We start from the raw sequence: 55558 nt of genomic DNA, 5'->3' as shown, positions 1-55558 counted from the left end.
CCTATGCCAAGCAGCTGGCCGCCGAAGGCGACCGCAACGCCGAGCTGATCAAGGCCCGCAAGATCGCTCCCTGATACATCCCTGCCTCACACCGCGTGGCGTCTTCGGGCGCCACGCGCGCGTCTCATCATGAAAAATCCCATCTTCTGCGAAATCGACCTTGCCCAGGATGGCAAGCAATTCGGCTATCTGCGCCTGCCGCATTCGGTGCACCGCTCGGCTTATGGCTGGATCCCCATCCCGATCGCCTCGATCCGCAATGGCGAAGGGCCGACCATCCTGATCATGGCCGGCAACCATGGCGACGAGTACGAAGGCCAGATCATCGTTTCCCGGCTGATCCGGGAACTGGACGCGGCCCAGGTGCGCGGCCAGTTGATTCTGTTGCCGATGGCGAACTATCCGGCCGCCTCGGCCGGGCTGCGCGTCTCGCCGCTGGATGACGGCAACCTCAACCGCCTGTTTCCGGGCAACCCGAAGGGCACGCCGACGCAGATCATCGCGGATTACATCGAGCACACGCTGATGCCCGGCTGCCGCTACGTGGTGGATCTGCATTCGGGAGGCAGTTCGCTGCTGTATCACGGCGGTTGCCTGCTGACGATCGACCCGGGCGAGGAGGAGGCGCGCACCGCTCTGCGCGGGCTGATGCAGAAATTCGACGTGCCGCATGCCTGCCTGCTGGACAAGGGGACGCCGGCGGCCAGTTCCTGGGCAGCGTTGCGCCAGGGGGCCACGCCCTTCATTTCGGAACTGGCCGGCGGCGGCTTCGTCTCGCCCGATGTGCTGCAACGCGCCTGGAATGGCGTGCTCAATTTCCTGACCCATGTGCAGGCGCTGCAGGGCGTGCCGGTCGAGCCGGTGGATAACGAGGACATGCGCTTTCTGCGCATCGAGGCGGCGCGCCACTATGTCTATGCCTACGAAGCGGGTCTGTTCGAGCCGCTGGTGGCGCTGGGCGCCGATATCGAGGCTGGCCAGCCGGTGGCGCGCCTGCACCATCCGGAAACCCCGGGGCGCGAACCGACCCTGGTGCGCTCGCCGGGCGCGGGCCTGGTGCTGTGCAAGCGCGTACCGGCCCAGACCCAGCGCGGCGACTGTCTCTACCAGCTGGCAGCGGCGCTCTGAGCGACGGCCAGCTCCACCACGCACTGTGGCTGGAAGCCGGCCTGTTCGCCCTTGCGGGCGTAGCCCAGGGGGTTGGCCAGCACGCGGCAACGCCGTCCGCTGGCCGCGTCCTCGACCACATAGTCGTTGGGGCAGTGCAGGTGGCCGTGCAGCCACAGATCGGCCTGCGGCAACAGGGCATCCAGGGCGTTGCAGAAGCCGGCCGTGCCGGGCGTCAGGCCGTAGCGCGGATCGGCGCTGCGCAGGCTGGGCGCGAAGTGCGTGATGGCCACGGTGGGGCCGTCAAAGGGCTGGGCCAGCGCCTCGGCCAGCCAGGTCTGGCACTGTAGCGCCATGTCCCGCAGCGCCTCGGCCAGCATGGGCTGGCCCTGGTCGTCCAGTGTGCTCTGCTTGCTCAGGTAGAAGTTGGCGGCCCGGAAGGCTTTCTCCATCTGCACGCGACGCTGCGTCTGGCTGCCTTGCGGGTCGACCAGCGCTTCGAAGTCGGCCCATAGCGTCGTGCCGACAAAACGCACGCCATCGATCACCAGCACTTCGCGCTCCAGCCAGTGGATGTCCAGCTGCGCGCACACCGCCTTCAGCCGCGCCGTGGCCTCGGCCAGGTTCAGCCCGTCGAACTCGTGATTGCCGGGCACGAAGATCACCCGCGGCGGGCGCTCGCCCAGCGCTGCCGGCGCGAACTGCGCCAGACCGAAATCCTCGCCTGCCAGCTTCGAGCCCCGTTGATAGGAGCCGATATCGCCGGCCAGCACCAGGACGTCAATGGCGGGGGCGAGCGAGAGGCGGAAATCGGGATCCGCTTCGAGGTGGAGGTCGGAAAGCAGTTGTAGGCGCATGGGCGTCAGTGTAAAGGCTGCGGCGGGCAGGGGGGGCGGAGCGGGCGGCCGTGCCGCGCGCTAGGGACTAACCCTGTAAAACCCCGGCTTATGCAAATTACGCATGATGCGTCCGAAGCCGGCTCCCTATACTTCGCCGCAGGGTGCCAAAGGCGCCACAGCGTTAGGTGATGGGTATGGATATTCGGTGGTTTCAGGACTTTTTGACGCTGGCGGAGTGCCGCCAGTTCACGACGGCAGCCGAGCTGCGCAACGTGTCGCAGTCTGCCTTCAGCCGCCGCATCCAGTCCCTGGAAACCTGGGTCGGCACGCCGTTGATCGATCGCAGCTGCTTTCCGACCCGCCTGACCGCCGCCGGCGAGCAGTTCCGCGCCTCGGCCGCCGAAATCGTGCGCAAGGTGGTGGATGCCCGCGGCGAGGCCGGCGCGACCGGCCATGACAGCGTGGTGCTGCGGGTGGCCATGCCGCATTGCCTGGCGACCTCGCGCTTTCCGCGCTGGTGTGACGCCTGGCGCGCGGTGAGCGGCGCCGATGCCCTGCGCCTGCATGTGGGCAACGTGCACGACTCGGTGGAATGGCTGTCGGCCGGCGTGGTGGATCTGCTGGTGTCGTTTCGCCATGCGGTCGAGGACATCCAGCTCGATCCCCAGCTCTACATGCGCGTCAAGGTGGAGGCCGATGCGATGCGGCTGTACCGGCCGGCCGGCATGGCGTTTGACGCCGCCGATCTGGCCGATGAGGCCGCCACGGCGCGTTACCCCTATGTGTCGTATGCCCAGGGGGCCTATTTCCGCCGCCTGATCGAGGTGTACTGCGGGCCGGTGCTGCGCAGCCCGGCGCTGCGGCGTACCTGCGACACCGACTTTGTCGATGGCACCCGCGATCTGGTGCGCGGCGGCATCGGCCTGGCCTGGTTGCCGGAGTCGACGGCCCGGGCGGCCGTGGAGGCCGGCGAGATCGTGGCGGTCGCCGATGCCCGCTGCGACATCCCGATGGAAATCTGTATGTATGCACGGCGTCAGGGGCCGGTTCAGGCCGCCGTGCAGCGCGTCTTCGAATTGTTCGGGGGCGGCTGAAGCCCGCGCCGCTCCGGTGTGTTCCGGTACGGCGGTTTTTCAACGTAGTTCATAACAATAGCGATCAAGGAGACACAGCACATGAAACGTGTGTTCAATACGCTCGCCCTGGCCATCGGCCTGGCATCCGTGGGCACGGCCGGCGCGGCCGATCTGGAAGGCACGCTCAAGAAAGTGGCCGAGAACGGCAGCATCACCATCGGCCATCGCGAGACGTCGATTCCGTTTTCGTATTACGACGCCAATCAGAAGCCGATCGGGTACTCGATCGACATCTGCACGCGCATCGTCGATGCGGTCAAGGCCAAGCTCAAGCGCGATGACATCCAGGTGAAGTACCTGCCGGTGACCTCGGCCACCCGCATTCCGCTGATGGCCAACGGCACCATCGACCTGGAGTGCGCCTCCACGTCCAACACCCCGGATCGCCAGAAACAGGTGGCCTTCTCGGTGACGACCTTCGTGACGGGCAATCGCTTCATCAGCCTGAAGTCGGCCGACCTGAAGACCGTCGACGACCTGAAGGGCAAGACCGTGGCCTCGACCTCGGGCACGGCCAACATCCGTCAGGCCAATGAGCTGAACGAGGCTCGCAACCTGGGCATGAAAGTGGTGCCGGTCAAGGAACACGCCGAAGGGTTCCTGATGGTGGATACCGGCCGCGCGGCCGCCTTCATCATGGATGACATCCTGCTCTACGGCCTGGCGGCCAATGCCAAGGATCCGAGTCGCTATCAGGTGTCCGGCGAATCGTTGTCGATCGAACCCTACGCCATCATGCTGCGTCGCGATGACCCGCAGTTCAAGACCGTGGTCGATGACACGATCAAGGCCTTGTACGCCAGCGGTGAGTTCGAGCAGCTCTACAAGCGCTGGTACCAGAGCGAACTGCCGCCCAAGGGCATCAACCTGAACGTCGAAATGAGCGATGCGCTCAAGCGCGTGGTCGCCAAGCCGACCGATTCGGGCGACGTCGCCGACTATCAGTAAGTCATTGCTTTTCGCCGCCACGTCGGCCGCAGCCAGCCTGGCTGCGGACGGCCGGCGGCCTGCATTCAGAGATACACCATGGGATATCAATGGAATTGGGGCGTCCTGCTGGAGCCCTCGCCGGATGGCGGGCAGACCTACCTGCAGATGCTGCTCGACGGTCTGACCATCACGGTCAAGACGGCCGGACTGGCCTGGGTGCTGGCCCTGGGCCTGGGGCTGGCCGTCGGCGTGGCGCGCACGCTGCCGTCGGCCTTCGTACGCAGCCTGGGCGCAGTCTATGTGGAAGTGTTCCGCAACATTCCGCTCATCGTGCAGATGTTCCTCTGGTACTTCGTGGTGCCCGAGTTGCTGCCCACGTCCTGGGGCGACTGGATCAAGCAGTTGCCCGAGGGCTCGTTCTATACCGCCGCCCTGTCGATCGGCGTCTACATGTCGGCACGTATCGGCGAGCAGTTGCGCGCCGGCATCGAGGCCCTGCCCAAGGGGCAGCGCCAGGCCGGGCTGGCGCTGGGCATGCGCCTGCCGCAGCTCTACCGCCATGTGCTGCTGCCCAATGCCTTGCGCATGGTGCTGCCCACCATGACGTCGGATTGCCTGAACACCATCAAGAATACGTCGGTGGCCTTGACCATCGGCCTGGCTGACCTGACTGCTCAGGCCCACGCCATGCAGGAGTTCTCCTTTCAGGTGTTCGAGGCATTCCTGACGGCTACCGTGGCCTATCTGGTGCTGAACCTGATTGTCATCGTCGCCATGCGCGCGCTGGAGCGCTGGGTCGCCATCCCCGGCCGTACCATCAAAGGAGGACGCGCATGAGCGGGTTCGATTATCAGGCCGTCATCGACGCGCTGCCCTACCTGTTGTTCACCGGCCTGAAATTCAGCCTGCTGCTGACGGCCTCCTCGGCCGTCGGCGGCATGGCGCTGGGTGCGCTGCTGGCCGTTGCGCGCCTGTACGGCAGCCGCTGGGTTGCCTGGCCGGCCACCATCTACGTCAACTTGTTCCGCTCGTTGCCGCTGGTGCTGGTGATCTTTCTGATCTACTTCATCCTGCCGTATCTGCTGCAGTGGGTCATGCAGGCCGAGCGCCCCATCGTGCTGGGCGCGATGGGCTCGGCCTTCGTGACCTTCATTCTGTTCGAGGCCGCGTATTTCTCCGAGATCATCCGCGCCGGGATCGGCAGCGTGGGCCATGGCCAGTATGCGGCCGCCTGCGCGCTGGGGCTGACCCACGCCCAGGCCCTGCGCAAGGTGGTGCTGCCGCAGGCGCTGCGCAACATGCTGCCGGTGCTGCTGACCCAGATCATCGTGATCTTCCAGGAAACCGCGCTGGTGTACGTGCTGTCGCTGCCGGACTTCCTGGGCGCGGCGACCAAGATCGCACAACGCGACAACCGCCTGGTCGAGATGTATGTGGTGGTGGCGCTGGTGTTCTTCGTGATCTCTTTTACCGCTTCGCGCGGGGTGCGCGTGCTGCGCGCGCGCCTGGGCGCCTGAGCGCCTGCCGGATAAAAATTTGGAGTCCTTGCAATGATAGAAATCGAAGGGGTCGGCAAGCGCTACGGCGAGCTGGCCGTGCTCAAGAACTGCTCGCTGAACGTGGCGCGCGGCGAGGTGGTGGTGGTCTGCGGTCCGTCGGGCTCAGGCAAGTCCACGCTGATCAAGTGCGTCAACCGCCTTGAGCCGTTCGAGTCCGGCCGCATCGTGGTCGATGGCACCGATGTGGGCGCAGCCGGCACCAATCTGCCGGCGCTGCGCGCCCGGGTCGGGATGGTGTTTCAGCATTTCGAGCTGTTTCCGCACCTGACGGTCCTGCAGAACGTCTGCCTGGCGCAGACGACCGTGCTGGGCCGCAACCGCGCGCAGGCCGAGGAAAAGGCCCTGGCCTTGCTTGAGCGGGTGGGCGTGAGCGCGCACCGCGACAAGCACCCCGGCCAGCTGTCGGGCGGCCAGCAGCAGCGCGTGGCCATCGCGCGCGCGCTGGCGATGGACCCGGTGGTCATGCTGTTTGACGAGCCGACCTCGGCCCTGGACCCGGAAATGATCGGCGAGGTGCTGGATGTCATGACCGGCCTGGCGCGCGATGGCATGACCATGATGGTGGTCACCCACGAAATGGGCTTCGCGCGCCGCGTGGCCGACCGGATCGTGTTCATGGAGTCGGGCGAGATCATCGACGACGTGAGCGCCACCGAGTTCTTCGGCAGCGCCGCCTCGCAGCGTTCGCGCGAATTCCTGTCCCGCATCATCAGCCATTAACTACGCTTACTTACCACCAGGCGGTTGCCTTCCATGTCTTCCCTTTGCTATATCAACGGTAATTTCGTGCCTGCCGAGCAGGCGAGCATTCCGGCCATGGACCGGGGCTTTTTGTTCGGTGATGGTGTCTATGAGGTCGTCGCGGTGATGGACGGCCTGCTGCTGGAGTTCGAGCGCCATGCCGCGCGCCTGGCGCGCAGCCTGGCCGAGATCGGCATCGCCAATCCGCTGCCGCGCGAGCGTCTGCTGGAAGTCTGCCGCGAGCTCATCAGGCGTTCGGCCCTGCGTGAAGGGTCGATCTATCTGCAGATCACCCGGGGCGCGGACACCAAGCGCGATTTCGCCTTCCCCAAGGGCGTCGAGCCGACGGTGATGATGTTCACGGCCGAGAAGGTCCTGAGCGTCAATCCGCTGGCCGACAGCGGCGTGCGCGTTGCCAGCGTGCCGGATCTGCGCTGGGCGCGGCGCGACATCAAGAGCGTGTCCCTGCTGGCGCAGGTGCTGGCCAAGCAGGCGGCGCAGTCCAGCGGCGCCTTCGAGGCCCTGATGGTCGACGCCCAGGGCGTGGTCACGGAGGGATCGTCGTCCAGCGCCCTGCTGGTCAACGATGCCGACGAGATCGTGGTGCGGCCGCTGTCCAACGATATCCTGCCCGGCTGCACACGCGCGGCGGTGTTGGCGCTGGCCGCCGAGCGCAATATGAAAGTGGTCGAACGCACGTTCACCCTGCAGGAGTGCATGCAGGCGCGCGAGGTGATCCTGACCTCGGCGCTGCATTTCGTGCTGCCGGTCATCGCCATCGATGATCAGCCGGTGGCCGGCGGCAAGCCCGGTCCGGTGTGCGCGGCCTTGCGCACGCTCTACCTGCGTCATGCCATGGCAACGGCGCTCTGATCCGCGTTGACGCGAGGACGACGGGCCCGCCGCATGGCGGGCCCGTCTTGTTTCAGACGGCCTGGGCGCGCGCGTGCCGGAATGGCAGCAACGACAGGTCGAGCGCAGCCGGGCCGGGCGCATCGATGTCGATGATGGCGCGGCACAGGCTGCCGAAGGCCGCCCGGAAGTGGTTCTTGGCCTTGACGCAAAGCAGGCGTTGCCTGACCGGGTCGATGCCATGCATGAGAAAGAAGCCCGGATCATTGGCCGGGACCACATGCTCGGTCAGGATGACGCGGATATTGGGGCGCGCCACCAGGCTGAGCAGGGCGGTCGGCCCGCAGCGCATCAGCACGCCGGTTTCCTTGGGCCCCACGTTGGTGAAATCGCCGTCGGTCAGGCGCTCGATGCGCACCTGTACCGTGACCGGCTCGCCGAAGGCGCGGTTGTAGCGTCCGCCCAGCGACAGGGTGAGTTCGGCGCCGGGGCCGGCCTGTTCGACGGCGCGCATGGCCTGGGGGTCGGCGAAACTGGCCACCACGCAGGGTTCGTCGAACGGGGTGTCGAGCACGGCCCGCAGCAGCGTGGTGGTGTCGCCGCTGCCGCCCGAGGCGGGGTTGTCGCCCGGATCGTTCACCGCGATCAGGCCGGGACCCTGCGCCAGCAGGGCCAGCGCCTGTGCCAGACCCTGGGTGGCGCTGGGCAGGCTGATGGCAAACTCGGGCGCGGCCTGGCGCAGCGCCTGGCTCAAGGTGGCCAGGGCCTGCCGGGCGGCGGCTTCGCCCGTCGCATCATCGTCTGCGGTGATCACGACCGAGGCGCCGGTGTTGACGGTGTCTGAATAGGGGAAGCCCCCGAACACCGAAATATCGCGGATCGGCCCCTGCGTGAGCGTGCGGGCCAGGTGCTGCAGCTCGCACATCGGCCCGGCCTGGGTGCGCATGTTGAAGCTGGACAGCAGCAGGCCCGGCTTGTCCAGCCAGACCCGGGTGCGTGCGCCATGCTGCACATTGGCCGCCAGCAGATCGAGTACACGGCTCGCGGTGTCGAACTGATCGATGTGCGGGTAGGTCTTGTAGGCGGCCGCTGCATCCAGCAGGGGCGCGATCTCCGGGCCCAGGTTGCCGTGCAGATCGAAGCTCGCGCCCAGCGGCGTATGCGGCGCCAGGGCGCGCACCGCCTGCAGCAGTTCAAGTTCGGGGTTCTGGCGTGCGTCGGTGATGGCCGCGCCATGCAGCGACAGATAGATCGCGTCCCAGGGGGCTTGTTGCTGGCCGGCCTGCAGCCCGGCCAGGATGTCGGCCCGGATGGCCTCGAAGGCAGCGTCTTCGATGGGCCCGCCCGGCTGCGCGGCGGCGCAGCGCAGCACGGTGACGTCCCAGTCGGGGTGCTGGCGCGCGAACTGTTCGACCGCGCCCATTTCGCTGGCCGTCTCGCGTGCCGCGGCCAGCACCTGCGCGCCTTCACCCCACTCCTGGCGCTGAAAGTCGGCCAGGGTGCAGGGAATGGGCGTGAAGGCATTGCCTTCGAACCAGAAGCGCGCCACGGCCAGGCGCTTGCGCCGGGCGCCGCAGGAGGAAACAGGAGGCATGGGAGAGGAGAGCGGGGTCATTTGGGGGAGATGCCGGCGGCGCGCGTCAGGGTTTCGTACTTGCTGGACTCGCTGGCCAGGAACTGGCCCAGCGCTTGCGGGCTGCCGGGCACCGGCACGGCGGCCAGTTCGGTCAGTTTGGCACGGGTGGCATCCTGCTGCAGCCACTGATTGATGGCGCCATTGAGACGCTCGACGGCATCGGGCGGCGTGCCGGCCGGCGCCATCACCACGAACCACGAATTCAGTTCGTAGCCCGGCACGGTCGCGCCGATGGGCTGGACCCGGGGCAGGGCGGGATCCGGCTGTTTGCTGCTCACACCCAGTGCGATGAGCTGGCCGGCGCGGATGGCGCCCAGCGCCGTGGGCAGGTTGTCGCTGCCCAGTTCGATGGTGCCGGCCAGCAAATCGTTGCGCGCCTGGCTGGCGCCGGTATAGGGCACATGGGTCAGTTCGATCCCGGCCATCTGCTGAATCAGTTCCATGGCCAGATGCCCGGAGCTGCCGATGCCCGGCGTGCCCCAGTTGAGCTGGCCGGGGCGCGCCTTGGCGGCGCGGATCAGGTCGGCCATGTCCTTGAAGCCGGTTGCCGGCGAAGTCAGCACCACATTGGCCACGTTGGCCACATGCGCCACCGGCGTGAAGTCTTTGACGGCGTCGTAGCCGGTGTTCTGGTAGACCAGGCGGTTGGTGACCTGGGTGCCGGGGGTGCCCAGCAGCAGGGTATAGCCATCCGGCTTGGCGCGCGCGACTTCGGTGGCGCCCAGGTTGCCGCCGGCGCCTCCCTTGTTGACGACCACCACCGGCTGGCCGAGACCGGGGCCGATGCCCTCGGCCACCAGTCGGGCCAGCATATCGGTGGTCCCGCCGGCGGCGAAAGGCACCACCAGGCGCAGCGGCTTGTCGGGCCAGGCGTGGGCGCTGCCGGCAAACAGGCCCAGCGCAAGGACACAGGCGGCGCGCAGCGATCCGGCGCCCGGCAGGGAAACGAGGGGGGAAAGGCGCATGGGGGGAAGTCTCCGGTTGAGGACAGTTGATCTATTTATGATTTGATTGGATCATACGATCTAGTTTCGTCTTCCGTCAAACATTTGTCCCCTCCTTCGGACTGCCTCATGAGCCACATCATCCACCGCAATCCTGCCCGTATACCGCCGCTGGCCGCGCAGGCGCAGGGCTGCTTTCTGATCGACCGCGAAGGGCGGCGCTACTACGACGCCTCGGGCGGGGCCGCTGTCTCCTGCCTGGGCCACGTGCACCCGGAAGTGCTTGCCGACATGAGCGCCCAGTTGCAGCGGCTGGAGTACGCCCATACGGGCGCGTTCACGTCTGCGCCGGCCGAGGCGCTGGCCGATCTGCTGGCGGCGCAGTCGCCCGCGGGCCTGGGCAATGCCTATTTCGTGTCGGGGGGCTCCGAGGCGGTCGAGACGGCGCTCAAGCTGGCGCGCCAGTACCAGGTGGCCCGCGGCCAGCCGCAGCGCTACCTGACCATCTCGCGTCACCAGAGCTACCACGGCAATACCCTGGGCGCGCTGGCCGTGGGTGGTCACAAGGGACGCCGGGCGCTGTATGCGCCGCTGCTGGTCGAAAGCTGTCACGTCTCGCCCTGCTTTGCCTACCGCTACCAACTGGCCGGGGAGAGCGACGACGCCTACGGCGACCGTCTGGCGCAAGAGCTGGAGCAGACCCTGTTGCGTGTCGGGCCGCAGAATGTCTCGGCCTTTCTGGCCGAGACCGTCGTCGGGGCCACGGCGGGCGCGGTGGCCCCGGTGGCGGGCTACTTCCGCAAGATCAAGGCCGTCTGCGAGCGTCACGGCGTGCTGCTCATCCTGGACGAAGTGATGTGCGGCCTGGGCCGCAGCGGCAGCTATCACGCGTTTGAGCAGGAGGGTGTCACGCCTGACATTCTGTGTCTGGCCAAGGGCCTGGGCGGCGGATTCCAGCCGATTGCCGCGGTGCTGGCGCAGGATCATGTGGTGAACACGGTCACCGAAGGCTCGGGCGCCTTCCAGCATGGTTTCACCTATGCCGGTCATCCGCTGGCGTGCGCGGCGGCTCTGGCGGTGCAGCGCATCGTGGTGCGCGATGGCCTGGCGCAGCGCTCGGCCGAGCTGGGCGCCTATCTGCAGGCGCGCCTGCGCGAACGCTTCGCCGAGCATCCGCATGTGGGCGACATTCGCGGGCGCGGGCTGTTTCAGGCGATCGAGCTGGTGGCGGAGCGCGACCGCGCGCAGCCCTTCGCGCCGGGCCTGCAACTGCATGCCCGCATCAAGGAGGAGGGCGCCGCACGTGGCCTGTTATGCTACCCCGGCGGCGGCACCATCGATGGCGAACAGGGCGACCACGTACTGCTGGCGCCGCCCTACATCACCAGCCGCGAAGAACTGGACATGGCCGTGGATCTGCTCGGCCAGGCGGTCGACGCGGCGATTGCCCGCGTGGGCGCCGCGCCGGCGCCGCACGCCTGACCCCCCGCCCGACGGAAGCACCAGATGGACAAGCGCGCAGTCGACAAACTGATCGAAGACCGCTATCAGACCTTGCCGCCCGCCTTGCAGCGCGCCGCGCGCTATGCCATCGATCATCCCAAGGAAATGGCGCTGCATTCCATGCGCAGCATCGCGGCCAGCGCGGGCCTGCCGGCCAGCGCCATGCACCGGTTGGCCTGCCAGCTGGGCTTTGACGGCTACGAAGCCCTGCGGAATGTCTATCGTCAATGGGTCGCGCAGGATGGCAGCTCCTTTTCCGAGCGCGCCACGGCCTTGCAAAAGCGCGGCGACGCCACCGAGGCCCTGGCCAAGGAGTTGCTGGCCGCCGATGGCCAGAACCTGGCGCAGATGATCACGCCCGAGACGCTGGGCGTTATCCGGCAGGCGCGCGATGTGCTGGCGCAGGCGCGCCGCATCTATGTGGCCGGGCTGCGCAGCCTGTTTCCGGCTGCGTTCTATTTTCATTACGCCAGCGCCATGTTCATGGACAACACGACTCTGCTGACCGGCATCGCCGGTGCATTCGCCGATGGCCTGCGCCGCGCGGGCGAGCAGGATGCGCTGTTGGTGTTCAGCTATCACCCCTATGCGCGCGAGACGCTCAATGCCGTGAAGTTCGCGCGCCAGCAAGGGCTGCATGTGGTCGCGGTGACCGACAGCGTGCTCTCGCCGGTGGCGCGCCAGGCACAGACGGCGATCGTGGTGGGCAATGCCACGCCATCGCTGTTTCCGTCGGTGGTGCCGGCGCTGTCGGTGGCGCAGACGCTGGTGGCGCTGCTGCTGGCCAATGGCGGCGCCGACAGCCTCAGGGAAATCGCCCGCAGCGAAGCCCAGCTCGATCAGTTCTCGGTCTACACCCAGGAGCGCGGCGCGCGCGCGGCGCGGCGCTGACAACGCTTTGCCGCCGCCGGCAGGTGCTGCGGCGGATGTCGCATAATGGGCAGGCGCTGTCGATGGCGCTTCTGTCCCGTTGTCTGTCTCTCTCTGGAAGGCTTGCATGTCTACCTCCGTCAAGGATGCGTCGTCTGCGCTGATCGGGCCCAATGCCTGGCTCAAGGAACTGACGCGCCTGAAACCGGCCCGCTGGCACTGGGGGCGCTCGATCCGTGCCGCGCTTGCCATGGGCATTCCGCTGAGCGTCGGCGTCTGGATGGACGACATGGCCAGCGTGCTGTTCGTCGCCATGGGCGCCATGCTTCAGGGCATGGGCGAACGCGACGCGCCGTATCCGGCGCTCTTCAAGAAGGCTCTCATTTCGGCGCCGCTGGGCGCGCTGGCTTTTCTGCTGGGCTACCTGAACGGCCTGCCCTGGGGAGTGATCGTGCTCGTCATGGCCGGCGTGGCGTTCGTGGCAGCCATCCTCAGCAGCTATGCCGCGCCGCTGTCCGTGGGTTGCCTGCAGTTGCTGGCCATGGGGGCGGTCCTGATCGGCAACCCCGAGCTGGCGCCTTATTGGCCGACCGCGCTCAAGTTGCTGCTGGGGTCCGCGCTTTACATGGTTCTGTTGGGGCTGGAGGCGCTGTTCTTCAGTTACCGGCCGGAGCGCCAGATGGTGTCGGCGCTGCTGCAGGCGCTGGCCGCGCTGGCGCAGGCGCGCGCACAGGGCGGCGCCGACAGCGGCCAGGCCCGCCAGAGTGTCACGGATCAGCTGTCGGCGCTTTATGGTCTGCTGCTGCAGCGGCGCTCGCATGCCTTGGGCGTGACGGCGCACCTGAACCATGCAGCGGCCTTGCTGCAGCGCGCCGACGCCCTGTTTGCGCAAGTGATGTCCTGTGCCGACAGCGTCGACCTGCAGCAGGCCGCTGCCGACCTGCGAGCCCTTGCGCAGGCCTATGACGCCGAGGCGCGTGACCCGGCGGCGCTGGCCGCCGCACCCGGGAAGCCCCTGAGCGCGGCGATTGCCGCGCTGGGCCAGGCGCTGTGGGGTCGCAGCGTGGAAGACGAGATGCCACGCGACGAGGCCGCCGGCCCGCGCGAAAGCCGCCTCGCCCTGTTGCGCGACAAGCTTACGCGCGGGCGCCAGGTCATGCAGCCCGCGCTGGCGCTGGCGCTGTGCACCGGCATCGCCTACTCGTTCTACTGGATCGACGACAAAAGCCATTGGTATTGGGTGCCCATGACGGTCTGCATCGTCATGAAGCCCGACATGGGGTCGATTTTTGCGCGCGCCGTGCTGCGCTGCGTGGGTACCGGTGCGGGCGTGCTGGTCGGCGCGCTCATCATGGCCTGGATGCCGACCGGTTATCTGTTCGTGCTGGCCATGGTGGCGATCGCGGTCGTCATGCCCTGGCTGTCGCAGCGTTCGTATGCCCTGCTGGCCTTCAGCCTGACGCCGCTGGTGCTGGTGCTGATCGACTCGGTCAGCCCGGAAACCCGGGGCACGAACTACGCTTTGCTGCGGCTGGTCGATACGGTGCTGGGGGCGGCGATCGTGCTGGTCTTCGGCTACCTGATCTGGCCGCGCAGCCCGGATCGGAAAATGGAGCCGGCCTTTCTGGTGGCGCGCCAGCAGATTGCGCGTTATCTGCGCGTCTCGGTGGCGGGCAAGGGCGACGTGCAGCAGATCCGCCTGTGCCGCCGTCAGGCCTATGGCGCATTGTCAGACATGCGCATGCAGTTGCAGCAGGCTTTGGGGGATCCGCCGCCGGCCGGCCGGGAAGCGGCCGCCTGGTTCCCGATGATCACCGGCGCGGAGCGCATCTGCGATGCCATCACGGCGTATTCCTCGCAGCTGTATCCGGCTCCTGCGCCCGAGGACGCCCGGCGCCTGGAGCAACTGGCCGAACTGCTGGAGTCCGGACTGGACGCGCCGCAATGGCAGCATATCGGCGCCGATCTGGCGGCCACTTCGCCGCAGGCGCGGCTGGTCAATGCCATCCAGGGCGAGCTGCGCCAGGGCCGCAAGATGCTGGGCACGGCCAGCGCGCCGCAGGCGGCGTGACGGCTCGCGGCCTTGCCGGCAGATCGCCCGGCAAGGCCGCGACAGCGGGTCGGCCCCAGAGGGGGCGAAAAAGAGGGCGGCGAAAAACGCGCCTATAAAGCCAGCCTACAAAGCAAAAGCCCCGCCGTATTTTCATACGAACGGGGCACATTGCCTGAATCTTTTTGGTGGCCCGGGGCGGAATCGAACCACCGACACAAGGATTTTCAATCCTCTGCTCTACCGACTGAGCTACCGGGCCAACGAAGAACGTAACTATACAACAAAAAATTGGCTTGTGCGAGGATTCGGCCACTTTTTTTCATCCCCGGTCTTTGAGCGGCTGCCAGCCCCGTAGGTGGGCGCAGGACAGCCTCTCGGGGTTGACACGAAGCAACGCTTGTGAAGCGGGATATGGGATAACAGGGGTGGGGGGGTATAATGGTGCGTTGCTGCGGACGTCGCCGCGCTTGCGCTCCTTGCCTTTTCAATGTCAGTCGCCGTTCTTGCCTTCGGTCTGAACCACACTTCCGCGCCGGTTTCGGTGCGTGAACGCGTGTCCATGCCCGTCGATCTGGTGCAGCCGGCACTGTCCGGGCTGCGCTCGGCGTTCGGCGGCGCGGTGCGCGAGGCCGCCATTCTGTCGACCTGTAATCGCACCGAGATCTATTGCGCCGCCGACGTCAACGTCGTGGAGCAATTGCCCGCCTGGCTGGCCGACCATCACCGCATGGAAGCCGGCAGCCTGCATCCCCATCTGTATCGCCTGCGCCAGGATGAGGCCGTTCGCCATGCCTTCCGCGTGGCCAGCGGGCTCGATTCCATGGTGTTGGGCGAACCGCAGATCCTCGGCCAGATGAAGACCGCCGTGCGCGCCGCCGAAGAGGCCGGCTCGCTGGGTACCCTGCTGCATCAGCTCTTTCAGCGCACCTTCTCGGTGGCCAAGGAGGTCCGCTCGCAGACTGCCATCGGCGCGCATTCGGTGTCCATGGCGGCCGCGGCCGTGCGGCTGGCCGAACGCGTGTTCGGCAATCTCGAACAGGCCAGCACCCTGTTCATCGGCGCGGGCGAAATGATCGAACTGTGCGCGACTCACTTCGCCGCCCAGCATCCGCGTTCCATGGTGGTGGCCAACCGCAGCGTCGAGCGCGCCGAAACGCTGGCCGGCCGCTTCTCGGCCGGCACCATGAAGCTGGCCGACCTCACCGACCGCCTGTCCGAGTTCGACGTGGTGGTGTCCTGTACGGCCAGTTCCCTGCCCATCCTGGGCCTGGGCATGGTCGAGCGCGCCACCCGCCAGCGGCGTCACCGCCCGATGGTCATGATCGACCTGGCCGTGCCGCGCGACATCGAGCCCGAAGTCGGCCGACTCGATGACGTCTATCTGTACTCGGTCGATGATCTGGGGCGTCTGGTGCAATCGGGCACCGATGCGCGCCGCGCCGCCGTGGTGCAGGCCGAAGCCATCATCGACACCCGCGTCCAGGGGTTCATGCACTGGATGCAATCGCGTGAAGTGGTGCCCGTCATCCGCAATCTGCACCAGGCTGCCGAAGACTTGCGCGCCGCCGAACTGGAGCGTGCCCGGCGCATGCTGGCCCGCGGCGATGCGCCCGAGGCCGTGCTGGAGCAGCTGGCCCACGGCCTGACCCAGAAGTATCTGCATGGCCCGCTGGCCGCGCTCAACCGCAGCGCCGGCGAAGAGCGCAAGCAGTTGCTGTCCTGGATGCCGCGCCTGTTCCCCGGCCGCGACTCGCGCCGTTAGCGACCCCCGTCTGGCCGCTGCCTGCCCTTGGCGGGCCTGCCGCATGGCGCGCGGCGTAACCCCTCCCTCCTCATTTTTTAGCGTCTTCCCATGAAATCCTCCATGCGCAGCCGGCTGGAACAGCTGGCGCACCGCCTGATCGAAGTTGATGCCTTGCTGGCCGAGCCCGAAACCGCCTCCGACATGGATCGCTTTCGCAAACTCTCGCGCGAGCGCGCCGAGCTGGAGCCGGTGGTGGTGGCCTTCAACGGTTTTCAGGCCAGCGAGTCGGATCTGGCCACGGCCCAGGAGATGCTGGCCGATCCCGAAATGCGGGACATGGCCGAAGAAGAAATCGAAACCGCCCGTGAGCGCCTGCAGGCCCTGGAGGCCGAGTTGCAGGTACTGCTGCTGCCGCGCGACCCGGATGACGGGCGCAGCGTGTTCCTGGAAATCCGCGCTGGCACCGGTGGCGATGAAAGCGCGCTGTTCTCGGGCGATCTGCTGCGCATGTACAGCCGTTATGCCGAGGGGCAGGGCTGGCGGGTCGAGATCATGTCGGAAAGCGAGTCCGAGCTGGGCGGCTACAAGGAAGTGATCGCCCGCATCGATGGCGATGGCGCCTACGGACGCCTGAAGTTCGAGTCGGGGGCGCACCGCGTGCAGCGCGTGCCCGCCACCGAGGCGCAGGGCCGCATTCACACTTCGGCCTGCACCGTGGCGGTGATGCCCGAGGCCGACGCCGTGGGCGAGGTGGTGATCAACCCGGCCGATCTGCGCATCGACACCTTCCGCGCCAGCGGCGCGGGCGGGCAGCACATCAACAAGACCGACTCAGCCGTGCGTATCACCCACCTGCCCACCGGGCTGGTGGTGGAGTGTCAGGATGACCGCTCGCAGCACCGCAACAAAGACCGCGCCATGCAGGTGCTTGCTGCGCGCCTGAAAGACAAGGAGTTGCGCGAGCGCCAGAACAAAGAGGCTGCCGAACGCAAAAGTCTGGTGGGCTCGGGCGACCGTTCCGAGCGCATCCGTACCTACAACTTCCCGCAGGGGCGGGTCACCGATCACCGCATCAACCTGACGCTGTACAAGCTGCAGCAGATCATGGAGGGCGACCTGGATGAGCTGACCGGCGCGCTGCTGGCCGAGCACCAGGCCGAGCAGCTGGCGGCCCTGGGCCACGATCTGTGAGCGCCGTGCAGATCCGCGATCTGCTGCAGGATGGCCGTCTGCCGCGCCTGGAGGCGCGCATGCTGGTCGAGCGGGTCTGGCAGCGCTCGCGCGCCTGGCTGCTGGCGCATGACGATGAACCGGCCGAGCCGGCCCTGTGCGCCGCCTACGAGGCGCTGGCGCAGCGCCGGCTGGCGGGCGAGCCCATGGCCTACGTGCTGGGCGAGCGCGAGTTCATGGGCCATGTCTTCGCCGTGTCGCCGGCAGTGCTGATCCCGCGTCCGGATACCGAGACGCTGGTCGAGGCGGCGCTGGCCTTTCTGGCAGGGCGTCCTGCGGCGCGGGTGCTGGATCTGGGCACCGGCAGCGGCGCGATTGCGATATCGATTGCGCTGGCCTGTCCCCAGGCCGAGGTCACGGCGACCGATCTGAGCGCCGACGCCCTGGCCGTGGCGCGCGCCAATGCCGGGCGTCTGGGCGCGTCGCTGACGCTGGCCCAGGGAAGCTGGTTCGAGGCGCTGGCGCCCGGACAGAAATACGATCTCATCGTGTCCAACCCGCCGTATATTCACGGGGATGATCACCATCTGTCGCAGGGCGATCTGCGTTTCGAGCCGCCCGGTGCGCTGAGCGATGGCGCCGACGGCCTGAGCGCGCTGGCCGAGATCGCCGCCCAGGCCCCGCGCTGGCTGGCCCCGGGCGGCGCGCTGTGGTGCGAACATGGTTGGGATCAGGCGGGCGCGGTGCGCGCCCTGCTGCAGGCCTCGGGCCTGAAAAACGTCGAAAGCCGGCGAGATCTGGGGGGAATCGAACGGATTTCCGGCGGCTTTCTATAATGCATGTGTTCCGCGTGTTCCTTTTGCGAGTTTAGCCATGAGCGATGTACAGAATTTCATCCGTGAGACCGTGACCCAGCATCCCGTGGTGCTGTTCATGAAGGGCACGGCGCAGTTTCCGCAATGCGGCTTCTCGGGCCGCGCCATCCAGATCCTGAAGGGCTGTGGCGTCAAGAAACTGGTGACGGTCAATGTGCTCGAGGACGAAGAAGTCCGCCAGGGCATCAAGACCTTCTCCAGCTGGCCCACCATCCCGCAGCTTTATGTGGGCGGCGAGTTCATCGGCGGCTCTGACATCATGTCCGAGATGAACGAAAGCGGCGAACTCAAGACGCTGCTGGATCAAGCCGGCGCCACGGTCTGACCCCATGCGCAGGCTGGTCATCGGCATTACCGGCGCCACCGGTTCCCTGTATGCCGTGCGCATGCTGCAGACCTTGCGCGAGGTCGACGACGTGCAGACCCACCTGGTGGTGTCGGCTTCGGGTGTGCTCAATATCCAGCACGAACTGGACATGAGCCGCCAGCAGGTCCATGCCCTGGCCGATCATGTGCACGGGGTGCGCGATGTGGGGGCGACGCTGGCCAGCGGCGCCTTCGAGACGGCCGGGATGGTCATCGTGCCTTGCTCGATGCGCACCCTGGCCGCCGTAGCCCATGGCTTGTCCGATAATCTCATCACGCGCGCTGCCGACGTCACGCTCAAAGAGCGCCGCCGTCTGGTCATGATGGTGCGCGAGACGCCGTTCAATCTTGCGCACCTGCGCAACATGACGGCTGTCACCGAGATGGGCGGCATCGTGTTCCCGCCGCTGCCGGCCTTTTATCACCGGCCCGCCAGCATCGAGGAGATGGTGGACCACACCGTGGCCCGCGTGCTGGAGCTCTTCGATATCCGCGTGCCCGGCCCGCGCTGGGAAGGCACGCGTCCCTGACCCCGGGCGGCCCGCTCAGGCCGGCTGCGGGTAGCTCTGCTGGTAGCGCACGCTGAAGGTGTGCAGGGCGCGCAGCGCCTGCTGCGGGTCGTGGCCTGCCTTGAGCAGGAAGCTGTCGAAGCCCACGCGCGCCTGGTAGTACAGCGTGTCGATCATCACGTCGCCCATGGCGCGCAACTCGCCGCGCCAGCCGTGGCGCGCGCGCAGCAGCTGCGCGAGCGAATAGCCGCGCCCGTCGGTATACACCGGGAAATCAATCGCAATGAAAGCAGGCGGTGTTTGCGTCAGGGCGTCGCTGGCGGCAAGCGGCCCCAGGTCGGCGTCCGGGCCCAGCAGCAGCGCCACCGGATGCCGGCGCGTGCGCAAGGCCGGCTGATGGGCCAGCCAGGTCGGCAGATCGACGATCCAGTGTGCCTCGTCGGGCGGGGCGCTTTCGGCGTCGGCATGCAGGCGCCAGGGGTTGGCTTGCAGTTCGCCCTGGCGGATCAGTTGGGGGAGGTGCGTGTCAGCGGTCATGGAGGCGTTCTCAGGCGGGCACGGCTTGCTGCCGGGGGGCGGCCTTGGCCAGTTGCGGGTCGGCGTAGACGTCATGCTTGAAGGGATCGATGCCGACCCGTTCGACCACGTCGATGAAGCGCTCCTGGTCGCTGTCGCGCAGCGTGAGATAGGTGCGCACCAGGCGTTCGACCACATGTGCGACCTGCTCGCGCGCGAAGGACGGCCCGATGATGCGCCCGATCGCCGCGCCGCCGCCGCGCTGCGATGCCAGGTCGGGCAGGGGACGCGCCGCGCCGTTCTGGCGGCCGCCCAGCGTCACCTGATACCACTCCTCGCCGGCCTTGTCGACGCCCAGGATACCGATGTGGCCGATGTGGTGGTGGCCACAGGAGTTGATGCAGCCGGAGATGTTCAGGTCCAGTTCGCCGATTTCGAACAGATAGTCCAGGTCGTCGAAACGACGCTGGATGGCTTCGGCCACCGGGATGGAAACGGCATTGGCCAGGGCGCAGAAGTCGCCGCCCGGACAGGCGATGATATTGGTGAGCAGGCCGATGTTGGGCGTGGCGAGCTTGAGGTCTTCCAGTTCGCGCCAGAGTTCGGGCAGCTGCGCGCGGCGCACGTCGGCCAGGATCAGGTTCTGTTCGTGCGAGACGCGCAATTCGCCGAAGCCGTAGCGTTCGGACAGGTCGGCGGCCGCTTCCATCTGTTCGGCCGTGATGTCGCCGGGAGGCACGCCCGTGGCCTTGAGCGAGAGCGTCACGGCGGCATAGCCCGGCACGCGATGCGGATGCACGTTGGTGCGCAGCCAGCGGGCAAAGCGCGGGTTCCGGGCGGCCAGGGCGGCGCCAGGATCCTCCTGGCCGGCGGCCCGGGGATCATAGGATGGCCACTCGAAGCGCCCGGCGATGGTGTCCAGCTGGGCCTGGGTGATGGTGTCCGGGCCGTCCTTGATGCGCAGCCATTCTTCCTCGACCTGCCGGGCGTAGACCTCGGGGCTCAGGTCCTTGACGAGGATCTTGATGCGCGCCTTGTACTTGTTGTCGCGCCGGCCATGCAGGTTGTAGACGCGCAGCGCGGCCTGCAGATAGGTCAGCAGGTGCGGCCAGGCCACGAAGGGCTTGATCAGGTGACCGACCATGGGCGTGCGCCCCAGGCCGCCTCCCACCCAGACGCGAAAGCCCAGTTCGCCTTCGTGCTCGACGGCCTGCAGGCCGATATCGTGCACGCCGACGGCGGCCCGGTCCTGCAGGGCGCCGCTGACGGCGATCTTGAATTTACGCGGCAGAAAGGCGAATTCGGGGTGCAGCGTGGACCACTGCCGGATGATCTCGCACCACACCAGTGGATTGACCAGTTCGTCGGGCGCGATGCCGGCGAAGTGGTCGGTGGTGGTGTTGCGGATGCAGTTGCCGCTGGTCTGGATGGCGTGCATCTGCACCTCGGCCAGCTCGGCCAGGATGGCGGGCACGTCTTCCAGGCGCGGCCAGTTGAACTGGATATTCTGGCGCGTGGAAAAGTGGCCGTAGCCGCGATCATAGCGGCGCGCGATGCCGGCCAGCGTGCGCAGCTGGCGTGCGGCCAGCATCCCATACGGGATGGCCACCCGCAGCATGGGAGCATGGCGCTGGATGTACAGGCCGTTCTGCAGGCGCAGCACGCGGAACTCGTCTTCGCTGAGCTGGCCGTCGAGAAAGCGGCGGGTCTGGTCGGAAAACTGGGCGACGCGCTCTTGGACGAGCTGCTGGTCGACCGGGTCATACACATACATGTCGGGAACCCCGCAAGGCCGAAAAAACGGCCGCGAAAAGGCGTCCGGCCAGGGGCGGACACAGGGAAGGCGTGGCTCATAACCGTATCAGCCGGGCTTTCCGCGAGTCCAAGTCTTTATGGTTATATGAATGAATCCGCCAGTTGTGTGGGGCTCACAGCAAGGGCTCGATGGGCAGCCAGGACATCAGGCGCACGCTCAGGCGCTGCCACCAGGTGGTGCCGGGCTCGCGGCGCAGGCGTTCGCCGCTGTCGGGCAGCTGCCAGTACATCCGGCCCTGATCGTCCAGGCCGACGCGATAGGTGCTGGCGGCGATGTCCTGGTCAAAGGTCTGCGAGATGGCGCTGGCCAGCGCGGGGCTGTCGATCACCAGCCCGAGTTCGGTATTGAGGTTGGCCGAGCGCGGATCGAAGTTGAACGAGCCCACATAGGTGCTGCGGCCATCGACCGCGAAGGTCTTGGCGTGCAGGCTGGAGGCCGAGCTGCCGAAGGGCCCGGGGCTGCGCGGCTGGGCCGGCCCGTGGCCGCGGCGCGGCATTTCGTAGAGCGTCACGCCGCTGGCCAGCAGCGCGCGGCGTCGTTTGGCATAGCCGGAGTGCACCACGCTGACATCGGTGGCCTCCAGCGCATTGGTCAGCACGCGCACCTTTACGCCCTTGCGCGCCAGTTCGGCGAAGGCCGCCGCGCCCGGCGCCGTGGGCACGAAGTAGGGCGAGATCAGTTCGAGGTGGCTGCGCGGCTCGCCCATGAGGGCCAGCAGCTGATGCGTGATCAGGCCCGCTCCCTGCGCCTTGCCCAGCGCCTTGGCGGGATCGTCGCTGACCACGCGCGCCGGCGCCCACTCCAGCTCCAGGCGGCCCTGCAGCAGTTGCCCGACGAGTGGCGTGCGTGCGATGGCCTCCATGTAGTGATCCGAACGGGGGTCCTGCTCGACGCCTTCGGCCGAACGCGCCAGGGCGTGCAGCGCCTGAGGCGCGGCGGCCGGCAGCAGCTGATCGACCGGATAGGCCGATTCGCTGGCCCAGTAGCGGTCGAAGTCGGTCGATACTTCCTGCACCACCGGCCCGACGGCCAGCACGTCCAGGTCGGCGAACAGCACGCCGTCGTCGGCGCCGAAGTACTCGTCGCCGATATTGCGTCCGCCCAGGATGGTGGCCTGATTGTCGGCGGTGAACGACTTGTTGTGCATGCGCCGGTTCAGGCGCCGGAAGTCCGTCAGGTAGCCCAGCACCTTGGGATGGCGCAGCACGAAAGGGTTGAACAGCCGCACCTCGATGTTGGGATGCGCGTCCAGCGCGGCCAGCGTGGCATCCAGGCCCGAGGTGCCGTTGTCATCCAGCAGCAGGCGCACCCGCACGCCGCGGTCGGCCGCCTGATGCAGGGCTTCGAGCAGCAGGGTGCCGGTCATGTCGCCGCGCCAGATGTAGTACTGCACATCCAGCGTGCGCTGGGCCGCGCGCGTCAGCAGGATGCGCGCCGCAAAGGCATCGTGCGCATCGGTGATGCTGTGGATGCCGCTCAGGCCGGGATGGCGCGCCGCGCGCGGCGCGATGGCCTGCCCCAGCGAGGTGCCGCAGGCATCCTGGGTATGCAGCGCGCAGGAGTCCGCGCGCGCCGGCGGTGACGGCAGGGCGACTCCCAGCAGGTCGGCGAAGCGGCCCACGGCGGCGCGTCGGCGCTCAGCCCAGGGGCTGTTCGAGGCAGGGCGCGAATTCGCCCGTGCCCGGGTCGCGTACGTACAGCAGGCCGGTGGCCACGCCGAAGTAGCAACCATGCAATTGCAGTTCGCCTTCGGCGACACGGCGTTGCACCGAGGGGAAGGTCATCAGGTTGCGCAGGCTGTGGCCGATCACGCCCAGTTCCAGGCGCTTGAGGTCCTGCTCGCGGTTGCCGGTGCTGTCGCCCAGGGCATCGGCCACCGGTGCGATCTGCGACATCCATTTGCCGATGAAATTCATCTTCGACAGCGGCTGGCTCTCATCGTAGAAGGAGCGGATGCCGCCGCAGGAGGCGTGGCCCATCACGACCACATGCTTGACCTTCAGGCCGTTGACGGCAAACTCGATGGCCGAGCTGGTGCCGTGGTAGGAGGACTCGGCATCGGGTTCGCAGGGCGGCACGAGATTGGCCACGTTGCGCACCACGAAGAGTTCTCCCGGCCCGACATCGAAGATGGCCTCGGGCGAAACGCGCGAGTCGCAACAGCTGATGATCAGGATTTCCGGGTGTTGGCCTTTTTCTGCCAGCGCTTCATAGCGGCTGCGCTCGGCGTGGAAGCGGCCTTGGAGGAAGGCCTGATAGCCGTCGGTGAGTCTTTTTGGAAACATGCTCATATCCTGGAGGGACGCCCTACGGCGCGGGGCGCGGCCTGTCGGCCACGCCTCGTGGGCCGTCCTTGTCTGGCGGCGCGGGGCGTAACCGTATTTTCCCACATTGGTCAGTATCGGGAAAAATCGATTTTGGCCCCCGGGGAGGACGTGCGACTTCCTGCCGCGAAGATTGCGGCTTGCCAGCCCAGGCGCTTTGCCGGACACTCTATCGGACCAGGGCGTCCCAGCAAGGCGCGCACCTGGGGTGGCGCCGCGCATCCTGCCCGGCCCGAAGCCAAGGAGAACATCATGAAAATTCGCATTGGTGGGCTGGCGGCAGGCCTTTGCCTGGCAGTATGGGCGGCCTCGGCATCGGCCGCGCCGGGTGTGGCCGATGCGGTGGGCAATGCGGCGACCAAGTCTGCTGCCGGAGCCGGCGCGCCGGCCACGACGCCGGCGCCGACCTCCAAGGAAATGACGTTGCAACAGCAGCGCATGGTGGCGTGCAACAAATCGGCCGCCGGCAAAACCGGCGATGACCGCAAGGCCTTCATGAGCAGCTGCCTGAAAGGCGAGGAGCCGGCCAAGCCCCTGACTTCGCAGCAGACCCGCATGAAAGACTGCAATGCCCGCGCCGCTGCCCAGGCCCTGTCGGGCGAGGCCCGCAAGACCTTCATGAGCACCTGCCTGAAGGGCGGCTGAGGCAGCCCGCAGGCTGCCTGCGGGATCAGACCGTGGCGATCGGCGTGACCGGCGAGCCGATCGCGTGCGGCAGGCGCAGCGGCGGGGCGGTCAGCATGAAGCGGTTGCGGTCGTGGGCATGCAGCCAGTCGGCCAGATCCTTCAGGTACCACAGCTCGGCCAGGGGCAGCCCCAGTTTGAACAGGCAATGATGGTGCAGCGGCAGCATGGCGCGCGGCCCCTGGCGCTCGCGCGCCGGATAGGCCTCGACGGCATAGTTGTCGGCGCAGATGGCCACGATGCCGCTGTCGGTGATCCATTGCAGCAGCGCGTCGTCGGTGCCATCGAGCGCAGCGCCATACTGGTGCAGCACGTTGGCATCGGGCTTCCCCTGCATGGCCACGACGGCTTCGGCGTAGCCGGTACGCAGCACCAGCATATCGCCGGACTCGACCGTCACGTTCTGCGCGCGCATGGCCTGCTGCAACTCGGCGGCGCCGACCAGGGTGCGCCCGGCGCCGAACTCGCGCTCCAGGTCCACCAGCACGGCGCGGCCCTGCAGGCCTTGCTGGGCGAGGTTTTCCACGCCCAGCCTGAGCGCGGCCGAAGGCCCGCCGCTGTTGCAGCCGCAACCCAGGTGATCGCCATCGGCCGGGCCGACCACGTCGACTCCGGCGCGATAGCCGTTGTAGTAGACCAGTTCGTCGCGGCCATCGCCATCCGCGTCGAACAGCGCGCCCACATGGGCCAGCGAGTCCCACTGGGTGGAGTATTGCATCGACAGCAGCACCTGGTCGTCGCTCAGGACGTCGACGGCGTCCGGGTTGAGCGCGCGCAACGGGAAGTTCACATAGGGCGTTTCGTCCAGGCGCGTCGGGCTCAGCTGCGGCGGATGGCGCCGCGGGTTGAGCACGTTGCCGCCAGGCAGATCCAGCGGCAATGACAGGCAGAAGGTTTTACCGGCCCGGATCTCCCTGGCGCCCTTGAGTACCTGCTCGGGGGTGAGCAGATTGAGGCGGCCGAGTTGATCGTCGGGCCCGAAGTCGCCCCAGTTGGAACCGGGCGGCCGTTGTTTCCAGCGCTGCATGATGTTTACTCCGTGAGGAAGTCCAGCACCGCGCGGGTGAAGGCTTCCGGGTTCTCCCAGTTGGAGATGTGGGAGGTGTCCAGCTCGACATAGCGCGCCCCGCCGATGTGTTCGGTGAGGTACTTGCCGTCGGCCGGCGTGGCGGCCAGGTCATGGGTGCCGGCGATGACCAGGGTGCGGGCGCGGATCTCGCCCAGGCGCGGGCGCAGGTCGGCGTCGCGCAGGGCGGCGCAGTTGCCGTTGTAGCCGGCGTCGGGCGTGCGGCGCAGCATGTCGACCAGCACCTGGGTCAGGCCCGGCTCACGTTCGCGAAAGCCGTCGGTCAGCCAGCGTTCGACCACGCCATAGGCCATGTTGGCCAGGCCGGTCTGTTGCACGGTGGCGATGCGGTCGGTCCAGCCCTGGGCGCTGCCGATGCGCGCGGCGGTGTTGCACAGCACCAGGCGGTCGATGCGGTCGGGGTGGTTCAGGGCCAGGGTCAGGCCGGTCGGGCCGCCCATCGACAGGCCGCAGAAATGGGCCCGGGCTACGCCCAGGTGATCCAGCAGCTCGACCACGTCGTTGGCCAGCTGCTCGAAGCGGTACTCGCCTTCGGGCACGCTGGAGCGGCCATGGCCGCGGGTGTCATAGCGCACCACGCGGAAGTGGCGCGACAGGGCCGGGACCTGTTGGGCCCACATGTCGGCATTGGTGCCCAGGGAGTTGGACAGGACCAGGACCGGGGCGTCGGCGGGACCGTCGACGACGTAATACAGACGGGCCTGGCTGAGATCGGCGTAGGGCATGAAAGATTCCGGATAAAAGGCCGACGCGCCCGAAGGCGCGCCGGTTCACGACATTACAGATGGCACTTGCCATCCACGTAGGCTTTGCGCCAGCGGGTGATGGCGACGCGTTCGAACAGATCGACGCGGTAGAACGGATCGGCCTGGATCAGGCGTTCGGCTTCTTCGCGGGTGTCGACGTCGACCACATACAGGCCGCCGCCGATGTCGCTGCCGTCATCGTGCAGCTTGGCGCCGCAGGCCAGCAGCAGATGCTTGTTGTCATCCAGGAACTTCAGGTGTTCGGCGCGGGTGGCCTGGCGCAGCGCCTGGTGGCCCGGCTTGTCGAAGGTCTCGATGATGTAGGGCATGCTGGCTCCGGGGTCAGATGGCCGACGGGTGGCGCGCCAGGGCGGTCACGTTGATGTCCATGTACGGGAACAGCGGCAGCGAGGACAGCAGCTGGTGCAGCTCGTCGTGGCTCTCGACGTCGAAGATGCTGACGTTGGCGTAGCGGCCGGCCACGCGCCACAGGTGTTGCCACTTGCCGCTGCGCTGCAGTTCCTGCGCCAGGGCCTTTTCGTCGGCCTTGAGCTTGTCGGCGCGTTCGGCCGGCATGTCCACGGGCAGGTTCACTTGCATTTCAACCATGTACAGCATGAATCTCTCCTTCAGGGCTTGCGCGGCGTCGTGCGCCGCGCGGAATCAAAGTCAGTTGGCGAACTTCAGGGGCAGGCCGGTGATTTCCAGCAGGCGCTCGGGCGTCATGCCGCCGAACAGGTCGGTGACGACCACGCCGTCCTTGGTGATGTCGAACACCGCCACGTCGGTATAGACACGCGAAACGCAGCGCACGCCGGTCAGCGGGTAGGTGCAGGCCTGCACCAGCTTGCTCTGGCCGTCGCGGGTGAGCAGGTCCATCATCACGAACACCTGCTTGGCGCCGATGGCCAGATCCATCGCACCGCCCACGGCGGGGATGGCATCGGGTGCGCCGGTGTGCCAGTTGGCCAGATCGCCCTGCTGCGACACCTGGAAGGCGCCCAGCACGCAGATATCCAGATGGCCGCCGCGCATCATGGCGAACGAATCGGCATGATGGAAGAACGAGCAGCCCGGCAACTCGGTGACGGGCTGCTTGCCGGCATTGATCAGGTCGTAGTCTTCCTGGCCTTTCTCCGGCGCCGGGCCCATGCCCAGCATGCCGTTCTCGGTGTGCAGGATGACCTCGCGGCCGGTCGGCAGATGGTTGGCGACCAGGGTGGGCAGGCCAATGCCCAGGTTGACGTAGGCCCCTTCAGGGATGTCTTGCGCCACGCGGGCGGCCATGGCGTCGCGGCTCAGTTTTTCGCTCATCTTGTTACTCCTTGGCGCCCTGGGGGGCGTCGATCTGCACCACGCGCTTGACGAAGATGCCGGGGGTGACCACGGTTTCCGGGTCGATCTCGCCCAGTTCGACCACTTCACGCACCTGGGCCACGGCCACGCGTGCGGCGCTGGCCATGATGGGGCCGAAGTTGCGGGCCGTCTTGCGGAAGGTCAGGTTGCCCCAGCGATCGGCACGTTCGGCCTTGATGAGGGCGTAATCGGCGGTCAGCGGATACTCCAGCACGTAGTGGCGGCCGTTGATCTCGCGGGTTTCCTTGCCGTCGGCCAGCGGGGTGCCGTAGCCGGTGGGGGTGAAGAACGCGCCGATGCCGGCGCCGGCGGCGCGGATGCGCTCGGCCAGGTTGCCCTGCGGCACCAGTTCGAGTTCGATCTTGCCGCTGCGGTACAGGCCGTCGAAGATGTGCGAATCCACCTGGCGCGGGAACGAGCAGATGATCTTGCGCACCCGCTGGGCGCCCAGCAGCGCGGCCAGGCCGGTGTCGCCGTTGCCGGCGTTGTTGTTGATGATGACCAGATCCTTGGCCCCCTGCTCCAGCAGGGCATCGATCAACTCCATGGGTTGGCCGGCCGTGCCGAAGCCGCCGATCATGATGGTGGCGCCGTCGGGCACATCCGCCAGGGCGGCCGCTGCGCTTGGAACGAGCTTAGAAATCATAGGACTCTGCTTTAGGGTTGGCGTGTAATAATTTTGTTCTTCTGTAGAACATGCGTTCTTCTGAAGAACATCCTTTCATGGGGCAAAACGGCCTGTCAAGGCCGTGCCTGGCTGCGGCGCTGCCGCAACGACGAGAAAAAGAAACGTGAGTGAAGACAGCTATTCCCAGGTTCCCAGCGACAGCTATGTGCAGTCGTTCGCGCGCGGCCTGGCGGTGATCCGGGCCTTCGGCCCGCAACGTGACCAGATGACGCTGTCCGAAGTGGCCAGCGTGGCCGGTCTGACGCGTGCCGGCGCGCGGCGCATTCTGCTGACGCTGGTGCAGCTGGGCTACGTGGTGCAGGACGAGCGACGCTTTTCGCTGACGCCGCGCATCCTCGAACTGGGCTATGCCTATCTTTCGGGCACGCCGCTGTGGAACCTGGCCCTGCCGTACATGGAAGAGGTGGCGCAGACGACCCGCGAGTCGTGCTCCGTGTCGGTGCTTGATGGCGCCGACATCGTCTACATCCTGCGCCTGTCCACGCACAAGGTGATGACCATCAATCTGGCCGTAGGCAGCCGCCTGCCGGCCTGGGTGACTTCCATGGGCCGGGTGCTGCTGGCCGGCCAGCCGCTGGCCGAGCAGCAGCGCTTGCTGCAGGACAGCCGCATCCAGCCCTATACCCCGTCCACCCGTACGAGCATCGAGGAGCTGCTGCAGGAGTTGCAGCGGGTGCGGTGCGACGGGTACGCCTGCGTGGCCCAGGAGCTTGAGCCCGGCCTGCAATCGGTGGCCGTGCCCATCGTGGATCGCAGCGGCCGCGTGATCGCGGCCATGAACGTCAGCGGTCATACCAGCCGCTATTCGCGCGAACAGATGCTGCAGGCCTTCCTGCCGCCGCTGCGCGACGCCGCCGACCAGATCAACCAGGCGCTGCAGCGCCGCTAGGCGGCGCGCAGGCAGGCGGGACCGGCGGCGGGCCATCGTCGCCGCCTCAGACAGGGGCCACGCCCAGCGTGGTCCCGCCGCAGACGTACAGGACCTGGCCGGTGACGAAGCCATTGTCGGGCGACAGGAAGAACATGGCCGCGCGGGCCACGTCTTCGGGGGTGCCCAGGCGCTTGACCACGATGCTGTCGATGATGCGTTGCGTGCGCGGCGCGCCAGCCGGGTTGCTCTGCATGAACAGGTCCGTGGCGATGGGCCCGGGGCCGATGGCGTTGACCGTGATGCCGTCGCCGCCCAGTTCCATGGCCAGCGTGCGGGTCATGCCGATCAGGGCAGCCTTGGTGGCCGAATAGACCACGCGCTCGGGCTTGCCCAGCGCCGCGCGCGAGGCCATGTTGACGATGCGTCCGAAACCCGCTTCGCGCATGGCCGGCAGCACTGCCTGCACCAGGATCAGGGCAGTGCGCAGATGCAGCGACACCACATAGTCCAGATCCTGCAGGGTGGCCGTGTCGGCCGTGCCCGGGCGGGTGGCGCCGGCATTGTTCACCAGGCCGATGATGGCGTAGCGGCTGGTCACCTCGCGGGCGACGGCCTCGGTCTGCGCGGTATCGGTCAGGTCGGCCTGGAAGGACACCAGGCCGGCCGGCGGGTGCTCGGGCAGGCGATAGTCGATGTTGACCACGGTGTGGCCGGCATCGAGCAGCGCTGCGGCGATGGCGGCGCCGATGCCGTTGCTGGCGCCGGTCACCAAATAGGCGGCGGGTTTCATATCGCAGTCTCCAGTTGTCAGTGAGTCATGTAGCCCCAGGCCAGCACGGCGCCGATGTAGATCACACCGACCCACAGCATCATGATGACGGTATAACCCATCACATCACGCAGCTTGAGCTTGGACAGGGCCAGGGCCGGCAGGATCCAGAAGGGTTGCACCAGATCGTTCCAGGCGTTGCCCAGCATGACCGACATGGTGGTCTGGCTGATGGAGCTGCCGATGGCGTGTGCCGCATCGATCATGAACGGCCCCTGGATCACCCAGTGGCCGCCCGCCGACGGGGCGAAGAAGTTGATCACGTAGGAGCTGATCAGGCCCCAGAAGGGCAGGCTGGCCGGCGTGGCGACATCGACGAAGATCTCGGAGATGGTCGTCACCAGGCCCGAACCGGCCATGATGGCCATGATGCCGGCGTAGAACGGATATTGCAGGATGATCCCGGAGATCGTCTTGATGCCCTCGTTCAGCTTGGCCACGTAGGCGGCCGGCGTGCCCAGCAGAATGATGCCCAGGAACAGGATGATGAAGTTGATCAGGTTCAGGTCGAGCGACTTGCCGTCGGCAAAATAGAACACCACGTAGGCAATGCCCAGCACGCCGATCAGCAGGCTCAGGATGCGGCTGTTGTTCAGGCGGTTGGCCAGGGTGTTCTCGTTGTCCAGCGCGTTGCCGGCCTTGGCGTTGTCGATACCCTTGTCGATATCGGGATCGACCTCGATGACTTTCTCGCCCTTCTTCGGGTGCAGCCAGGCGTTGAGCAGCGGCAGGGTGACGATGACGATCAGGCTGGTGATCAGCATCGGCGCCGAGAAAATGGTCTCGGTCAGCGGGATCACGCCCATGGCATCGGCCATGGGGTGGCCGGGGGTGGCCACCAGCACCGGGATGCTGGCCGACAGGCCCAGGCCGTACAGCGTGAAGCCGCTATAGGCTGCGGCAATGATCAGCGGGTAGTGCACGCCCTTGACCTTGAGGGCCAGCTTCTTGGCCACCACGCCGCCGATCACCAGGCCGAAACCCCAGTTCAGGTAGCTGCCGATGCCGCCGACCAGCGTGGCCACGATGACGGCCGTGTGCGGGCTGTGCACGCGACTGACGATGCGGTCGAGCAGGCGGTCGGTCAGGGGGGCGGTGGCCAGCACATAGCCCATGGCCAGGATGACGGCCATCTGAGTGGTGAAAGCCAGCAGACTCCAGAAGCCGGAGCCCCATTCACGGGTGATCTGCGGCAGGCCCTGGCCTTCGACGGCAAAGGCCAGCACGACGGTCAGCAGGGTTAGCCCGATCGCGAACACGAAGGGGTCGGGCAGATACTTGCGCATCAGCTCCGTGAAAAAGGAAGCAAGTTTATTCATGGTGTCTCCAACAGACTCCGGTAAGGCGTAATGCTTGCGTTGCTTGCAGGGTGTGCCCGCAGTGGGCGCAAAAGAAAGCCGCTCGCGTCGTGGGCGTGGGCGGCGGGGAAATCAATCCAGTTTCTGCGTTTTGAGCCAGGCGACCAGCCCGGCCAGCGCGGCGCTCTTTTCGCGCAGCACGCGCTCGCGGCGCTCGGGCTCCCAGGTGTAGAAGCCCTGGCCGGCCTTGGCGCCGATGGCGCCGCTTTCCACCTTCTGCGTGAGCAGGTCGGAGGGTGTCTGGCGGTTTTCGAGATCGGCGTAAAGATAGCTGGCGATCGCGTGGTGCACGTCGATGCCGTTCATGTCGCGCTGCTCCAGCGGGCCCGACAGCGCCAGGCGGATGCCCAGGCTCCACTTGACCACTTCGTCGATGTCCTCGGCGCTGGCCACGCCTTTCTCCAGCAGCGAGATGGCTTCGCGCGCCAGGGCGTGCTGGATGCGGTTGGCGATGAAACCGGGGATGTCCTGGTTCACGCGCACCGGGCGCTTGCCGGCGGCCTTGAGCACGGCCATCACCAGTTCGACGCTGGCATCGGTGGTCTGGTCGCCGCACACCACTTCCACCAGCGGGATCACATCGGCCGGCGTGAAGAAATGGGTGCCCACGAAGCGATCGCGGCGCGTCACCGCCTCGGCGATGGCGTTGATCGACAGGCCGGAGGTATTGGTGGCGAACACGGCTTCGGCCTTGCACAGGCCATCCAGCTCGGCGAACAGCTTGCGCTTGAGCGCCAGGTTCTCCGGCACGGCTTCGATCACCAGATCGCAGTCGGCTGCCGCGGCCAGATCGGGACGCATGGTGATGCGCGCCAGGCTGGCGGGGGCATCCTGCGGGGCGTAGACCTGCAGCTGGCGTTCGATGATGGCGCGGGCGCGGTCCAGGGCGCCGTCGACGGGGTCGACCAGCACGACCGGCAGGCCTTGCGAGGCGAAGAGCGCGGCAATGCCGCTGCCCATGGAACCGGCGCCGATGACGGCCAGAGTCTGGATGGGAAAAGCCATGGATGAGCTCGCTTGTTCGATGCCCAGGCTCAGTTGCACTCGGGGGCCGGCGCGCCGGTGTCTCTTCCTGGGTGCTTCTCTGTGCCGAGGCCAGAAAAATGCTTATGTTCTATATACGAACATTTGTGCGGATATAGAATTTCCAAAAATATAGTACTAAGAATTGCTGCAGGTGGACAAATTGACCAGGGTGGCGTCCACATAATGGACGCGGCAGTGCGCCCTGCGCCGCAGGGGGCGGCAGGGCGTTTTGCAAGCGGGAAAGGGCGCGGCCAGGCCGCGCCCGCCAGGATCAGCCTGAGTTGCGCAGGCCGGCAGCGATGCCGTTGATGGTCAGGTGGATGGCGCGCGGCACGCGCGGGTCCGGCGTGGCGTCGGGGCGGCGCTGGGCGGCGCGGTGACGCCGGATGAGATCGATCTGCAGATAATTGAGCGGATCGATATAGGCGAAGCGTTCGCGCAGCGACGCCGCCAGCGCCGGGTTGTCGGCCAGCAGTTCGCGCTGGTTGACCTGCTTGAGCATGGCCAGCGTGCGGCCGTGCTCTTCGGAAATGGCGCCGAAAATGCGTTCGCGCACCCGGCGCTGCGGCACCAGCATGGCGTAGCGCGAGGCGATCGCCAGATCCGACTTGGCCAGCACCATCTCCATATTGGAGAGCAGGCTGCGGAAGGCCGGCCATTCCTGGGCCATTTCGCGCAATTGCGCCAGGCGGGCGCGTTTGCTGCGCGGCGCACCCGGCGCGCCTTGCTCCAGATAGGCTTCCAGTGCCGACCCCACGCCGTACCAGCCGGTCAGCATGAGGCGGCATTGTGCCCACGAGAAGCCCCACGGGATGGCGCGCAGATCGTCGATGCGCTGGCCCTGCTTGCGCGAGGCCGGGCGCGAGCCGATGTTCAGGTCGGCGATCTCCAGGATGGGCGTGGAGGCGAAGAAATACTCGGAGAAGCCCGGCGTTTCATACACCAGCTCGCGATAGCTGCGCTGGGCTGCCTCGGACAGGAAGTCCATGGTCTGGCCATGATGGGCCATGTGGGCATCTTCGGCCTGGCGTGCGGCCGGTTGCTGGGCCAGCGAGGACTCCAGCACGGCGGACACCAGCAGTTCCAGATTGCGCCGGCCGATCTCGGCATCCTTGTACTTGGTCTGGATCACTTCGCCCTGCTCGGTCAGGCGCAACTGGCCGGCCACCGTGCCCGGAGGCTGCGCCAGAATGGCGTCGAAGCTGGAGCCGCCACCCCGGCCGACCGAGCCGCCCCGGCCATGGAACAGGCGCAGCCGCACCTTGCGGGCCCGGAAGACGTCAACCAGTTCGCGCTCGGCACGGTACAGCGCCCAGTTCGAGGTGAGGTAGCCGCCATCCTTGTTGCTGTCGGAGTAGCCCAGCATCACTTCCTGGGTCTGGCCCTGGGCCAGGCGCACGCGGGCGCTGACCTCGGGCAGGTCCAGCCAGGCGGCCATGATGGCCGGGCCGCGCTCCAGGTCGGGAATGGTTTCAAACAGCGGCACCACCATCAGGCCGTCTTCCGGCTGGGGCGAGGCCGGGTCGATCAGGCCGGTTTCCTTCTGCAGCACCAGCACTTCCAGCAGGTCGCTCAGCGTTTCGGTATGCGACACGATGGTCTGGCGCACCGCGGGCTTGCCAAAGCGCGCCCGGGCCGCAGCCGCCGCGCGCAGCACGCCCAGTTCGCGGGTGGTTTCATCGCTGTATTCGATCCAGGGCGAGGCCAGGGGGCGGCCGGTGGCCAGCTCCTGGCGCAGCAGCGCGACGCGCGCTTCCTCGTCCAGCTGGTCGTAGGCTTCGGGGTGGCCGGCGCGGGCGAACAGTTCGGTCAGAACGCGTTCGTGCACATCCGAGCTCTGGCGCAGGTCCAGCGTGGCCAGGTGAAAGCCGAAGACCTCGATGGCCTGCTGCAGGCCGGTCAGGCGCAGCTTGGCGATGGGCGCGCCGTTGTTCTGGGCCAGCGAATCGGCCACCACGGCCAGATCGCGGGCCAGCTCCTGGGGATGGGCGTAGGGTTCGGCCGGCAGCGGCGTGCGGCGGGCCAGCTCGCGCCCGATCAGCGTGCGTGCGGTAGCGGCCAGGCGCGCGTAGATGCCGAGGAGCGCGCGGCGATAGGGCTCATCGCGGCGATGCGGCGAGGTGTCGCCGCTGGCTTCGGCCAATTGGCGCAGTTCGTCGCTGGCGTTGATGAGCAGCCGCGTGATCGACAGCTCGGTGCTCAGGGCATGCACCTGGCCGAGATAATGTTCGAACAGCACGGTGGCCTGGCGCAGCACGGCAAGCTCCAGCGTGTCGGCGTCGACATTCGGATTGCCGTCGCGGTCGCCGCCGATCCAGCTTCCCATGCGCAGGAAGGGCTCCAGCGGGGCGGGCGGCGGCGCGAAGGGATGCTTGCTGTCCGGGGTCAGCAGGCGCGCCAGATCGCCGTACAGGCGCGGCACGGCGCTCAGGAAGGTGCTGCGGTAGTACGACAGGGCGTTCTCGATTTCGTCAGCCACCGTCAGGCGGGTGTAGCGCAGCATGCGCGTCTGCCACAGCGTGTCGATGTGCCCCAGCAGCGCGGCGTCGATCTCTTCGGCTTCCTCCGCGGTCAGGGGCTGGTCGCGCTGCGCGATCAGCGCGGCGATATCGCGGTGCTCATCCAGGGTGCTTTTGCGCTGCACCTCGGTGGGGTGGGCGGTCAGCACGGGCATCACGCAGGCATCGGCCAGCAGGCTGCGGATGCGTTGCGGCGGCACGCCCTGCGAACCCAGCAGATCGATGGCATGGCGCAGGCTGCCCGGCGCGGGTGCCGTGTCATCGAGCGCGCGGGCGCGCTGGTTGCGGTTCTGGTCGCGATCTTCCGCAATGTTGTAGAGCTGCAGGAAGTAGCCGAAGGCGCGCGCCACCAGATTGGGGTCGCTGCCGCGCAGCTGCTTGACCCGCTGCTGCATCAGTTCGCCATCATCCTGGCGGCCTTCGCGCCGGAAACGCACGGCGCTGCGCCGCAAGGTCTCGATGGTGTCGAAAACCCGTTTGCCTTCGCAGGCTTGAATGACAGTGCCCAGGTAGCGCCCGAGCAGGCGGATGTCGTTGCGTAGCGGTTCGGCAAGATCGGATTGCGCGCGTGTAGCGTTCATCGAGAAAACCTATAGAGAGGGATGGAAAATTCCTGGTGCGGTAGCAATGCAATAAATACGGGACGCGTCGATTTTACGCAGCCTTCCTTACAACGTCGCCTGGGGTACAGTGGCGCCTGATTTCCCCTCTTTTTCGTGTGCTTCGCTATGCAAAACCATCAACGCCGTGCCCTGGTGCTGTTCTCCGGCGGCCAGGACTCCACCACCTGCCTGGCCTGGGCGCTGCAGCGCTACGCCCATGTCGAGACCGTGGCCTTCGACTATGGCCAGCGGCATCACATCGAACTGCAGGCGCGCCAGCATGTGCTGCGCGAGCTGCACGCCGCTTTTCCGGAGTGGGCCGCGCGCCTGGGCGAAGACCATGTGCTGGATCTGAAGGTGCTGGGCCAGGTGGGCGATACCGCCATGACCAGCGAACGGGCCATCGAGATGCAGGACAACGGGCTGCCCAACACTTTCGTGCCGGGCCGCAATCTGTTGTTCCTCAATCTGGCCGCCGCGCTGGGCTACCGGCGCCAGCTCGATGTGCTGGTCGGCGGCATGTGCGAAACCGACTTCTCGGGCTATCCCGATTGCCGCGACGACACGATCAAGGCGCAGCAGGTGGCCCTGAGCCTGGGGCTGGGCGCGCGCGTGACCATCGAAACTCCGCTCATGTGGCTCGACAAGGCCGAGGCCTGGGCGCTGGCCCGAGAGCTGGGCGGCCAGGCGCTGGTCGATCTGATCGTCGAACACAGTCACACCTGTTATCTGGGCGAGCGCGGCCGGCGTCACGACTGGGGCTATGGCTGCGGCGAGTGCCCGGCCTGCGCGTTGCGCGCCGCCGGCTGGCAGCGCTGGACGCAAACGCCCGCCGCCTGACCTGCCTGCCCCGGGGATTTGCTGCGCCGCACCGAAGACCCGGGGAGCCCGCCCTACGTAATACAGCGTAATATCTAGGGCTTCGCTGACACCACCGCCCGAGAAGGATCATGCCGCACTACCGTTCACGTACCTCCACCCATGGCCGCAACATGGCCGGCGCACGCGCGCTCTGGCGCGCCACCGGCATGAAGGACGGCGATTTTGGCAAACCCATCATTGCGGTAGTCAACTCGTTCACGCAGTTCGTGCCGGGCCACGTGCACCTGCGCGACCTGGGCGCCCTGGTGGCCGGCCAGATCGAGGCGGCCGGCGGTGTGGCCAAGGAATTCAACACCATCGCCGTCGATGACGGCATCGCCATGGGCCACGGCGGCATGCTGTATTCGCTGCCCTCGCGCGAACTGATCGCCGACTCGGTCGAGTACATGGTCAACGCGCATTGCGCCGATGCGATGGTCTGCATCTCCAACTGCGACAAGATCACGCCGGGAATGCTGATGGCCGCCATGCGCCTGAACATCCCCGTGGTGTTCGTCTCGGGCGGTCCGATGGAGGCCGGCAAGGTGGTCTCGCCCACCGACGGCAAGGTCATTTCGCTGGACCTGGTCGACGCCATGATCAAGGCGGCCGATCCCAACGTGAGCGATGCCGAGGCCGAAGAGGTCGAGCGCAGCGCCTGCCCGACCTGCGGCTCCTGTTCCGGCATGTTCACGGCCAACTCCATGAACTGCCTGACCGAGGCCATCGGCCTGGCGCTGCCGGGCAACGGCACCATCGTCGCCACCCACGCCTGGCGCAAGAGCCTGTTCGAGCAGGCCGGGCGTCTGGTGGTCGATCTGTGTCGCCGCTACTACGAGCAGGATGACAGCTCGGTGCTGCCGCGCAACATCGCCACCAAGGCAGCCTTCGAGAACGCCATGTCGCTGGACGTGGCCATGGGCGGCTCGACCAATACGGTGCTGCACCTGCTGGCCGCCGCACAGGAAGCCGGGGTGGATTTCACCATGGCCGACATCGACCGCATTTCGCGCCTGGTGCCCTGCCTGTGCAAGGCCGCGCCGGCCACTGACAAATATCACATCGAAGACGTGCACCGTGCCGGCGGCATCCTGGGCATCCTGGGCGAGCTGGGCCGCGCCGGGCTGCTGGATCTGTCCTGCGGCAACGTGCACAGCGGCACGCTGGGCCAGGCCATCGAGCAATGGGACGTGGCCGGCGGCGCCGGCGAGGCCGCGCAGAAGTTCTACCGCGCCGCGCCCGGCGGTGTGCCGACCACCGTGGCCTTCAGCCAGGACAAGACCTTCCTGACGCTCGACATGGACCGCCAGAACGGTTGCATCCGCAGCAAGGAACACGCCTATTCGCAGGATGGCGGGCTGGCCGTGCTGTACGGCAACCTGGCCGAGAAAGGCTGCATCGTGAAGACCGCGGGCGTGGACGAATCCCAGTGGGTGTTCACAGGCCGTGCGCGGGTGTTCGAAAGCCAGGAAGACGCAGTCGAAGGCATCCTGGGCGACAAGGTCGTGGCCGGCGATGTGGTCATCATCCGCTACGAAGGGCCCAAGGGCGGCCCGGGCATGCAGGAGATGCTCTACCCGACCTCCTACCTGAAGTCCAAGGGCTTGGGTAAGACGTGCGCGCTGTTCACCGACGGGCGCTTCTCGGGTGGCTCTTCGGGGCTGGTCATCGGCCATGCCTCGCCGGAAGCCGCCGAAGGGGGTGCCATTGGTCTGGTTCAGGACGGCGACGTGATCGAGATCGACATCCCGCAACGCCGCATCCATCTGGCCGTCAGCGATGCCGAGCTGGCCAGCCGCCGTGCCGCCATGCAGGCGCGTGGCGAGCAGGCCTGGACGCCCGTGAACCGCGAACGCGTCGTCTCGCAAGCCCTGCAGGCCTACGCCGCGCTGGCCACCTCGGCTGACCGTGGCGCGGTGCGCGACCTCTCGCAACTCAAGCGCGGCTGATGCCGCTGGGGCGCTGCCCGTCTGCGCCCCGAACGCCGCCGGCCTTTGCGCCTGGCGGCGTTTTTTTTTGTGCATGGGCGACCTTGATCGTGCAATTCCCAGCGTCAATAGACGCAAAGGCCTTCGCACTTATCAGACATTTCGTCTCCTGGCGCCCACTAATATCCAGTCACCCTTTTTTTATGGCTCCGGATATGCACAAACCTGTCACGCCCATTCTGTCCGCTTCCGCCGGCGCCGCACTCGTCTGCGGCGTCCTGCTCCTCAACCTGCCCGGCGCCGCGCTGGCCGTGGATGGCACCATCACCATCAACGGCGAGATCACCGACCAGACCTGCAAGATCAACGGCGTGACCCCCCCGGCCAATATCTGGGTGACGCTGCCGAAGATCAGCCGCTCCGCGCTCAAGACCAAGGGTGATGTCGCGGGCGCGACGCCATTCCAGATCGCGCTTACCGAATGTCCCGCCACCATGAGCGGTGAGGTCCGGGCGTATTTCGAGCCGGGGCGCACCACCGACTACGGCACAGGCAATCTGATTGCCTACGGCACCAGCAGCGACATCACGGCCGCCGCCAGTAGCATCCCCGCCGATCTTGGCACGGCCAAGAACAACGTGCAGATCCAGCTGGCCAACATCGATGGCAGCGTGATCCGCATGGGCAGCGACGCAAGCACGCAGGCTGCCCGGGGCGAGACCCTGCAGACGTCGGGTACCACCAAGAGCGCCACGCTGCGCTATCTGGCGCGCTATGTGCGCACGGGCGACAGCGAACCCGAAGCGGGAAAACTGGTCAGCTACGTGACCTATTCCATCCTCTATCCCTGATCGCTCTGGTCTGATGCGCCTGCGGCGGGACGCGGCGGCAGGCGCATTCTCGGGCATTTCCTGCATCGCCCCGGTCCCTGCTTCGGATATCTCGCGGTAATTATCTGAGCAGGACAACCGACCTCATCCGCTACCGATGCCTGCTCGTATCATGCTTTCCCGCTGCGTCTTCACCCTCTCGCTGGCTGCCACCGCGCCAGCCTGGGCCGTGGATGGCACCATTACCATCAATGGCGAGATCACCGACCAGACCTGCAAGATCAACGGCAGCGCGCCGCCCTATGACTTTGTCGTGACCTTGCCCAAGATCGCCGCCTCGGCGCTCAAGAAGGTCAATGACACGGCCGGCGCGACGCTGTTCACCATCAAGATCACTGACTGTCCCAGCACCCTGACCGGGCAGGTCAAGGCGTATTTCGAACCCGGTGTGACGACCGACTACGACAGCGGCAATCTGTACGCCTACACCGGCAGCGCCAGCACCACGTCGCCAGCGCCTTCCAGCATTCCCAGCGATCGCGCCGGCGCGGCCAAGGCGAGCCACGTCGAGATCCGGCTGTCCAACCCGGATGGCACGAAGATCACCCTCGGCGCGGCCGTCAATATGGCCGCCGGCGTCACCCTGGAAGGCAGCGACAAGAAGTCGGCCACGCTGCGCTACCTGGCCAGCTATGTGAAAAGCAGCGAAGGTGCCATCACCGCGGGCAAGCTGGTTTCCTACGTGCAGTACTCGATCGTCTATCCCTGATAGGACTCGGCTGATTCACAGGGCCCGGGGGCACGGCGCTCCAGGGCGGGATGGGCGAGACGCCAACACGTTTTCGGAAAATACGGCGCCTGCGCCGGGTAATGATCGCGGTCATGATGAATCGCAACGACCTTCCCGCCTTGCCTGTCTATTGCCGCGCGCTCCTGTTGTGTGCCGCAACCGCCGTGTCGCTGCCGGCGCTGGCCGTCGACGGCACCATCACTATCAATGGCGAGATCATTGATTCCACTTGCAAGATCAACGGGCAGACGCCACCAGCCGATCTGCTGGTTACGCTGCCCAAGATCAGCCGCTCGGCGCTCAAGACCAAGGGCGCCACGGCCGGCGCGACGGTCTTCGTGCTGGCGCTGACGGAATGCCCCAGCACGCTGGCGGACGGCAAGGTCCGGGCCTACTTCGAGCCGGGGCGCACCACCGATTACGCCACGGGTAATCTCATCGCCTACCAGACCAGCTCGGCCGTCACCACCACCAAGGCAGCCATCCCCGAGGCGCCGGGAACGGCGATGAGCAATGTGCAGATCCAGCTCGCCAACCCCGACGGTACGGCCATCCGCATGGGGGACGATGCTGCCACCCAGGGCGGGCGCGGCGAGACGCTCCAGACTTCGGGCACCTACAAGAGCGCCACGTTGCGCTATCTGGCCCGCTATGTGCGCACCGGCGACGGCGAGGCCGATGCCGGCAAACTGGTGACTTACGTGCAGTATTCGATCGTCTATCCCTGAGCCGCGACGGTGGCGTGACGGCGTGTTGCAGCCCGGGAAATCAACCATGCGTGTTTCGGAATCATCCCTTCCGGGGGCAGGTAATGATTCAAGGCAGAACAACCCTTCCTGTCCGCTCGCCATGCTTCGTATCCGTCCGCGCTTTGCCTTCTGCCTGCTTGCCCTGGCCGCCACGCCCGTGGCGCAGGCCGTCGATGGCACCATCACCATCAATGGTGAGATTACCGACCAGACCTGCAAGATCAACGGCAATCCGCCACCCTACAACTTCATCGTCAACCTGCCCAAGATCTCGACTTCGGCGCTCAAGAACGTCAACGACACGGCTGGCGCGACAGCCTTCAGCATCAAGGTGACCGATTGTCCGGCCACGCTAACCGGCGACATCAAGGCCTATTTCGAACCGGGCGCCAGCACCGACTATGAGCACGGCTATCTCCACGCCTACAGCGAGAGCGCGGCCAAGACCACGGCCGCCGCCGATATCCCAAGCCTTGTGGGCAAAACGCCTGCCACCAACGTGGCGTTCCAGCTCGCCAATCTGGATGGCACGCCGATCAAGATCGGCGTGGCGCCGGCCGACCAGGGCGCTCTTGGCCAGACGCTGGCGGCCACCAGCACCAGCGACACGAAAAAGACCGCGACCTTGCGCTATCTGGTGCGTTACATCAAGAGCGGCACGGGCAACATCGCCGCCGGCAAGCTGGTGAGCTATGTGCAGTACTCCATCGTCTATCCCTGAGGCCGGGCGGTCGTGACGGCAGATTGCGGGGCAGGATGAGCGCCAACAGGTTCTCGGAAACTTCCGTGAGCGGGGCCGGTGATGATTCCATCCAAGTCCACACCACCTCTGTTGCTCATGACTCGTTTTCGTTCAAGCTTGGTTTTCAGTGTCATGTCCCTGGCCGTCGTGCCGTCGGCCTGGGCGGTTGACGGCACCATCACCATCAATGGTGAGATCACCGACCAGACCTGTAAGATCAACGGCAAGGAACCGCCGGCCGACATCCTGGTGCATCTGCCAAAGATATCGCGCTCCGCCCTGAAGATGAAGGGCGATGTCGCTGGCGCTACGCTGTTCGAGATCAAACTCACCGAATGTCCGAAAACCTTGTCTGGTTCGGTCAAGGCTTACTTCGAGCCGGGTCCGACGACCGATTACGACACAGGGAACCTGCGCGCCTATACGACCACCGATGCGATCACCGAGGCCAAGAACAACATTCCGTCGACGAGCAGCCTCACGCAGGCGGAGAACGTCGAGATCGAACTGGCCAATCCCGATGGCACGCGGGTGGCCATCGGCGCGACGACCGCAATGGGGGCGACCCTGACCGGAACCGAACAGAAGTCGGCCACCTTGCGCTATCTGGCGCGCTACGTCAAAAGTGGTGAAGGGACGATTGCCGCGGGCAAGCTGGTGAGCTATGTGCAGTACTCCATCGTCTATCCCTGAGGCCGGGCGGTCGTGACGGCAGATTGCGGGGCAGGATGAGCGCCAACAGGTTCTCGGAAACTTCCGTGAGCGGGGCCGGTGATGATTCCATCCAAGTCCACACCACCTCCGTTGCTCATGACCCGTTTTCGTTCAAGCCTGGTTTTCAGTGTCATGTCCCTGGCCGTCGCGCCATCGGCCTGGGCCGTTGACGGCACCATCACCATCAACGGCGAGATCTCGGACGCCACCTGCAAGATCAATGGGGCCGAGCCTCCGTACAACCTGGTGGTCACCCTGCCCAAGATCTCCAGCTATGCACTCAAGAGCCCCAATGACTACGCCGGGGCGACCCCCTTCACCATCAAGATCACCGACTGCCCCAGCACCCTGAGCGGCCAGGTCCGCGCCTACTTCGAGCCGGGCGTGACCACCGACTACGACAACGGCGCGTTGTATGCCTACACCACCACGACGGTGGGCACGACAGAAACCTCGATTCCGAGCCGCGTCGGGGCGAGCAAGGCCGAGCACATCGCCTTTCAGTTGGCCAACCCCGATGGCGTGGCCATCACCCTGGGCGCGGACGTGACGGCTCAGACGGCAAACGCGGCGACCCTGCAGACCGTGAGCGGGAAGACCACCAAGAGCGCGACCCTGAGGTACCTGGCGCGCTATGTGAGGACCAGCGCCGGCACGATTTCCGCAGGCAAACTGGTGAGCTACGTTCAGTATTCCATTGTCTATCCCTGAAAGAGCGTCCGACGCCTTCGCGAGGTCCTTCGTCATCCAGGGACGATTCTGAGTTAGGTAACGGTAATGATGGCTGTAGAACCACTGCCTAAGACTCATGCCCCATGTCTGTTCGCCACGCCTCTCCTGTTTGTGCGCTGATTCTCGCCCTGACCGCCGCCGCGCCGGCCTTCGCCGTGGATGGCACCATCACCATCAATGGTGAAATCATCGACAGCACCTGCAAGATCAACGGCAAGGCGCCGCCTGCCGACTTCGTGGTCCATCTGCCCAAGATCTCGACGTCGGCCTTGAAGATGGTGGGCGACGTGGCCGGCGCCACCCCGTTCGAAATCAAGCTGACCGATTGCCCCAGCACTCTGTCGGGCGAGGTGAAGGCGTATTTCGAGCCGGGCGCCACCACCGACTACGACAGCGGCAATCTGCGCGCCTACTCCAATACGTCCGATAGCAGCAGCACCGACATCGCAAGCAGCATTCCGTCGACCAGTACCCTGACCCTGGCCCAGAACGTGCAGATCCAGCTTGCCAACCCGGACAGCAGCAAGATCACGCTGGGGGCGGGTAGCAACAGCGCGGCTGGCGCAATGCTGACCGGAGATGGCATGAAGTCCGCCACATTGAGGTATCTGGCGCGCTACGTCAGAAGCGGCGCCGACACCATCAAGGCCGGCAAGCTGGTGAGCTACGTCCAGTACTCCATCGTCTATCCCTGAGACGAGCACGGACAGGGAGGGGGAGGGATAGACCGATTTGCGGCTGCGTGCCGGAAAGCCGCTTGCCGCAGCGGGTGATGATTTCAGCCGTCATTTCGCCCAGAGCCTCCCTTTTCATGCACCCCTATCCTTGCCGCACGCTTTTCGTCACCCTGGCCCTGGCGGCCGCGCCGGCTGCGCACGCCGTCGATGGCACCATCACCATCAATGGCGAAATCACCAGCCAGACCTGCAAGATCAACGGCAATCTGCCGCCGCACAACTTCATCGTGGCGTTGCCCAAGATCTCGGCATCGGCCCTGAAGGCGCTCAATGCAACGGCGGGCGCCACGGTGTTCGTCCTGAACATCTCGGATTGCCCGTCCGAGCTGAGCGGGCAGATCAAGGCGTATTTCGAGCCGGGCCCGACGACCGATTACGACAAGGCCTTGCTCTATGCCTACAAGGAGTCGCCCGCCACCGTCGCGGCCACCTCGATCCCCGATCGCAGCAGTGCCGAGAAGGCGCAGAATGTATCGTTCCAGATTGCGAATATCGACGGCAGCCCCATCAAGCTGGGCGCGCCGTTGGCCGAGCAGGGCGCATCGGGGCAGACTCTGGTCAACGGTTCTGACCGATCCACGAAAGCGGCCACCCTGCGCTACCTGGTGCGCTACATCAAGAGCGGCACGGGCGATATCTCGGCCAACAAGCTGGTGAGCTATGTGCAGTATTCCCTGGTCTATCCCTGATGCAAGGGGGATGGATGGCATGACTTGAGGAAATATCCGAGTACGAAAGCGGTAATCATTCAAGCACTTCAACCGCTTCCGTCGCTGCTATGTCCCTTCGCCGTGTTTCTGCGCCGCTGTGCGCGCTCAGCCTGACCCTGACGGTGGCCGCTCCGGCCTTCGCCGTGGATGGCACCATCACCATCAATGGCGAGATCACCGACCAGACCTGCAAGATAGAAGGCAAGGAGCCGCCGCATAATTTCATCGTCAACCTGCCCAAGATTTCGACCTCGGCGCTAAAGAGCGTCAACGATACGGCTGGCGCGACGTTGTTCACGATCAAGGTCACGGACTGTCCGATGGCGTTGTCGGGCGACATCAAGGCCTATTTCGAACCTGGCCCCACGACGGACTACGACAAGGGCTATCTGTACGCCTACACGGAAGCCTCTGCCAAGACAACGCCGGAAACAGGCATCCCCGACCGCAGCTCGGCCAGCAAGGCCGACAACGTCTCCATCCAGCTGATCAACACCGACGGCACGGTCATCAAGATGGGGGCGGCGGTGGGCGAGCAGGGCGCGCTCGGGCAGACCCTGGTCAACGCCAGCGAAGGCAGTAGCAAGACGGCGACGTTGCGTTATCTGGCGCGCTACATCAAGAGTGGAGAAGGCGCGATCAAGGCCGGCAAGCTGGTGAGCTATGTGCAGTACTCGATCGTCTATCCCTGACACCTGCCCCGGGCTGGGCGTTTCTGATGCGGGTTCTGGGCGCGGGCTTCAGGCGTCGGCGCGATAAAGCGCGCCGGCCAGCACGTTGCGCCAGTTCTGCCAGGTCAGGCGCGGCCGGTCGGTTTCCTGACGGTTGTAGGGGGTGTCGTAGAGGATGTGCTGCCATTGGGGGCGCGTGGCGCCCGTGATGCGCGGCCGGTCGTCGATGAGCAGGTCGCCTTGCACGAGGGTCTTGTCGCGCGTGAGGATCAGCCTTTCGGTGGCCGCGCGCCCGAAGTGCGCCTCGATCCATTGGTATTTTTCCAGCACGCAATGGTCGTACTGACGCAAGGGCGAACTGCAGAAACGCACCTCCAGGCCCATGGCCATGAGGTCATTGACGGCCTCGATGGCGCCGGGCACGGGCGGCAGATGGCGAATGAAGCCGGGGGCGGTGTAGATCGCCTCGACGCGGGGGCGCAATTCGGCAGGGTAGTCCTGCTGGATATAGAAGGATTGGCGGTCCTCGTACTCGACCGGGGCGATATCCGGGTGGCGCTCGCGCCAGGCCGCCAGGAAGGCGTGTTCGAAGTCGGCGAGAACGCCGTCCATATCTAGCAGAATCAGCATGGCGGGCAGGCAAGTGACGATGGCTGATTGTGCCATGGTCCCGGCCGACGCGTTGTCAGGGGGTGGGCAGCTCCCAGCCGCCGCCCAGCGCTCGCACCAGCAGGACGGTGGCGCGCGCCTGCTCGCCGTTCAGGCGCAGCGCTGCGCGGCGCTGCGTCAGCGTGCTGCGATCCGCCTCGATGACGTCCAGATAGCTGATGGCCCCCTCGCGATACTGCACATGGGACAGCCTGGCAGCCTGGTCGGCATTGTCCAGTGCGGTCTGCTGGGCCTCCCGTTGCCGGGTCAGCAGGCGCAATTGCGCGAGGTTGTCCTCGACCTCGCGCAAGGCCGTCAACACCGTCTGTTGGTAGGCCGCGACTTCTTCCTCGTACTGCGCCCGCGCGCGTTCGACGTCGGCCCGGCGACGTCCGCCGTCCCACAGCGGCAGGCTGAGGGCTGTGCCCACCAGCGGACCGAGCAGGAAGGTGCGCGAAGACCAGTGCAGCAGGTTGTCCAGCGTGGAGGCTTCGCTGCCCAGTGCGCCGGTCAGTTCCAGGCGCGGGAAGAAGGCCGCCTGGGCCACGCCGATGCGCGCATTGGCCGCGGCCATGCCGCGTTCGGCGGCGGCGATGTCGGGCCGGCGTTCCAGGAGCGCTGACGGCAGGCCGCTGGGGATGCTTACGGTCAGTGCGTCGAGCGGGCGGGCCGGCAGGCTGAAGCTGCTGGCCGGCTGGCCGAGCAGCAGCGCCAGGGCGTGTTCGGCCAGCGCCCGCTGGCGGGCCACACCCACGGCCTCGGCGCGCGCCTGGGCCAGCTCGGTGCGTGCCCGCGCCAGATCCAGCCGGCCGATGTCGCCGGCGTCGTAGCGGCGTTCGATGAGCGCGAGCGTCTGCTCGCGCAGCGCCACGGTCTGCCGGTAAATCACGGCCTCGGCGTCATACTCGCGCACCTGGAAATAAGTCGCCGCCACATCGGCATGCAGCGCCAGCAGCACCGACTGGTAGAGCGCCGCGCTTTGTTCGGCGCCGGCCTGGCCGGCGTCGATCTGGCGCGCCACCCGGCCGAACAGGTCGGCCTCGTAGGCGATGCCCACCTGGGCGCGCCATTGGGTGGCGGCCTGGGTGTCGGCGTGATCGGGCAGCCCCTGCGATACGGGAGAGGGGCGCTGGCGGCTGGGGCCCAAGCCGGCGTCCACGCGCGGCTGGCGCGCTGACTGGTCCGTCTTGAGCGCGGCGCGCGCCTGGGCGAGCCGGGCGGCGGCGGCCTGCAGGTTCTGGTTGGCCTGGCGCGCCTGTTGCTGCAGGGCGTCGAGCTCGGGATCGCCGAACAGTCGCCACCACTCGCCACGCAGGGCGGCGTCGGCAGGTTCGGCGGGCTTCCAGTCGCCCGGCAGCGGGGCTGCGGCGGCTTCCTTGTAGTGATCGGGCAGCGTGACGGCGGGGCGCTGATAGTCAGGGCCGACCGTGCAGGCGGCCAGGGCTGCCGCCAGCGCCAGCGGGGAGAAAAGACGGGCAAGGGGGAGCGTCATGATGAAGGTTCTTCTCGATGTCAGGCGTCGTGGGGGGCGGCGGGCAGGGCGGAGGCGGGCGCGTGGCGCCGGCCCAGGCTGCGCAGCGCGACATAGAACACCGGCGTCAGGAACAGCCCGAACAGGGTGACGCCCAGCATGCCGGCGAACACCGCCACGCCCATCGCGTGGCGCATCTCGGCGCCTGCGCCGCTGGACAGAACCAGGGGCAGCACGCCCATGATGAAGGCGATGGAGGTCATGAGGATGGGGCGCAGGCGCAGACGGCTGGCTTCGATGGCGGCCTCGCGCGGGGTGGCCCCCTGCTGCTCCAGCTCGCGCGCGAATTCGACAATCAGGATGGCGTTCTTGGCCGACAGCCCGACCAGCACCATGAAGCCGATCTGCGTGAAGATATTGTTGTCGCCGCCTGTCAGCCAGACGCCGGTCAGTGCGGCCAGAATGCCGGTGGGCACGATCAGGATGACCGCCAGCGGCAGGGTCAGGCTCTCGTAGAGGGCCGCCAGCACCAGGAAGACCAGCAGCACCGAGATCGGGAACACCCACAGCCCGGCGTTGCCGGCCAGGATCTGCTGGTAGGTCAGTTCGGTCCATTCCATCTTCATGCCGCGCGGCAGCACCTCGTCGGCGATGCGCTCGGCGGCCGCCTGCGCCTGGCCGCTGGAGTAGCCCGGGGCCGGGCCGCCGTTGATATCGGCGGCGGTATACCCGTTGTAGCGCACCACCATGTCGGGGCCATAGGTTTCGCGCACGGTCATCAGCGCCGACAGCGGCACCATCTCGCCGCTGGCGCTGCGCGTTTTCAGCTGGAGGATGTCCTGGGGCCGGGAGCGGAACGGCGCATCGGCCTGGGCGCGCACCTGCAGCACGCGTCCAAAGCGGTTGAAGTCGTTCACGTAGAGCGAACCCAGGTAGATCTGCATGGTTTCGAATACATCGGTGACGGCCACGCCGAGCTGCTTGGCCTTGACCCGGTCCAGGTCCACCTCCAGTTGCGGCACGTTGATCTGGTGGTTGGTGAAGGCCGGCCCCAGTTCGGGCGTGCGGGCGGCTCGCTCCAGGAAGGCGCGCGTGGCGCGATCCAGTTCGGCGTAGCCGGCCGCGCCGCGGTCTTCGATCTGCAGTTTGAAGCCGCCCAGCGTGCCCAGCCCCAGCACCGGCGGCGGCGGGAAGACGGCCACAAAGGCTTCATTGATGGCGGCGAGCTTGCCGTTGAGGCTGGCCGCGATGGCGTCTCCCGACAATGCGTCGCTGCGCCGTTCGTCAAAAGGGGCGAGCGTGAGGAAGACGATGCCCGCGCTGGCGCTGTTGGTGAAGCCGTTGATGGACAGGCCCGGAAAAGCCAGGGCGCTCTGCACGCCCGGCTCTTTCAGCGCCATGTCGGTCATGCGCCGGGTCACGGCGTCGGTGCGCTCCAGCGAGGCGCCGCTGGGCAACTGGGCAAAGGCCACCAGGTATTGTTTGTCTTGCGCGGGCACGAAGCCACCGGGCACGGCCCAGGCCAGGCCGGCGGTGAGCGCCAGCAAGACCAGGTAGACGCCCAGCGCCTGGCGGCGTCGGCCGATCACGCCGCGCACCTGTTGGCCATAGCGTTGCGAGGCGCGCCCGAATACACGGTTGAAGGCCGCGAAGAATCCCCCCAGGTAACGATTCATCTGGCGTGTCAGCCAGTCCTGCGGGGCATCGTGGCGCTTGAGCAGCAAGGCCGAGAGCGCGGGCGAGAGCGTCAGCGAATTGAAGGCCGAGATCACCGTCGAGATGGCGATGGTCATGGCGAACTGCTTGTAGAACTGGCCGGTCAGGCCGGTCATGAAGGCCAGCGGCACGAACACCGCGCACAGGGTGAGCGCAATGGCGATGATGGGGCCGCTGACCTCGCGCATGGCGCGATAGGTCGCCTCCCGCGGGGACAGGCCGTCGGCGATGTTGCGCTCGACGTTCTCCACCACCACGATGGCGTCATCGACCACGATGCCGATGGCCAGCACCATGCCGAACAGCGACAGCGCGTTGATCGAATAGCCGAACACCAGCAGCAGGGCGAAGGTGCCGATGATGGAGACCGGCACGGCCAGCAGCGGAATGATGGACGCGCGCCAGGTCTGCAGGAACAGAATCACCACCAGCACCACCAGCGCCACGGCTTCGAGCAAGGTGTGGACCACCGCTTCGATGCTGGACTGCACGAACTGGGTGGTGTCGTACTCGATGCGGTACTCCACGCCGGGCGGAAAGTCGCGCGCCAGCTCCTGCATGGTTTCGCGCACCTGGCGGGCGACCTCCAGCGCATTGGCGCCGGGGGCCTGCATGATGGCCAGGCCGACCGCGTCATGGTTGTCGAGCAGGGAGCGCAGATCGTAGTCCTGGGCCTGCAGCGCCACGCGGGCCACGTCGCCCAGTCGCGTGATGCCGCCGCCGGGGGAGGTGTTGAGCACGATGTCGGCAAATTCCTGTTCGGTCTGCAGCCGTCCGCGCGTATGTACGTTCATCTGCAGACCGACGTCGGCAGCCATGGGGGGCGCGCCGATCACGCCGGCGGCGACCTGTACGTTCTGCTCGCGCACGGCCTGCACCACGTCGCCGGCCGTCATGCCGCGCTGGGCGATGCGCTGCGGATCCAGCCACAGGCGCATGGCGTAATTGCCGCCGCCCCACATCACCACTTCCCCCACGCCATCCAGGCGCGACAGCCGGTCCTTGATGTTGATGAGGGCGTAGTTGCGCAGATAGGTCAGGTCATAGCGCTGGTCGGGCGAGACGAGATGGGTTACCAGAGTGAGCGTGGGCGAACTCTTGATGGTGGTCACGCCCAGGCGCTGCACGTCCGGCGGCAGGCGCGGCAGCGCCTGAGAAACACGGTTCTGAACCAGTTGCTGGGCCTTGTCGGGATCCACGCCCAGGCGAAAGTGCACGGTCAGCGTGAGGTTGCCGTCGCTGTTGGCCTGCGACTGCATATAGAGCATGTCTTCGACGCCGTTGATGGCCTCTTCCAGGGGCGAGGCCACGGTTTCGGCGATCACGGCCGGGTTGGCGCCCGGATACTGGGCGCGCACCACCACCGAGGGCGGGACGACCTCCGGGTATTCGGCCACCGGCAACTGGAACATGGCCAGCAGGCCGGCCAACAGGACCAGCACCGACAGCACGCCGGCGAAAATGGGTCGGTCGATGAAAAACTTGGCGAGATTCATGGGGGTCTCCGCAGGCCGGGGCTAGGGCCGGGCGGCCAGGGTGGCGGCCGTGCGGTCCATGGCCACCAGGCGGGGCGCCACGCGCATGCCGGGTTGGACGCGTTGCAGGCCGTTGACGACCAGTCGTTCGCCGGGTTCCAGGCCTTGCACGATTTCGCGCAGTCCGCCCTGGTGCGAACCCGGCACGACATGGCGGTAGACCACGCGATCCTCCGCATCCAGCGCCAGGACGTAGCGTCTGTCCTGATCGGTGCCGATGGCGCGCTCGTCGACGAGGACGGCCTGGCGCGCCGCGCCGCCGGTCAGGCGGACCCTGGCATAGAGGCCGGGCAGCAGCGTGGCGTCGGGGTTGTCGACCACGGCGCGCACCCGGATGGTGCCCGAGCGGGTGTCCAGCCGGTTGTCGACGTAGTGCAGCTCGCCCTGGCGCGAATAGCCTTCCTCGTCGGCCAGGCCCAGGTCGATGGTGACGGGCAGGCCCTGGGCGCGGGCCGGCTGGATGCGGGCCAGATAGCTCTGCTCGTCGACTTCGAAGGCCGCATAGATGCGGGCCACCGACACCAGGGTGGTGAGGGGACGGGCCTGGGCGCCGGCGTCCACCACATTGCCCACGGTGATCTCGGCGCGCGAGACCCGGCCGTCGACCGGCGCCGTGATGCGGGTGTAGCCCAGGTGCAGGCGGGCGGTGTCCAGGGCGGCCTGGGCCGCCTGCAGGCGCGCGGCGGCGGCGCGCTCGGCGTTCTGCTTTTCTTCGAACTCGCGCCGGGCGATGGCGTTTTCGTTCAGGAGCCGCCGCCCGCGCGCCAGCTCGCTGCTGGCGTAGGTCATGCCGGCACGCGCTTCGGCCAGTTGGGCGGCCGCGCGCTCGACCTCGGCGGCATAAGGCAGCGGGTCGATGGTAAACAGCAGATCGCCTTTGCGAACCAGCGCGCCATCTTCGAAGTGCACGCCGGTCAGGGTGCCGGACACCAGGGGGCGGATGTCGATCTGGTCGATGGCCTCCAGGCGCCCGGAGTAGGTCTGCGAATCGGTGATGCTGCGCTGCAGCGCCTGGGCCACCTCCACCTGGGGCGGCTCGGGGGCGGGCGGGGCGGCAGCGGTAGCCTGCAGCCGCAGGGCGGCCGTGCCCAGCAGCAGGCCCGTGATAACGACGGCGACAGCGATACGGCGACGTGACAACGTCATGGGGATGTCCTTGAGAAAGCGTCGGGGGCGATCGGGCGGGATGGCGCAAGGGCGCCCGGAGAACGGAACCATCCGCTGGATCGAGACAGATGGGCCGAATTCTGTGCTTTTTGTCGGACTGGATAAACAATCGTATTCCGGCATGACTGTTTGCCATGGGCGTACAATCAGCGGAGAAATTCTCGTATCCTAGGGATAACTTGCAGCGATAGGACTCGCACCATGGATCGTTTTCAAGCCATGCAGGTCTTCGCCCGCGTGGTCGAAGCCAACAGTTTCACGCGCGCCGCCGACGGGCTGGCCCTGCCGCGCACCACCGTCACCACCGTGATCCAGAACCTGGAGCGCCATCTGGGCGTGCGTCTGCTCAACCGCACGACGCGTCGCATCAGCCTGACGCCGGATGGCGCGGCCTATTACAAGCACGCCACCCGCATCCTGGCCGAGGTCGAGGAAACGGAAGCCTGCTTCCAGGATGCCGCCTTGCGTCCGCGCGGGCGCTTGCGCATCGACGTGCCGGCGGGCATCGGCCAGCTCATCCTGATTCCTGCGCTGTGCGAGTTTCATGATCGTCATCCCGACATCGAACTGGTGATCGGCATGGGCGACCGGCGCGTCGATCTGGTCCAGGAGGCGGTCGATTGCGTCATCCGCATCGGCGAGCTGGAAGACTCCAGCCTGGTGGCGCGGCGCATCGGCGTGATGCAGACCCTGACCTGCGCGGCGCCTTCCTACCTGGAGCGTCATGGCGTGCCCCAATCGCTGGAGGCGCTGCAGAGCCATCAGGCGGTGCACTACTTCTCGTCCTCGGGCCGCAATTGCAGCTGGACCTTCATGGTCGATGGCAAGGAGCGCGCCACCGAGGTGCGCGGCGTGGTGTCGGTCAATGACTGGGGCGCGCACCTGGCCTGCGGATTGCAGGGCTTTGGCCTGATCCAGACGGCGCGGTTCATGGTGCTGCCTCATTTGCGCAGCGGCCAATTGGTCGAAGTCCTGCCGCAGTGGCAGCCTCCCTCGCTGCCGATCTCGCTGCTGTATCTGCAACATCGCCAGCTCTCGCCCAAGGTGCGGGTCTTTTCGGATTGGGTGGCAGAGCTGTTCGCGCGCTGCCCGCTGCTCTCGGGCGATGGCGCGCACGATAAGGACTTCTCAGGCTGCGGCATTGCCCCGGCCGTGCTCCTGCCGGCGGGCGAGTATGCCGCACGCCATCAGGCCACCCAGGACATCGCCGAAGCCATCATGTAGACGCGAGCGCCTGCGGGCGGCGTGAAAAAACCTGTCCGCCCAGTGCCGGGCAGGAGGGAAAAACTGGGTATATTGCGGAAGTCCGTCCCGCCACAAGAGCCGCAACGTCTATGCAGCAACCTGTTTTGCCCGTCTACCTGATCGCCCGATGGCTGCTGTTGCTGGTGGTGGCGGCGGGTCTTTATTTCCTGAGCGGCTTTCTGGTGCCGGCGCTGGCCGCCCTCATCATCGGCCTGGCGACCTGGCCGCTGTATCAGCGCGTGGTGGCGTTCTGCAAGGGCCGCAGCACGCTGGCCGCCACGCTTGCCCTGTGCACGGTGATCCTGGTGCTGGTGGTGCCGCTGTCGCTGGCGCTGGCCTACGCCATCAAGGAGGCCGGCAACCTGTTGGGCTGGGCGCTGGCGGCCAACCGCAATGGCGTGGCGGTGCCGGTCTGGCTGTCGTCGCTGCCGGTGGTGGGCGAGCGCCTGGCGCATTACTGGACGGTCTATCTGGGCGAGCCTCACGGCCTGGGCGCGCTGGTGGAGATGGTCAGCGGCGAGCATCTGGGCAATATCTACCGCATGGTGCTGTCGGCCACGGGCAACGTGTTCCAGTGGTTGCTCACGTTGCTGTTCATGCTGATCACGCTGTTCTTCGTCTACAAGGATGGCACCCGCATGGTGGCGCAGCTCGACATCCTGGGCGAACGCATCCTGCCCTCGCGCTGGCAGCGGTTCTCGCGCGTGGTGCCGGCCACGGTCAGCTCTACGGTCACCGGCATGAGCCTGATCGCCCTGGGCGAAGGCGTGGTGCTGGGGGTGGCCTACTGGGTGGCCGGTGTGCCTTCGCCGGTGCTGCTGGGCGTGATTACCGGTTTCATGGCGCTGATTCCGGGCGGGGCGCCGTTGTCGTTCACGCTGGTGTCGCTGTATCTGGTTGGCTCGGGACACCTGGTGGCAGGGCTGGCCTTGTTCGTCTGGGGCACGGTGGAACTGTTCATCGTGGACAAGACCCTGCGCCCGCGTCTGGTGGGCGGGCCGGTCAAGCTGCCGTTCCTGCCGACCTTCTTCGGCCTGGTGGGCGGGGTCAAGACCATGGGCATCGTGGGGCTGTTCGTGGGCCCGGTCCTGATGGCGCTGCTGGTGGCCATCTGGCGCGAATGGGTGCGCAACACCGAGCGCGTCAATGGCCAGGATGGGGACGGGCGGGCCGATTGATCCCGCAAAGGAGTATGCTTTCCCGCCTGGCCGCGCTGGCTGCGGCCGCTGCCTATCCGCCCATGCCACATTCGAGAACTTCCATGTCTACCCCTTCGGTTGCCGGCCTGGTCACGGCGTTGCGTGAACAGGGTTTCGTGGTTGCCCGCGGCTTTGCCTCGCCCGATGAGGTGCAGGCCCTGCGGGCGGCTGCCGTCCACGATCTGGAGCGCGCCGCCGCGCCGCTCGAGTACGAAGCCGACCTGCGCTATCCCGGCGCGCCGGCCTCGCGCGAGGCCGACGGCGGCATGACGGTGCGTCGCCTGCTCGATGCCTATGGCCGCGGGCCGGCGTTTCGCCGGTGGGCCACCAACCCGGCCATCGCCCAGGTGCTGCGCGCCTACTATGACGGCCGTCAGCCGGTGCTCTCGACCGTGCACCATAACTGCGTCATGACCAAGCATCCCATGTACGGCAGCCTGACGGGCTGGCACCAGGATGTGCGCTACTGGTCGTTTTCAGACAGTGATCTGGTGTCCTGTTGGCTGGCGCTGGGCCCCGAGCAGCCCCACAACGGCGGGCTGTTCTTTCTGCCGCGTTCGCATGTGGCCGACTACGAGCCGCGCCGCTTTGACGCGCAGAAATTCTTCCGCGACGATCTGCCCGAAAATCAACAGGAGATCGCCAATGCGGTCTGCCCCGACCTGGAGCCGGGCGATGTGGTGTTCTTTCATTGCCGCACCCTGCACGCGGCTCAGCAGAACCGCAGCGGCCAGGTCAAGCTGTCGCTGGTGCACACCTACCATCCCGAAGGCTGCCAGCCGCTGCCCGACAGCCGTTCGGCGTCGCGGCCTGGCGTGCCGCTGGCCTGATGCGAGCCCGTCCGATGGCGCGCGCGGCAGGCGGCGACAGGCCGACGGGCGCTGATACACTCGAGCGGCGACGGACTCTGCGATGACGACGATGGCAAAGAAGCTGCGAACCCGGCTTGCGCGCTACCTGCCGGCCCACCTGTGGCTGGCGATCCTGGTCGCCCTGAGCGGCTATCTGCACCTGGTGTCGGTGTTCGAAAGCGCCGGGCGTCCCAACTTCGCTTTCCTGTCCAGCTTCGATACCTGGCGCGAGGCGATCGACGCCGTCGGCCTGCTGGATGCGCCGCGCACCCTGCTGGGCATGGGGCTCATCCTGATGGCGCTGGGGTTGCTGCTGCGCGCGCGCATCGCCTGGGCCTTCTCGTTGTTGATGCTGTTCACCATCGGCATCCTGGGCTACATGGGCAGCGCCAGCCGCTTCCTGGAAATCTATAACCTGGTGGCCTTTCTGCTGCTGTTGCTGAACTGGTCGCGCTTCAATCGCGCCAGCCTGGCGGCAGGCAGTCTCTTTACGGTCATCGCGATCTGTTCGCTGCTGGCCTATGCCATTTTCGGCAGCCTGTATCTGGGCGAGCAATTCGGCCCGGCCATCAACAGCCTGCCGAACGCGGTGTATTTCTCGGTGGTCACCATGTCTACCGTGGGCTACGGCGACATCGTGCCGCAAAGCGTCACGGCGCGCTATTTCACCTTGTCCATCATCATTCTGGGCATCACCGTGTTCGCCACCTCCATCAGCGCCATTGCCGGCCCGCTGATCGGTGGCAACGTCAAACGCATCATCAAAGGCAGGATTGCTCACGCCATGCGCCATGACCACATCATTCTCGTCGGGGCTTCGGCGCTGGCGTCTTCCGTCTATCCGGTGCTGCGCGAGCGCGGCTACCCCGTGACCGTGATCGTGCCCGAAGGCGTGGCGCACAGCTATCCCGAGCAGGCCGACCTGATCATCGGCGACGCCACCAAGTCCAGCGTGCTGGTCGAGGCCGGCGCGCCCAAGGCCAACTACGTGCTGGCGCTGCGCGAC

General features: G+C 66.7%; 54 protein-coding genes and 1 tRNA gene (2 of these 55 only partly in view). 33 read left to right on the top strand and 22 right to left on the bottom strand.

Annotated elements, in window-relative coordinates; genetic code table 11:
• Positions 1–74: the end of a Bug family tripartite tricarboxylate transporter substrate binding protein gene (locus A7V84_RS17530; protein WP_033535116.1), read on the top strand. It extends 892 nt beyond the left edge of the window; only the last 74 of its 966 coding nucleotides appear in the window; the start codon falls outside the window, past its left edge; its stop codon occupies positions 72–74.
• 55 nt (positions 75–129) lie between these two features.
• The gene (locus tag A7V84_RS17525) at positions 130–1128 is read left to right on the top strand and encodes a succinylglutamate desuccinylase/aspartoacylase family protein (RefSeq protein ID WP_063491743.1); all 999 of its coding nucleotides are present in this window, start codon (positions 130–132) and stop codon (positions 1126–1128) included.
• On the opposite strand, the gene A7V84_RS17520 is transcribed toward A7V84_RS17525, so the two are convergent.
• Entirely contained in the window at positions 1104–1964 is an 861-nt protein-coding gene (locus tag A7V84_RS17520) for a metallophosphoesterase (RefSeq protein ID WP_063491744.1), read from the bottom strand. The two genes, A7V84_RS17525 and A7V84_RS17520, sit on opposite strands and share 25 nt — an antisense overlap.
• A gap of 167 nt (positions 1965–2131) precedes the next feature.
• Here A7V84_RS17520 and A7V84_RS17515 point away from each other — a divergent pair, with 167 nt between their 5' ends.
• The 6 genes from A7V84_RS17515 to A7V84_RS17490 all read left to right on the top strand — a co-directional run bounded on the left by A7V84_RS17515 (position 2132) and on the right by A7V84_RS17490 (position 7185).
• Positions 2132–3040 (top strand): LysR family transcriptional regulator, encoded by a 909-nt coding sequence (locus A7V84_RS17515; protein WP_025513858.1) that lies wholly within the window; start codon positions 2132–2134, stop codon positions 3038–3040.
• Between the two features lie 81 nt (positions 3041–3121).
• Positions 3122–4030, top strand: a complete 909-nt coding sequence (locus A7V84_RS17510; protein WP_025513856.1) for an amino acid ABC transporter substrate-binding protein — start codon at positions 3122–3124, stop codon at positions 4028–4030.
• A 78-nt stretch (positions 4031–4108) separates the two neighbouring features.
• On the top strand, positions 4109–4849 hold the full coding sequence (locus A7V84_RS17505; protein ID WP_025513855.1) for an amino acid ABC transporter permease: 741 nt from the start codon (positions 4109–4111) through the stop codon (positions 4847–4849).
• A complete protein-coding gene (locus A7V84_RS17500) occupies positions 4846–5529 on the top strand; it encodes an amino acid ABC transporter permease (protein WP_025513853.1) in 684 nt (227 codons plus the stop codon). The genes A7V84_RS17505 and A7V84_RS17500 overlap by 4 nt, the downstream gene beginning before the upstream one ends.
• A gap of 33 nt (positions 5530–5562) precedes the next feature.
• The gene (locus tag A7V84_RS17495) at positions 5563–6291 is read left to right on the top strand and encodes an amino acid ABC transporter ATP-binding protein (RefSeq protein ID WP_025513851.1); all 729 of its coding nucleotides are present in this window, start codon (positions 5563–5565) and stop codon (positions 6289–6291) included.
• A gap of 33 nt (positions 6292–6324) precedes the next feature.
• Positions 6325–7185 carry a D-amino acid aminotransferase gene (locus A7V84_RS17490; RefSeq protein ID WP_025513849.1) on the top strand — a complete coding sequence of 287 codons (861 nt, stop codon included), beginning with the start codon at positions 6325–6327 and terminating at the stop codon, positions 7183–7185.
• Between the two features lie 52 nt (positions 7186–7237).
• On the opposite strand, the gene A7V84_RS17485 is transcribed toward A7V84_RS17490, so the two are convergent.
• The gene (locus A7V84_RS17485) at positions 7238–8758 is read right to left on the bottom strand and encodes a M81 family metallopeptidase (protein WP_033535114.1); all 1521 of its coding nucleotides are present in this window, start codon (positions 8756–8758) and stop codon (positions 7238–7240) included.
• A gap of 17 nt (positions 8759–8775) precedes the next feature.
• Complete coding sequence (locus A7V84_RS17480; protein ID WP_033535113.1) at positions 8776–9765, bottom strand: Bug family tripartite tricarboxylate transporter substrate binding protein; 990 nt, start codon at positions 9763–9765, stop codon at positions 8776–8778.
• A 108-nt stretch (positions 9766–9873) separates the two neighbouring features.
• On the opposite strand from A7V84_RS17480, the gene A7V84_RS17475 reads away from it, so the two are divergent.
• The 3 genes from A7V84_RS17475 (at position 9874) to A7V84_RS17465 (ending at position 14188) form a co-directional block, all read left to right on the top strand.
• Positions 9874–11226, top strand: coding sequence for an aspartate aminotransferase family protein (locus tag A7V84_RS17475; RefSeq protein WP_025513843.1), 1353 nt, complete (start codon positions 9874–9876; stop codon positions 11224–11226).
• Positions 11227–11250: 24 nt separating this feature from the next.
• Positions 11251–12138, top strand: a complete 888-nt coding sequence (locus tag A7V84_RS17470; RefSeq protein ID WP_025513841.1) for a MurR/RpiR family transcriptional regulator — start codon at positions 11251–11253, stop codon at positions 12136–12138.
• 106 nt (positions 12139–12244) lie between these two features.
• Positions 12245–14188, top strand: a complete 1944-nt coding sequence (locus tag A7V84_RS17465; protein WP_063491745.1) for an FUSC family protein — start codon at positions 12245–12247, stop codon at positions 14186–14188.
• Between the two features lie 165 nt (positions 14189–14353).
• Here A7V84_RS17465 and A7V84_RS17460 read toward each other — a convergent pair.
• Positions 14354–14429: transfer RNA gene (locus A7V84_RS17460), tRNA-Phe, on the bottom strand.
• A gap of 228 nt (positions 14430–14657) precedes the next feature.
• On the opposite strand from A7V84_RS17460, the gene hemA reads away from it, so the two are divergent.
• The 5 genes from hemA (at position 14658) to A7V84_RS17435 (ending at position 18855) form a co-directional block, all read left to right on the top strand.
• Complete coding sequence (hemA, locus tag A7V84_RS17455; protein ID WP_025513831.1) at positions 14658–15932, top strand: glutamyl-tRNA reductase; 1275 nt, start codon at positions 14658–14660, stop codon at positions 15930–15932.
• Positions 15933–16022: 90 nt separating this feature from the next.
• Positions 16023–17105: a peptide chain release factor 1 gene (gene prfA, locus A7V84_RS17450; protein WP_025513829.1), complete on the top strand. Its 1083-nt coding sequence runs from the start codon at positions 16023–16025 to the stop codon at positions 17103–17105.
• 5 nt (positions 17106–17110) lie between these two features.
• Positions 17111–17920 carry a peptide chain release factor N(5)-glutamine methyltransferase gene (prmC, locus tag A7V84_RS17445; protein ID WP_063492559.1) on the top strand — a complete coding sequence of 270 codons (810 nt, stop codon included), beginning with the start codon at positions 17111–17113 and terminating at the stop codon, positions 17918–17920.
• Positions 17921–17957: 37 nt separating this feature from the next.
• On the top strand, positions 17958–18284 hold the full coding sequence (gene grxD, locus A7V84_RS17440) for a Grx4 family monothiol glutaredoxin (protein WP_025513824.1): 327 nt from the start codon (positions 17958–17960) through the stop codon (positions 18282–18284).
• A gap of 4 nt (positions 18285–18288) precedes the next feature.
• Entirely contained in the window at positions 18289–18855 is a 567-nt protein-coding gene (locus A7V84_RS17435; protein ID WP_025513822.1) for a UbiX family flavin prenyltransferase, read from the top strand.
• A 15-nt stretch (positions 18856–18870) separates the two neighbouring features.
• Here the strand turns inward: A7V84_RS17435 and A7V84_RS17430 are convergent, their stop codons facing one another.
• The 4 genes from A7V84_RS17430 to A7V84_RS17415 form a co-directional block, all read right to left on the bottom strand.
• A complete protein-coding gene (locus A7V84_RS17430; RefSeq protein ID WP_025513821.1) occupies positions 18871–19371 on the bottom strand; it encodes a DUF934 domain-containing protein in 501 nt (166 codons plus the stop codon).
• Between the two features lie 10 nt (positions 19372–19381).
• Entirely contained in the window at positions 19382–21124 is a 1743-nt protein-coding gene (locus A7V84_RS17425) for a nitrite/sulfite reductase (RefSeq protein ID WP_033535110.1), read from the bottom strand.
• Between the two features lie 154 nt (positions 21125–21278).
• Complete coding sequence (locus A7V84_RS17420; RefSeq protein WP_033535109.1) at positions 21279–22787, bottom strand: phospholipase D family protein; 1509 nt, start codon at positions 22785–22787, stop codon at positions 21279–21281.
• A 16-nt stretch (positions 22788–22803) separates the two neighbouring features.
• Positions 22804–23451 (bottom strand): carbonic anhydrase, encoded by a 648-nt coding sequence (locus A7V84_RS17415; protein WP_025513814.1) that lies wholly within the window; start codon positions 23449–23451, stop codon positions 22804–22806.
• 291 nt (positions 23452–23742) lie between these two features.
• Here A7V84_RS17415 and A7V84_RS17410 point away from each other — a divergent pair, with 291 nt between their 5' ends.
• Positions 23743–24135 carry a PsiF family protein gene (locus tag A7V84_RS17410; RefSeq protein ID WP_033535108.1) on the top strand — a complete coding sequence of 131 codons (393 nt, stop codon included), beginning with the start codon at positions 23743–23745 and terminating at the stop codon, positions 24133–24135.
• A gap of 25 nt (positions 24136–24160) precedes the next feature.
• On the opposite strand, the gene A7V84_RS17405 is transcribed toward A7V84_RS17410, so the two are convergent.
• Genes A7V84_RS17405 through A7V84_RS17380 form a run of 6 tightly spaced genes read right to left on the bottom strand, consistent with a single transcriptional unit; the run spans position 24161 to position 28009 of the window.
• A complete protein-coding gene (locus tag A7V84_RS17405; RefSeq protein WP_033535107.1) occupies positions 24161–25201 on the bottom strand; it encodes a cyclase family protein in 1041 nt (346 codons plus the stop codon).
• Positions 25202–25206: 5 nt separating this feature from the next.
• Positions 25207–25986: a 3-oxoadipate enol-lactonase gene (pcaD, locus tag A7V84_RS17400; RefSeq protein ID WP_033535106.1), complete on the bottom strand. Its 780-nt coding sequence runs from the start codon at positions 25984–25986 to the stop codon at positions 25207–25209.
• A gap of 53 nt (positions 25987–26039) precedes the next feature.
• Complete coding sequence (locus tag A7V84_RS17395) at positions 26040–26336, bottom strand: YciI family protein (protein ID WP_025513807.1); 297 nt, start codon at positions 26334–26336, stop codon at positions 26040–26042.
• 13 nt (positions 26337–26349) lie between these two features.
• Positions 26350–26625 (bottom strand): muconolactone Delta-isomerase, encoded by a 276-nt coding sequence (catC, locus tag A7V84_RS17390; RefSeq protein WP_033535105.1) that lies wholly within the window; start codon positions 26623–26625, stop codon positions 26350–26352.
• Positions 26626–26676: 51 nt separating this feature from the next.
• Positions 26677–27321, bottom strand: a complete 645-nt coding sequence (locus A7V84_RS17385) for a 3-oxoacid CoA-transferase subunit B (protein WP_025513800.1) — start codon at positions 27319–27321, stop codon at positions 26677–26679.
• 4 nt (positions 27322–27325) lie between these two features.
• On the bottom strand, positions 27326–28009 hold the full coding sequence (locus A7V84_RS17380; protein WP_025513798.1) for a 3-oxoacid CoA-transferase subunit A: 684 nt from the start codon (positions 28007–28009) through the stop codon (positions 27326–27328).
• Between the two features lie 145 nt (positions 28010–28154).
• Between A7V84_RS17380 and A7V84_RS17375 the strand changes: the two genes are divergently transcribed.
• Positions 28155–28940, top strand: coding sequence for an IclR family transcriptional regulator (locus A7V84_RS17375; RefSeq protein ID WP_025513796.1), 786 nt, complete (start codon positions 28155–28157; stop codon positions 28938–28940).
• A gap of 46 nt (positions 28941–28986) precedes the next feature.
• Here the strand turns inward: A7V84_RS17375 and A7V84_RS17370 are convergent, their stop codons facing one another.
• The 4 genes from A7V84_RS17370 to ppc all read right to left on the bottom strand — a co-directional run bounded on the left by A7V84_RS17370 (position 28987) and on the right by ppc (position 35235).
• On the bottom strand, positions 28987–29712 hold the full coding sequence (locus A7V84_RS17370) for an SDR family oxidoreductase (protein WP_025513794.1): 726 nt from the start codon (positions 29710–29712) through the stop codon (positions 28987–28989).
• 17 nt (positions 29713–29729) lie between these two features.
• Positions 29730–31070 carry a short-chain fatty acid transporter gene (locus A7V84_RS17365; RefSeq protein ID WP_025513792.1) on the bottom strand — a complete coding sequence of 447 codons (1341 nt, stop codon included), beginning with the start codon at positions 31068–31070 and terminating at the stop codon, positions 29730–29732.
• A gap of 111 nt (positions 31071–31181) precedes the next feature.
• Entirely contained in the window at positions 31182–32114 is a 933-nt protein-coding gene (locus A7V84_RS17360; RefSeq protein WP_025513790.1) for a 3-hydroxyacyl-CoA dehydrogenase family protein, read from the bottom strand.
• Between the two features lie 292 nt (positions 32115–32406).
• A complete protein-coding gene (gene ppc, locus A7V84_RS17355) occupies positions 32407–35235 on the bottom strand; it encodes a phosphoenolpyruvate carboxylase (protein ID WP_025513788.1) in 2829 nt (942 codons plus the stop codon).
• A gap of 147 nt (positions 35236–35382) precedes the next feature.
• Between ppc and queC the strand changes: the two genes are divergently transcribed.
• The 11 genes from queC (at position 35383) to A7V84_RS17300 (ending at position 44741) form a co-directional block, all read left to right on the top strand.
• Positions 35383–36096 (top strand): 7-cyano-7-deazaguanine synthase QueC, encoded by a 714-nt coding sequence (queC, locus tag A7V84_RS17350; protein WP_063491746.1) that lies wholly within the window; start codon positions 35383–35385, stop codon positions 36094–36096.
• A 110-nt stretch (positions 36097–36206) separates the two neighbouring features.
• Positions 36207–38066, top strand: a complete 1860-nt coding sequence (ilvD, locus tag A7V84_RS17345) for a dihydroxy-acid dehydratase (RefSeq protein ID WP_025513783.1) — start codon at positions 36207–36209, stop codon at positions 38064–38066.
• Positions 38067–38260: 194 nt separating this feature from the next.
• Complete coding sequence (locus A7V84_RS17340; RefSeq protein ID WP_025513782.1) at positions 38261–38896, top strand: fimbrial protein; 636 nt, start codon at positions 38261–38263, stop codon at positions 38894–38896.
• Positions 38897–39047: 151 nt separating this feature from the next.
• Positions 39048–39644: a fimbrial protein gene (locus tag A7V84_RS17335; RefSeq protein WP_052125794.1), complete on the top strand. Its 597-nt coding sequence runs from the start codon at positions 39048–39050 to the stop codon at positions 39642–39644.
• 113 nt (positions 39645–39757) lie between these two features.
• Positions 39758–40393: a fimbrial protein gene (locus tag A7V84_RS17330; protein WP_231886827.1), complete on the top strand. Its 636-nt coding sequence runs from the start codon at positions 39758–39760 to the stop codon at positions 40391–40393.
• A 178-nt stretch (positions 40394–40571) separates the two neighbouring features.
• Positions 40572–41135, top strand: a complete 564-nt coding sequence (locus tag A7V84_RS17325; protein WP_412778665.1) for a fimbrial protein — start codon at positions 40572–40574, stop codon at positions 41133–41135.
• 153 nt (positions 41136–41288) lie between these two features.
• Positions 41289–41849, top strand: coding sequence for a fimbrial protein (locus tag A7V84_RS17320; protein WP_033535103.1), 561 nt, complete (start codon positions 41289–41291; stop codon positions 41847–41849).
• Between the two features lie 153 nt (positions 41850–42002).
• Positions 42003–42581, top strand: a complete 579-nt coding sequence (locus tag A7V84_RS17315; protein WP_115638952.1) for a fimbrial protein — start codon at positions 42003–42005, stop codon at positions 42579–42581.
• A 104-nt stretch (positions 42582–42685) separates the two neighbouring features.
• Positions 42686–43297, top strand: a complete 612-nt coding sequence (locus A7V84_RS17310) for a fimbrial protein (protein WP_063491750.1) — start codon at positions 42686–42688, stop codon at positions 43295–43297.
• Between the two features lie 116 nt (positions 43298–43413).
• Positions 43414–44028, top strand: coding sequence for a fimbrial protein (locus A7V84_RS17305; RefSeq protein ID WP_051348205.1), 615 nt, complete (start codon positions 43414–43416; stop codon positions 44026–44028).
• A gap of 89 nt (positions 44029–44117) precedes the next feature.
• The gene (locus A7V84_RS17300) at positions 44118–44741 is read left to right on the top strand and encodes a fimbrial protein (protein ID WP_025513772.1); all 624 of its coding nucleotides are present in this window, start codon (positions 44118–44120) and stop codon (positions 44739–44741) included.
• Positions 44742–44789: 48 nt separating this feature from the next.
• Here A7V84_RS17300 and A7V84_RS17295 read toward each other — a convergent pair whose 3' ends face one another.
• From A7V84_RS17295 to A7V84_RS17280, 4 genes are read right to left on the bottom strand one after another with little or no spacing between them, the layout of a single operon-like run.
• Positions 44790–45350 (bottom strand): 5' nucleotidase, NT5C type, encoded by a 561-nt coding sequence (locus A7V84_RS17295; protein WP_025513833.1) that lies wholly within the window; start codon positions 45348–45350, stop codon positions 44790–44792.
• A gap of 55 nt (positions 45351–45405) precedes the next feature.
• On the bottom strand, positions 45406–46860 hold the full coding sequence (locus A7V84_RS17290; protein WP_063491751.1) for an efflux transporter outer membrane subunit: 1455 nt from the start codon (positions 46858–46860) through the stop codon (positions 45406–45408).
• A gap of 20 nt (positions 46861–46880) precedes the next feature.
• Positions 46881–50051: an efflux RND transporter permease subunit gene (locus A7V84_RS17285; protein WP_033535099.1), complete on the bottom strand. Its 3171-nt coding sequence runs from the start codon at positions 50049–50051 to the stop codon at positions 46881–46883.
• Positions 50052–50072: 21 nt separating this feature from the next.
• Positions 50073–51236, bottom strand: coding sequence for an efflux RND transporter periplasmic adaptor subunit (locus A7V84_RS17280; RefSeq protein ID WP_063491752.1), 1164 nt, complete (start codon positions 51234–51236; stop codon positions 50073–50075).
• Between the two features lie 222 nt (positions 51237–51458).
• Here A7V84_RS17280 and A7V84_RS17275 point away from each other — a divergent pair, with 222 nt between their 5' ends.
• The 4 genes from A7V84_RS17275 to kch form a co-directional block, all read left to right on the top strand.
• Complete coding sequence (locus A7V84_RS17275) at positions 51459–52481, top strand: LysR family transcriptional regulator (protein ID WP_025513766.1); 1023 nt, start codon at positions 51459–51461, stop codon at positions 52479–52481.
• Between the two features lie 110 nt (positions 52482–52591).
• Entirely contained in the window at positions 52592–53680 is a 1089-nt protein-coding gene (locus A7V84_RS17270) for an AI-2E family transporter (protein WP_025513765.1), read from the top strand.
• A gap of 83 nt (positions 53681–53763) precedes the next feature.
• Positions 53764–54531 carry a phytanoyl-CoA dioxygenase family protein gene (locus A7V84_RS17265; RefSeq protein ID WP_033535157.1) on the top strand — a complete coding sequence of 256 codons (768 nt, stop codon included), beginning with the start codon at positions 53764–53766 and terminating at the stop codon, positions 54529–54531.
• 91 nt (positions 54532–54622) lie between these two features.
• Positions 54623–55558, top strand: partial view of a voltage-gated potassium channel protein gene (gene kch, locus A7V84_RS17260; RefSeq protein WP_051348202.1) — the 5' portion only. The gene runs 234 nt beyond the window's last position; only the first 936 of its 1170 coding nucleotides appear in the window; it begins with the start codon at positions 54623–54625; the stop codon falls past the right edge of the window.

Source organism: Bordetella trematum (assembly GCF_900078335.1).
Lineage (GTDB): Bacteria > Pseudomonadota > Gammaproteobacteria > Burkholderiales > Burkholderiaceae_B > Bordetella > Bordetella trematum.
The sequence above is the reverse complement of the archived record's forward strand: the minus strand, read 5'-3'. Positions and strand labels throughout refer to the sequence as shown.

Excerpts from the sequence above, each read along its gene's own strand:
- A7V84_RS17525 (WP_063491743.1), top strand. The coding sequence starts at position 130 with ATGAAAAATCCCATCTTCTGCGAAATCGACCTTGCCCAGGATGGCAAG.
- A7V84_RS17520 (WP_063491744.1), bottom strand. The coding sequence starts at position 1,964 with ATGCGCCTACAACTGCTTTCCGACCTCCACCTCGAAGCGGATCCCGAT.
- A7V84_RS17510 (WP_025513856.1), top strand. The coding sequence starts at position 3,122 with ATGAAACGTGTGTTCAATACGCTCGCCCTGGCCATCGGCCTGGCATCC.
- A7V84_RS17505 (WP_025513855.1), top strand. The coding sequence starts at position 4,109 with ATGGGATATCAATGGAATTGGGGCGTCCTGCTGGAGCCCTCGCCGGAT.
- A7V84_RS17500 (WP_025513853.1), top strand. The coding sequence starts at position 4,846 with ATGAGCGGGTTCGATTATCAGGCCGTCATCGACGCGCTGCCCTACCTG.
- A7V84_RS17495 (WP_025513851.1), top strand. The coding sequence starts at position 5,563 with ATGATAGAAATCGAAGGGGTCGGCAAGCGCTACGGCGAGCTGGCCGTG.
- A7V84_RS17490 (WP_025513849.1), top strand. The coding sequence starts at position 6,325 with ATGTCTTCCCTTTGCTATATCAACGGTAATTTCGTGCCTGCCGAGCAG.
- A7V84_RS17485 (WP_033535114.1), bottom strand. The coding sequence starts at position 8,758 with ATGCCTCCTGTTTCCTCCTGCGGCGCCCGGCGCAAGCGCCTGGCCGTG.
- A7V84_RS17480 (WP_033535113.1), bottom strand. The coding sequence starts at position 9,765 with ATGCGCCTTTCCCCCCTCGTTTCCCTGCCGGGCGCCGGATCGCTGCGC.
- A7V84_RS17475 (WP_025513843.1), top strand. The coding sequence starts at position 9,874 with ATGAGCCACATCATCCACCGCAATCCTGCCCGTATACCGCCGCTGGCC.
- A7V84_RS17470 (WP_025513841.1), top strand. The coding sequence starts at position 11,251 with ATGGACAAGCGCGCAGTCGACAAACTGATCGAAGACCGCTATCAGACC.
- A7V84_RS17465 (WP_063491745.1), top strand. The coding sequence starts at position 12,245 with ATGTCTACCTCCGTCAAGGATGCGTCGTCTGCGCTGATCGGGCCCAAT.
- hemA (WP_025513831.1), top strand. The coding sequence starts at position 14,658 with ATGTCAGTCGCCGTTCTTGCCTTCGGTCTGAACCACACTTCCGCGCCG.
- prfA (WP_025513829.1), top strand. The coding sequence starts at position 16,023 with ATGAAATCCTCCATGCGCAGCCGGCTGGAACAGCTGGCGCACCGCCTG.
- grxD (WP_025513824.1), top strand. The coding sequence starts at position 17,958 with ATGAGCGATGTACAGAATTTCATCCGTGAGACCGTGACCCAGCATCCC.
- A7V84_RS17435 (WP_025513822.1), top strand. The coding sequence starts at position 18,289 with ATGCGCAGGCTGGTCATCGGCATTACCGGCGCCACCGGTTCCCTGTAT.
- A7V84_RS17430 (WP_025513821.1), bottom strand. The coding sequence starts at position 19,371 with ATGACCGCTGACACGCACCTCCCCCAACTGATCCGCCAGGGCGAACTG.
- A7V84_RS17425 (WP_033535110.1), bottom strand. The coding sequence starts at position 21,124 with ATGTATGTGTATGACCCGGTCGACCAGCAGCTCGTCCAAGAGCGCGTC.
- A7V84_RS17415 (WP_025513814.1), bottom strand. The coding sequence starts at position 23,451 with ATGTTTCCAAAAAGACTCACCGACGGCTATCAGGCCTTCCTCCAAGGC.
- A7V84_RS17410 (WP_033535108.1), top strand. The coding sequence starts at position 23,743 with ATGAAAATTCGCATTGGTGGGCTGGCGGCAGGCCTTTGCCTGGCAGTA.
- A7V84_RS17405 (WP_033535107.1), bottom strand. The coding sequence starts at position 25,201 with ATGCAGCGCTGGAAACAACGGCCGCCCGGTTCCAACTGGGGCGACTTC.
- pcaD (WP_033535106.1), bottom strand. The coding sequence starts at position 25,986 with ATGCCCTACGCCGATCTCAGCCAGGCCCGTCTGTATTACGTCGTCGAC.
- A7V84_RS17395 (WP_025513807.1), bottom strand. The coding sequence starts at position 26,336 with ATGCCCTACATCATCGAGACCTTCGACAAGCCGGGCCACCAGGCGCTG.
- catC (WP_033535105.1), bottom strand. The coding sequence starts at position 26,625 with ATGCTGTACATGGTTGAAATGCAAGTGAACCTGCCCGTGGACATGCCG.
- A7V84_RS17385 (WP_025513800.1), bottom strand. The coding sequence starts at position 27,321 with ATGAGCGAAAAACTGAGCCGCGACGCCATGGCCGCCCGCGTGGCGCAA.
- A7V84_RS17380 (WP_025513798.1), bottom strand. The coding sequence starts at position 28,009 with ATGATTTCTAAGCTCGTTCCAAGCGCAGCGGCCGCCCTGGCGGATGTG.
- A7V84_RS17370 (WP_025513794.1), bottom strand. The coding sequence starts at position 29,712 with ATGAAACCCGCCGCCTATTTGGTGACCGGCGCCAGCAACGGCATCGGC.
- A7V84_RS17365 (WP_025513792.1), bottom strand. The coding sequence starts at position 31,070 with ATGAATAAACTTGCTTCCTTTTTCACGGAGCTGATGCGCAAGTATCTG.
- A7V84_RS17360 (WP_025513790.1), bottom strand. The coding sequence starts at position 32,114 with ATGGCTTTTCCCATCCAGACTCTGGCCGTCATCGGCGCCGGTTCCATG.
- ppc (WP_025513788.1), bottom strand. The coding sequence starts at position 35,235 with ATGAACGCTACACGCGCGCAATCCGATCTTGCCGAACCGCTACGCAAC.
- queC (WP_063491746.1), top strand. The coding sequence starts at position 35,383 with ATGCAAAACCATCAACGCCGTGCCCTGGTGCTGTTCTCCGGCGGCCAG.
- ilvD (WP_025513783.1), top strand. The coding sequence starts at position 36,207 with ATGCCGCACTACCGTTCACGTACCTCCACCCATGGCCGCAACATGGCC.
- A7V84_RS17340 (WP_025513782.1), top strand. The coding sequence starts at position 38,261 with ATGCACAAACCTGTCACGCCCATTCTGTCCGCTTCCGCCGGCGCCGCA.
- A7V84_RS17335 (WP_052125794.1), top strand. The coding sequence starts at position 39,048 with ATGCTTTCCCGCTGCGTCTTCACCCTCTCGCTGGCTGCCACCGCGCCA.
- A7V84_RS17330 (WP_231886827.1), top strand. The coding sequence starts at position 39,758 with ATGATGAATCGCAACGACCTTCCCGCCTTGCCTGTCTATTGCCGCGCG.
- A7V84_RS17320 (WP_033535103.1), top strand. The coding sequence starts at position 41,289 with ATGTCCCTGGCCGTCGTGCCGTCGGCCTGGGCGGTTGACGGCACCATC.
- A7V84_RS17315 (WP_115638952.1), top strand. The coding sequence starts at position 42,003 with ATGTCCCTGGCCGTCGCGCCATCGGCCTGGGCCGTTGACGGCACCATC.
- A7V84_RS17310 (WP_063491750.1), top strand. The coding sequence starts at position 42,686 with ATGTCTGTTCGCCACGCCTCTCCTGTTTGTGCGCTGATTCTCGCCCTG.
- A7V84_RS17305 (WP_051348205.1), top strand. The coding sequence starts at position 43,414 with ATGCACCCCTATCCTTGCCGCACGCTTTTCGTCACCCTGGCCCTGGCG.
- A7V84_RS17300 (WP_025513772.1), top strand. The coding sequence starts at position 44,118 with ATGTCCCTTCGCCGTGTTTCTGCGCCGCTGTGCGCGCTCAGCCTGACC.
- A7V84_RS17295 (WP_025513833.1), bottom strand. The coding sequence starts at position 45,350 with ATGCTGATTCTGCTAGATATGGACGGCGTTCTCGCCGACTTCGAACAC.
- A7V84_RS17290 (WP_063491751.1), bottom strand. The coding sequence starts at position 46,860 with ATGACGCTCCCCCTTGCCCGTCTTTTCTCCCCGCTGGCGCTGGCGGCA.
- A7V84_RS17285 (WP_033535099.1), bottom strand. The coding sequence starts at position 50,051 with ATGAATCTCGCCAAGTTTTTCATCGACCGACCCATTTTCGCCGGCGTG.
- A7V84_RS17280 (WP_063491752.1), bottom strand. The coding sequence starts at position 51,236 with ATGACGTTGTCACGTCGCCGTATCGCTGTCGCCGTCGTTATCACGGGC.
- A7V84_RS17275 (WP_025513766.1), top strand. The coding sequence starts at position 51,459 with ATGGATCGTTTTCAAGCCATGCAGGTCTTCGCCCGCGTGGTCGAAGCC.
- A7V84_RS17270 (WP_025513765.1), top strand. The coding sequence starts at position 52,592 with ATGCAGCAACCTGTTTTGCCCGTCTACCTGATCGCCCGATGGCTGCTG.
- A7V84_RS17265 (WP_033535157.1), top strand. The coding sequence starts at position 53,764 with ATGTCTACCCCTTCGGTTGCCGGCCTGGTCACGGCGTTGCGTGAACAG.